Source organism: Pseudomonas sp. c313, from assembly GCF_055407145.1.
Window position 1 is genome coordinate 1 of record NZ_JBUZRD010000011.1, and the last position, 57,671, is coordinate 57,671.

Sequence of the window (57,671 nt, forward strand, 5' to 3'; positions counted from 1 at the left end):
TCGTCAAGATTAAATTCCGAAACCCCATTTGCGAAAGCAGATGGGGTTTTGTTTTGGGCGCTCGAAAAGTATGAGCGAGCGCCTGCCAGTCGCCTTCAATGCTAAAGTCCATCCCTCGATTTTGCTTTTCCCAAGGAAGCCGTTATGCCGGATGCGATGTCCCTCAGCCCTGGATTCATGGTGGTTCACGGCAATCGCCTGGATGAGCTGCGCAGCCTGGTAGTCAGTTGGATGCGTCGTTATCCCCTGGCTCCCCTGGAAAACGAAATCGCCCTGGTGCAAAGCAACGGCATTGCCCAATGGTTAAAGCTGGCTCTGGCCGAAGACCCCGAAGATGACGATATGGGTGGCTGCGGCATTGCGGCAGCCATCGACGTTCAGCTCCCCGGCAGCTTTATGTGGCAGCTCTATCGCATGGTCCTGGGCCGCGATGAAATTCCGCCCAAGTCCCTGCTGGATAAAGCCCCGCTGACCTGGCGACTTATGCGCCTGCTCCCCGAACTGATCGATCAGCCACATTTCGAGCCGCTGCAACGCTTCCTGACCCACGACACGGACCTGCGCAAACGCTACCAACTGGCAGAGCGCCTGGCCGACCTGTTCGACCAATACCAGGTCTATCGCGCCGACTGGCTGGAAGACTGGGCCGCCGGTCGCCACCAACTGCGCAACGGTCGAGGCGACTCCAAACCCTTGAGCCCAGCCAACTGCTGGCAAGCCGAGTTATGGCGTGCGTTGCTGCTGGATGTCGGAGAGGAGGGCATGGCGCAGAGCCGTGCCGGCGTTCACCAGCGATTTATCGAGCGCATCAACAAGCTCGAAAAAGCACCGATTGGCCTACCCTCCCGAGTGATTGTTTTTGGCATTTCTTCCCTGCCCGCCCAAGCGTTGGAAGCCCTCGCCGGCCTGGCCCGTTTCAGCCAGGTTCTACTTTGTGTGCATAACCCTTGTCGCCATCATTGGTCAGACATTGTTGCCGACAAAGATCTGCTAAGGAGCGAATACAAACGCCAGGCACGCAAAGCCGGGATGCCCGTCACCATCGACCCGCAGGTCCTGCACCAACACGCCCATCCGCTGCTCGCCGCCTGGGGTAAACAGGGGCGCGACTACATCAATTTGCTGGACAGCTACGATGACCCCAGCAGCTACCGCTCGGCTTTTCGCGATGGTCGCATCGACCTGTTCAGTGACAGCGCCCCCACCACGCTGCTGAACCAACTCCAGGACGATATCCTGGAGTTGCGCCCACTCAACGAAACCCGTGAACACTGGCCGGCCATCAACCTGGAGCAGGACACCTCAATCCGCTTCCACATTGCCCACAGTGCCCAAAGAGAAGTGGAAATCCTCCACGACCAGCTACTCCAGCGTTTCAGCGACAACCCTGCGTTGCGTCCACGGGATGTTATCGTCATGGTCCCGGACGTCGATAGCTACGCTCCGCACATTCGCGCGGTTTTCGGCCAGCTTGAAAAAAGCGACCCCCGCTTCATCCCCTTCACGCTCACCGACCAAGGTCAACGCGGACGCGACCCGCTGCTGATCGCTGTCGAACACCTGCTCAAACTCCCCGACAGCCGTTTCCCGGTCAGCGAAATCCTCGATCTGCTGGATGTCCCAGCCCTGCGCGAACGTTTCGCCATCAAGGAACGCGACCTGCCTACCTTGCACCGCTGGATCGAAGGCGCGGGCATTCGCTGGGGACTTAACGCCGAACAGCGCGCCGGCCTCGGCCTGCCGGGGGAGCTTGAACAAAACAGCTGGCGTTTCGGTCTACGCCGCATGCTCCTGGGTTACGCAGTCGGCACCGGACTGGCCTGTGAAGGTATCGAACCTTACGACGAAATCGGTGGCCTCGACGCGGCCCTGATCGGTCCGCTGGTTGCATTGCTCGACGCACTGCACAGTGCCCACCAAACCCTGTCCATGCCTGCCGCACCCACAGAGTGGGGCGAGCGCCTGCAAGACCTGATGCAACTGTTTTTCCTCCCCAGCAACGAGCACGATGACTACCTGTTGGGCCAGCTTGAACAACTGCGGGAAACCTGGCTGGAAACCTGCGAGTCCGTCGGCCTGTACGACGAGTTACCACTGACCGTCGTCCGTGAGGCATGGTTGGCCGGCCTTGACCAAGGTCGCCTGTCTCAGCGCTTTCTCGCCGGAGCTGTCAATTTTTGCACCCTGATGCCGATGCGCGCGATCCCGTTCAAACTGGTCTGCCTGCTGGGGATGAACGACGGCGACTACCCCCGTGCCCAGCCGCCACTGGATTTCGACCTGATGGGCAGCGACTACCGCCCTGGCGACCGCTCCCGCCGCGAAGACGACCGCTACTTGCTGCTCGAAGCCCTGCTTTCGGCCCGCGACCAGCTCTACATCAGTTGGGTCGGCCGCAGCATCCGCGACAACAGCGACCGCCCAGCCTCGGTACTGATCGGCCAACTGCGCGACCACCTCGCCAGCGGCTGGCACACCGCTAACGATGAGCCGTTGCTGGAAGCCATGACTCAGGAACACCCGCTTCAACCTTTCAGCGCCCGCTATTTTCACGAAGGCGACAAACTATTCAGCTACGCCCGTGAATGGCAGTTGCTCCACGAAACCCACGACGACCTCGCCGATATCGGTACCCTGACGCCCTACCTCCAGGAAGATCCCCTGAGCCTCGGCCAGTTACAAGATTTCCTGCGTAACCCGGTCAAACACTTCTTTAGCCAGCGCCTCAAGGTGTTTTTCGAAGCCGCCGAAGTGCCTTTGGCCGATGAAGAGCCTTTCGTCCTTGATGCCTTGCAACGCTATAGCTTGAGCGACAGCCTGCTTGCCGCCGCGTTAACCGAACCCGACAACCCCGACGAAGCCCTCAATGCCCAAGCTCTGCGCCTACAAGCCAGTGGCTTGCTGCCGATGGTCGGTTTCGGCGAATGCCTGCGCAACGAACTTATCGAGCCCTTGCCCGACTTGCTGCAACGCTATCAGCAACTCCTGGCCCTTTGGCCTACACCCCACAACAGCGCCGAACCGATCAGTTTTGCGCATCAGGGTATTGCGCTGGAAGGCTGGATCAGCGGCCTGCACCGGCGCAGCGACAGCGGCCTTCTAAGCGTCACCACCATCCCCAACAGTATTGGCTCGATCAAGACCCGCAAGTGGCATCGCCTGATTCGCCCCTGGGTCAATCACTTGGTGGCCTGCGCCTGCGGCCTGCCATTGAGTACCGGCCTGGTGGCCAGCGATGACACCCTCCTGCTGTCCCCGCTGGAACAAAATACGGCGCAAGAGCTATTGAGCAATCTGCTCCTCGCGTGGAAAACCGGCATGAGTGAACCGTTGCCCGTCGCCGTCAAAACGGCCTTCGCCTGGCTCGGCCAAACCGATCCGGACAAGGCCCAGGCTGCCGCCCGCAAAGCCTACGAAGGCGACGGCCAAACGACCGATGGCGAACGCCGTGAAAGCCCCGCGCTCACCCGACAATTTCGCGATTACGCTGCCTTGGTGGCGAGCGAAGATTTCGAAGGCTGGTGCGAAACCCTGTATCGACCGTTGATCAACGCCCCCTGGCGATCACTGAGCAGTGAGGAGGCAGGCGTATGAGCAGCACAAAACCCCTGGCCCTGGCCTTCCCGCTAAAAGGCAGCCAACTGATCGAGGCCAGCGCCGGCACTGGCAAGACCTTTACCATTTCGGCGCTATACCTGCGCCTGGTACTGGGCCACGGCGGCGAAGCATCTGGCTTTGGCCGTGAACTGCTGCCGCCACAAATCCTCGTCGTGACCTTCACCGACGCAGCCACCAAAGAGCTGCGCGAACGCATCCGCACACGTCTGGCGGAAGCTGCACGTTTTTTCCGCGACGAAATCGAAAAGCCTGATGCCCTGATCGACGAGTTGCGCGACCAATACAGTCCCGAACAATGGCCAGGCTGCGCTAACCGCCTGGACATCGCCGCCCAGTGGATGGACGAGGCGGCCGTTTCGACCATCCACAGTTGGTGCCAGCGCATGTTGCGCGAACACGCCTTCGACAGCGGCAGCCTGTTTACCCAGACCCTGGAAACCGACCACAGCGACCTGCTGGGCGAAGTGCTGCGCGACTACTGGCGTCTGTTCTGCTATCCGATGCACGACGATGCATTGAACTGGGTGCGCAACAACTGGGGCGGCCCCGCGGCCTTGATGCCCCGCGTGCGCGCCCTGTTTGGCAGCGAGCGGCCCACCGATGAACAACGCGCCCCCGCTGAACTGATCAACGCTTGCCTGCAAGAGCGCCGCCAAGCGTTGGTCGACCTCAAGGCCCCCTGGCAGCAGTGGGCCATCGAACTGCGGGACATCTGCCTGCAAGCCGTCGCCGCTAAAGCCGTCGATGGCCGCAAGATGCAGGCTCGTTACTTCGAACCCTGGTTTGAAAAGATCAGCGTTTGGGCCGCCGACGAGTCCCTGGAACAACTGGACATCGGCACCGGTTTCACCCGCCTGACCCCCGACGGCATGGCCGAAGCCTGGAAGGGCGATGCGCCGCACCACCCTGGCCTCGACGCCATGGCTGGTCTGAAAGCCAGTCTCGACGCCCTGCCAACTCCTGATGCCGCAGTTCTGCAACATGCCGCCGGCTGGGTGAGCAAACGTTTCGAAGAAGAAAAACGCCGTCGCGCCGAAATGGGCTTCGACGACATGCTTATTCGCCTCGACGCCGCCCTGCAAGCCGAGGGTGGCGAACGCCTGGCGAGTGTGATTCGCGAGCAGTTTCCAGTCGCACTGATCGACGAATTCCAGGACACCGACCCGGTGCAGTACCGCATCTTCGAGAGCATCTACCGCATCGAAGACAACAACCCCGAAAGTGGCCTGTTCCTGATCGGTGATCCAAAACAGGCGATCTATGCTTTCCGTGGCGCCGACATCTACACCTACCTGCGGGCACGCCAGGCCACGTTTGGACGTTTGCACACCCTGGGCACTAACTTCCGCTCCAGCCACGCCATGGTGGAAGCGGTAAACCATGTGTTCCAGCGTGCCGAACAAGGCCGCGGTGCGTTCCTGTTCCGTGAGCCAGACGGCACAAATCCGGTGCCGTTCTATCCGGTATCGTCCCAAGGCCGAAAAGAGCAACTACAGGTCAACGGCCAAACGCTGCCAGCCCTGAACATCTGGCACCTGCCCGGCGACCAGCCGATCTCCGGTGTGCTCTATCGCCAGCAGATGGCCGCCGCCTGTGCCAGCCAAATCGTCGCGTTGCTCAACGGCGGCCAGCAAGGCAGCGCCGGATTCGTCAAAGACGATACCTTCGCAGGCGTGCTGCCCTCCAACATTGCCATCCTCGTCCGCGACGGCAAGGAAGCCCAGGCTGTGCGCTTTGAACTGGCCGCCCGTGGTGTGCGCAGCGTGTACCTGTCCGACAAGGATTCAGTGTTCGCCGCCCAAGAGGCCCACGACCTGCTGGCCTGGCTCAAGGCCTGTGCCGAACCAGACGTCGAGCGCCCGCTGCGTGCCGCCCTGGCCTGCGTCACCCTCAACCTGTCGCTATCCGAGCTTGAACAACTGAACCAGGATGAATTGGCCTGGGAAAAACGTGTCATGCAGTTCCGCGACTATCGCAGCATCTGGCGCACCCAAGGCGTGCTGCCGATGCTGCGGCGTCTGCTGCACGACTTCAAATTGCCGCAAACTCTGATCGCCCGCAGTGACGGCGAGCGGGTGTTGACCAACCTGTTGCACCTCTCTGAACTGCTCCAGCAAGCGGCGGCCGAACTGGACGGCGAACAGGCCCTGATCCGTCATCTGGCCGAGCATCTGGCGCTGTCGGGACAGGCCGGCGAAGAGCAGATACTGCGCCTGGAAAGCGATGATCAACTGGTCAAGGTGGTGACCATCCACAAATCCAAGGGCCTGGAATACGACTTGGTTTTCCTGCCGTTTATCTGCTCGGCCAAGCCTGTGGACGGAAGTCGCCTGCCGCTGCATTATCACGATGGAAACGGCAAACCCCAAGTGAGCCTCAGGCCGACCGCCGAGTTGATCGCTCAAGCCGACGACGAACGTCTGGCTGAAGATTTGCGTTTGTTTTACGTGGCGCTGACAAGGGCAAAACATGCCTGCTGGCTCGGCGTCGCCGACCTCAAGCGCGGCAATAACAACAGCTCGGTGCTGCACCTGTCGGCGTTGGGTTATCTGCTCGGTGGCGGTGCCTCTTTGAATGAGTCCGCAGGCCTGGCCCGCTGGCTCCTCAATTTGCAGGAAGGCTGCCCGGCGCTGCACTACGCACACATGCCCGAAGCCGACGCCATTGCGTTCCTCCCCCCGCGCAACGAAGCCAAGTTGCTCGCGCCCCTGCTGCCTAAACGCAAGGCCGCCGAAAACTGGTGGATCGCCTCCTACAGTGCCCTGCGCATCGGCGAAAGCATGAGCGCCGCCAGCCTCGAAGCGCCAGAAAACCCACAGGCCCAGAAGCTGTTCGACGACGAACGCCTGGACCCGGACGCCCCGCGCGAAGTACCGGCGTCCGGCGGTGATATTCACCGTTTTCCACGGGGCCCCAATCCAGGGACCTTTCTCCATGGCCTGCTGGAATGGGCCGGCGGTGAAAGCTTTACCGCCAGCCCAGACGCCATCGAAGACGCGGTCGCCCGTCGTTGCAACCGGCGCGGCTGGGAAGGTTGGATTGGCACTCTGAGCGGCTGGCTGCAACACCTGCAGCAAGAACCATTGCGCCTGGGCAACGGCCAGCCGCCGGTAACGCTGAGCGGCTTGCAGCACTACCAGATCGAAATGGAGTTCTGGTTCGCCAGCCACAAGGTCGACGTGCTCGCCCTCGACCAACTGGTGTGCCAATACACCCATGACGGCGTGTCCCGTGTGGCCGCCGAACCGGTGTTACTCAATGGCATGTTCAAAGGCTTTATCGACCTGACCTTCGAACATGAAGGCCGCTACTACGTGGCGGATTACAAATCCAACTGGCTCGGCCCCGACGACAGCGTCTACACACTGCAGGCTATGGAACTGTCGATCCTTGATCATCGCTATGACCTGCAATACGTCCTTTACCTGCTGGCCCTGCACCGCCAACTCAAGGCGCGGTTAAAAGACTACGACTACGACCGCCACGTCGGTGGCGCGCTCTACCTGTTCCTGCGCGGCACCCGGGCTGCCAGCCAGGGTGTGTATTTCACCCGGCCACCGCGAGAACTGATCGAGCGCCTGGACTTGCTGTTTCAAGGCAAACCGCAACCATCCAAGGTCGAGCCCGCCTGGGAACAAGGAGTTTTGTTATGAGCCTGTCGACCTTACCGCTTGAGGAATTGACGCCCCTCAGTCGCGCTGCCGACCTGGTGATGCTGCTTGAGCGTTGGGTTGAGCGCGGCTGGTTGCGGGCGCTGGACAAGGCCTTCGTCGGCTTTCTCCACGAACTCGACCCGCAGGCCGACCCCTTGGTGTTGCTGGCCGCTGCGTTGACCAGTCACCAGTTGGGCCATGGCCATGTCTGCCTGGACCTGTTTGAAACACTGAAGGCGCCGGACTTCGCCCTGTCCCTGCCACCGGAAGGCGACCTGCAAACTGGCGCCATGTTGCTGCCTTCGCAGTTACTCGCCGGCCTGGACGGCGGCCCCTGGTGCCACGCCCTGGCCGCCAGCAATTTGGTGGCGCTGGCCGTCGATGGCAGTGACGCGGCACAAAGCCGGCCATTGGTGCTGTCGGGCAAACGCCTGTATTTACGCCGTTACTGGACCTATGAACGGCGTATCGACAACGCGTTGCGCCGCCGGCTTGCTACCCGGGAAGCGGTCGCGGCGGACCTGCCCCAGCGCTTGAATACTCTGTTTGAGCAAGCCCCGCCGGATGGTGTGGTCGATTGGCAAAAGCTCGCCTGTGCGCTGGCCACTCGCGGTGCGTTCAGCATCGTCACCGGCGGCCCCGGCACCGGCAAAACCACTACGGTGGTGCGACTGCTCGCGTTGCTGCAGGCGCCGGCAGTGGAAAAAGGCACCGCGTTGCGTATTCGGCTGGCAGCGCCCACCGGCAAGGCCGCCGCGCGCCTGACCGAATCCATCAGCCAGCAGGTCCGCTCCCTGAAAGTGGACGACAAGGTACGAGAGAAAATTCCTACCGAGGTCACCACCGTTCACCGCCTGTTGGGCAGTCGTCCCGGCACCCGGCACTTCCGCCATCACGCTGGTAATCCCTTGCCCCTGGATGTGCTGGTAGTCGACGAAGCCTCGATGATCGACCTGGAAATGATGGCCAACCTGCTGGACGCCTTGGCGCCCCATGCGCGGCTGGTATTGCTGGGTGACAAGGATCAACTGGCGTCCGTTGAGGCCGGTGCGGTCCTTGGTGATTTGTGCCGCGATGCCGAAGCCGGTTGGTACAGCCCGCCAACCCGGCAGTGGCTGGAAAGTGTCAGCGGAGAAAATCTGGGCGCCAGCGGCTTGCAGGAGGACCTCGACGGCTCTCATCCCCTGGCGCAACAAGTAGTGATGCTGCGCTACTCCCGGCGTTTCGGCGAAGGCAGCGGCATCGGTCAACTGGCGCGCTGGGTCAACCAGCAAAATGCCGAAGAAGCCCGCAAACTGTTGACTGCCCGCAGTCACGCCGACTTGTTTTGTGTCAGCCTCAAGGGTGAGCACGATCGCGCCCTGGAACGCCTGGTGCTGGACGGGCAGGGCGAGGGCGCCCACGGTTATCGCTATTACCTGAACCTGTTGCAAACCCTGCGCCCGTCTCCCGACACGCCGCGAGATGACCCCCGCTGGACCGACTGGGCCCGCCAACTCTTGCAAGCCTTCGATGCTTTCCAACTGCTGTGCGCGGTGCGTAAAGGGCCGTGGGGTGTTGAAGGCCTTAACCAGCGCATCACCGCCGCGCTGTTCAAGGCCCGCCTGATCGACGGCGAGCAGCAATGGTACGAAGGTCGCCCGGTATTGATGACCCGCAACGACTACGGGCTGGGCCTGATGAACGGCGACATCGGCATCGCCTTGAAACTGCCCGAAAGCGACGGAGGGCCTCAGGTGCTGCGAGTGGCCTTCCCGCGCAACGATGGTCAGGGCGGCGTACGTTTCGTGCTGCCCAGTCGGCTCAATGACGTGGAAACCGTCTACGCCATGACCGTACACAAATCCCAGGGCTCGGAATTTACCCACACCGCGTTGATCCTGCCGGATGCCTTGAACCCGGTTCTGACCAAGGAGCTGATCTACACCGGCATCACCCGCGCCAAGGACTGGTTCAGTCTGATCGAACCCCGTGGCGGCGTCTTCGAAGAGGCGGTACGACGCAAGGTGAAGCGCTTGAGCGGACTGATGTTGGAACTGGGGGCTTGAGCGGCAAAAAAACTGACCGAAGGGTTACGGTTTGATTCTGATCCATGCGTCTGATTTTTCTGAAGAAATGGCAAAATCCCTCGAGGTGTCGCCTCGCGGGATTTTCTGTCGATGTGCTATCGTTGCGGCATCATCCCGAGAAGATCAAAGAGAATCGCTGCATGAACGTGGCTGTCTCGCCCACAGAGCGTAGTTTGAGCTGGAGACGAATGCTGCTGGCCGTACTTTGCGTCCTCGCGCCCCTCGCTTATGCCCAGCCGCCCAGCCCATCTGGCATGGCCGATCAAAGGGCCAGCGCCGTGACGCAAGTGGTGCTCGGGATTCTCAGCTATGCCCGCTGGCCCGTGGAGCCTGCGCAACTGCGCCTGTGCATCGTCGGGCCCACCCAATACACCGATGACCTGGTCAGGGGTACGACCCAGGCCACCGGCCGACCGGTGGTGGTGCAGCGCCTGCTGGCCGACCATCCGGACATCGCCAATGCCTGCGACGCGGTGTACATCGGCAAGTTGACCGGTGATGAACGTAGCCGCCTGTTCGCCTCATTGACCGGCCATCCTGTACTCAGCATCAGCGAAGGTGGCGACCAATGCACCGTGGGCAGCCTGTTTTGCCTGCGGGTCGGCGATGAGCAAGTATCGTTTGAGGTCAACCTCGACTCCGTCGCCCGTAGCGGCGTGCGCATTCATCCCAGCGTGTTGCAGCTGTCCCGCCGCCGGGCGCCGGAATCATGAAGCCGGTTAAAACCCCAGCGCGCCCAACCCTGCGCTCGGTCCTTGGCCGAGGGCACCTGAGTGTCGCGTTGGTGGCGGTAGCCATGGCCAGCGTATCCCTGACCCTGCTTGGCGTACTGGCGCTGCGGGTCTACGCCGACCATAACCTGCACCTGATCGCCCGCTCCATCAACTACACCGTGGAAGCGGCAGTGGTGTTCGATGACAGCACCGCAGCCAATGAAGCCTTGTCCATGATCGCAGCCACTGAAGAGATCGCAGAAGCTCAAGTGCTGGACGCCAATGGCAAGCAGTTGGCCCATTGGGTGCGCCCGGAAACCGGCATGCTGTCCACGGTCGAATTGGAGCTGGCCCACGCGTTATTGGAACAGCCCATCAGCCAGCCAATCATCCACCAGGGCCAGACCATCGGCAGCGTCCAGGTGAGCGGTCATGGCGGCAGCCTGTTGCGCTTTTTACTCAGCGGCCTGGCCGGGATTATTGTCTGCACCGCCCTCAGCGCCTGGGTCGCGTTGTACCTGGCGCGGCGGATGCTGCGGGGCATCACCGGGCCCTTGCACAGCCTTGCCGAAGTGGCCCACGCTGCCCGCAGCGAGCGAGCGTTTGACCGCCGCGTGCCACCAGCGCAAATTGCCGAACTCGACAGCCTGGGCAATGACTTCAATGCTTTGCTCGACGAACTGGAAGCCTGGCAAACCCACCTGCAAAGCGAAAACGAAACCCTCGCTCACCAGGCCTCCCACGACAGCCTGACCGGTCTGCCCAATCGGGCCTTCTTCGAAGGGCGGCTGATCCGTGCCTTGCGCAGCGCCTCCAAACTCAACGAGCGAGTAGCGGTGCTGTTCCTCGACAGCGATCGCTTTAAGGACATCAACGACAACTTCGGCCACGCAGCCGGCGACGCGGTGCTGGTGGCAGTGGCGGCGCGGGTTCGTGCGCAGTTGCGTGAAGACGACCTGGTGGCGCGACTGGGGGGGGACGAGTTCGCCATCCTGCTCTCGCCTCTGCACAAGATTGAAGATGCCCAACGCATCGCCGACAAGATCATCGCCAGCATGGACACGCCGATCCAGCTGCCCGGCAATACCCAGGTGTTGACCTCTCTGAGCATCGGCATCGCCGTTTACCCCGATCATGGCGCCACACCCGGCGCCCTGCTCAATGCCGCCGACGCGGCGATGTATCAAGCCAAACGCCTTTCCCAGGGAGGCCAGCAAACGGCGGAGCCAGAGCCCCTCGCCGCCAATATTCAACACAGGAGTTGATCCCTTGTTCTCTACTGCACGTGTTTTATTTATCACCCTGCTTGTGGCGCTGCTGGCCCTGAGCGGCTGCCAGACAGCCCCGCCCAAAGGCCTGAGCCCGGCGCAGATCGCTGTGCTTAAACAGCAAGGTTTCGAACTGACCGACGAAGGCTGGGCTTTCGGCCTGTCGGGCAAAGTGCTGTTTGGCAGTGATGTCGAGTCGCTGAATAAACCCAGCACCGAGATTGTTGAGCGCATCGGCAAGGCTCTGCTGGGCGTAGGCATCGAACGCGTACGCGTCGACGGCCACACCGACGCCTCAGGCAAGGAAACCTACAACCAGCAACTGTCCCTGCGCCGGGCGAAAAGCGTCGGCAAGGTGTTGACTGGCGTGGGTATGAAGGAAGAAAACGTGCAACTGCGCGGCTTAGGCAGCAGCGAACCGGTGGCGGCTAACACCACGGCGGCTGGCCGCACCGAGAATCGACGGGTGTCGATTGTGGTGATTGCGGATTAAGCAGGCCCCGGTCAGCTCCAATGTGGAATGCGGTCAGTGTGGGAGCCGGGCCTGCCCGTGACGTCGCGTAAGCGCTCACCGACTAATCCGCAAACACCATCTCCCGCGTTTCCCCCATCAGCAACGGCCGGTTCTGCTCCGTCACCTCGCGGATGTAATCCCATAGCAACGTAATCCGCTTCAACTTGCGCAAATCCTCGCGGCAGTACATCCAGAACTGCCGCGTAATATTGATCTCCTCCCCAAGCACGGGCAGCAACCGTGCATCCTGCGCCGCCAGAAAACACGGCAAGATCGCCAGCGACCTTCCCTGCTGCGCCGCCACGTACTGGGCGATCACGCTGGTACTGCGCAAGCTGGCGCTGGCGCCGGGTACCACATTGGCCAGGTACAGCAGCTCCGAACTGAACGCCAGGTCATCGACATAGCTGATAAACGGATGATCGGCCAAATCTGCCGGGCGGTGGATGGGTGGGTGTTGATCGAGATATTCCTGGGTCGCGTACAGCTGCAACTTGTAGTCACACAGCTTGCAGCACACATAAGGCCCATGTTCCGGCCGTTCCAGGGCGATGACGATATCGGCCTCGCGCTTAGACAGGCTGATGAAGTGGGGCAGGGGCAAGATATCCACCGAGATCGCCGGGTAGGTGTCGACGAAGTGGCTCAATTGCGGGGTGACGAAGAAGCTGCCAAAACCTTCGGTGCAGCCCATGCGCACATGCCCGGATAGCGCCACGCCAGAGCCGGAAACCTGTTCGCAGGCCATGTGCAGGGTGCTTTCGATGGATTCGGCGTACCCCAGCAATCGCTGGCCTTCGGTGGTCAGGACGAAACCGTTGGTCCGGGATTTTTCAAACAGCAGCGTGCCCAGCGACCCTTCAAGGGAACTGATGCGCCGCGACACGGTGGTGTAGTCCACCGCCAGGCGCTTGGCGGCGACGCTGGCCTTGCGGGTACGGGCCACTTCGAGGAAAAACTTCAGGTCATCCCAGTTCAGGGCGCTGAGGGAGGTGATGTTTTTTTGCATATTGGACCGGCTTTTATGTGCGTTCTTATTAGAAGTTTGCACATCTATACTCCAAAAACAGTCCGAACGCCTCATCCTCAAGGCGGTTCATGCGCCTTGTCTCTGCATAACTACAAGATCTGGAGACCACAATGAACGCATCGCTTACGTCTGCCGACACCGCCGTAAAACAGGCCAAACTGTTGATCAATGGCGAATGGGTCGAGTCCAAGACCACCCAATGGCAAGACATCGTAAACCCGGCGACCCAGCAAGTACTGGCCCGTGTGCCCTTTGCTACCCCGCAAGAAGTTAACGCCGCCATCGACGCCGCCCATCGCGCCTTCCAGACCTGGAAACTGACGCCGATCGGTGCGCGCATGCGCATCATGCTCAAGCTGCAAGCGCTGATCCGCGAACACTCCAAGCGCATCGCCGTGGTTCTCAGCGCCGAGCAAGGCAAGACCATTGCCGACGCTGAAGGCGATATTTTCCGTGGCCTGGAAGTGGTTGAGCACGCTTGCTCCATCGGCACCCTGCAAATGGGCGAATTCGCTGAAAACGTTGCTGGCGGTGTCGATACCTACACCCTGCGCCAGCCCATCGGCGTGTGCGCCGGCATTACCCCGTTCAACTTCCCGGCAATGATTCCGCTGTGGATGTTCCCGATGGCCATCGCCTGCGGTAACACCTTTGTGCTCAAACCGTCGGAACAGGACCCATTGTCGACCCTGCTGCTGGTGGAGCTGGCGCTGGAAGCCGGCGTGCCGCCTGGCGTGCTTAACGTGGTTCACGGTGGCAAGGACGTAGTGGATGCGCTCTGTACCCATAAAGACATCAAGGCCGTGTCCTTCGTCGGCTCGACCGCTGTCGGTACTCACGTCTATGACCTGGCCGGCAAACACGGTAAACGCGTGCAATCGATGATGGGCGCCAAGAACCACGCCGTGGTGCTGCCGGACGCCAATCGCGAGCAAACCCTCAACGCCCTGGTAGGTGCCGGTTTCGGCGCAGCCGGCCAGCGTTGCATGGCCACTTCCGTGGTGGTGCTGGTAGGTGCGGCCAAACAATGGCTGCCGGACCTCAAGACTCTGGCGCAAAAGCTCAAAGTGAATGCCGGCAGCGAAGCGGGTACCGATGTTGGCCCGGTGATTTCCAAGCGCGCCAAGGCACGTATCCTCGACCTGATCGAAAGCGGCGTGAAAGAAGGCGCCAAGCTGGAATTGGACGGTCGCGACATCAAGGTGCCGGGTTTCGAACAAGGCAACTTCATCGGCCCAACCCTGTTCTCGGGCGTGACCACCGATATGCAGATCTACACCCAGGAAATTTTCGGCCCGGTGCTGGTGGTACTGGAAGTCGACACCCTCGACCAAGCCATCGCCATGGTCAACGCCAATCCGTTCGGCAACGGCACCGGCCTGTTCACCCAGAGCGGTGCGGCGGCGCGTAAATTCCAGAGCGAGATCGACGTCGGCCAGGTCGGCATCAACATCCCGATTCCGGTGCCGGTCCCGATCTTCAGCTTCACCGGTTCCCGTGGCTCGAAACTCGGTGACCTGGGCCCGTACGGCAAGCAAGTGGTGCAGTTCTACACCCAGACCAAAACCGTCACCAGCCGCTGGTTCGACGATGACAGCGTCAACGATGGCGTCAACACCACCATCAACTTGCGCTGATCGAGGAGACGACCATGAAGATTGCATTTATCGGCCTGGGCAACATGGGCGCGCCCATGGCCCGCAACCTGATCAAGGCCGGCCACGCGCTTAACCTGTTCGACCTGAACCAAACCGTGCTCGCCGAACTGGCTGAGCTCGGTGGCAGCATCAGCGCCTCACCGCGTGACGCCGCCCAAGGCGTCGAGTTGGTCATTACGATGCTCCCGGCTGCCGCTCATGTGCGCAGCGTCTGGCTCGGTGAAGACGGCGTACTCGCTGGCATCGGCAAAGGCGTACCGGCGGTAGATTGCAGCACCATCGATCCGCAGACCGCCCGCGACGTGGCCGCTGCTGCGGCCAAGCACGGCGTGACCATGGCCGATGCACCGGTTTCCGGCGGCACCGGCGGTGCCCAGGCCGGGACCCTGACTTTTATGGTTGGCGCCACCCCGGAACTGTTCGCCACCCTGCAACCGGTACTGGCGCAGATGGGCCGTAACATCGTCCACTGCGGCGAAGTCGGCACCGGGCAAATCGCCAAGATCTGCAACAACCTGCTGTTGGGCATCACCATGGTCGGCGTCAGCGAAGCCATGGCCCTGGGCGATGCGCTGGGGATCGACACCCAGGTGCTGGCCGGGATCATCAACAGCTCCACCGGGCGCTGCTGGAGTTCGGACACCTACAACCCGTGGCCGGGCATTATCGAAACCGCACCGTCGTCCCGGGGTTATACCGGTGGTTTTGGTGCGGAGTTGATGCTCAAGGATTTGGGACTGGCGACTGAAGCCGCCCGCCAGGCCCACCAGCCGGTGATCCTCGGCGCCGTGGCCCAGCAGTTGTATCAGGCGATGAGCCAGCGTGGTGAAGGGGGCAAGGACTTCTCGGCGATCATCAACAGCTATCGCAAACCCCAATAGAGGATTTCCCGAGACTGTGGCGATCGGGCTTGCCCGCTCGCCACGATGGGTGTTTGCTGATCAGGCAAATACAAAATACTTACGCACAGTCTCGACCACTTCCCACGTGCCCTTCATACCCGGCTCAACCACAAAAATATCACCGGCCTTCAAATGAATCGGCTCCTGTCCGTCAGGGGTGATGATGCAGTAGCCTTCGCGAAAGTCGCAGTATTCCCACTTCACGTACTCAACCCGCCATTTACCCGGGGTGCAGATCCAGGTGCCCATGATCTTGCTGCCGTCTTCGCTGGTGTAGGCGTTGAGGTTGACGGTGTGCGGGTCACCTTCGAGTTTTTCCCATTTGCAGGCATCCAGCACCGGCAGGGGGTGGGTATCGCGCAGGACGGTGATTGGCTTGGACATGATGACTCCGAGGCAGGAAGGGAAGTGCGAACCCTATCGCCTTGGGCTGCTGGCCAATGGTCTGAACTCGACATCGGGATGCCCAGAAGCGCAGGCGCGAAATTTGAAACATCCAATCACTAATCAGCCATTTCCTCGCAGTAAGTGCGAAAGATTTCCCGCTATGCGCTGGAATTCGCAAGAATATTTACAGCTGGCCCTCGTATCATTCACCCAGGAACGACCGAGAGCCTTTTGAATGAATCCAATAAAAACGTGGTGGGACATCAGCCCGCCCTTGAGCACAGCGACCCCGACCTGGCCTGGGGATACGCCATTTCAGGAAGAGCGGGTCTGGCAGTACGGCCCCGAATGCCCGGTGAATGTCGGGCGCATCACCCTTTCGCCTCACACCGGCGCCCATGTCGATGCGCCGTTGCATTACAGCGCTGATGGCGCGCCCATCGGCGAAGTGTCTTTGGATGTGTACATGGGCCCGTGCCGGGTGCTGCATTGCCTGGACAGCGGCGCGCTGGTGCAGCCGCAGCAGTTGGAGGGCCGCCTGGAAAATGTGCCTGAACGTGTTCTGCTGCGCACTTATCAACAGGCGCCGCTGACCACCTGGGATTCGAATTTCACCGCCGTCGCCAAGGAAACCGTCGAGTTGCTGGCCAGCCTCGGCGTGCGCCTGATTGGTATCGATACCCCGTCGCTCGACCCGCAGCAATCCAAAACCATGGATTCCCACAACGCCGTCGCTCGCCATGGCATGGCGATTCTCGAAGGCATCGTCCTCGACGACGTGCCGGAGGGCGATTACGAGTTGATCGCGCTGCCGCTGCGTTTTGCCAACCTCGATGCCAGCCCGGTACGAGCAATCCTCCGTCCGCTCAAGGAGCCCACGCGATGAGCCAGTGTCCTTTCTCCCCTGATTACCAGCCGCCGGAAGAATGGCATAACGCCGAGCTGAATTTTTCCGAGTCCATGAGCTACGGCGACTACCTGGACCTGGGCAAAGTGCTCAGCGCCCAGCACCCACTGTCGCCGGACCACAACGAGATGCTGTTCATCATCCAGCACCAGACCTCGGAGCTGTGGATGAAACTGATGCTCCACGAACTCAAGGCCGCCCGCGAACACGTGCGCCTGGGCGAGTTGCCGCCGGCATTCAAGATGCTGGCGCGGGTGTCGCGGATCTTCGACCAACTGGTGCATGCCTGGGCCGTGTTGGCGACCATGACTCCGTCGGAGTACAAGTCGATCCGCCCGTACCTGGGCCAGTCGTCCGGCTTCCAGTCGTTCCAGTACCGGGAAATCGAATTTATTCTCGGCAACAAAAGTGCGGCGCTGTTACGGCCTCACGCTCATCGCCCGGAGTTGTTGCAGGAGTTGCAAGTGGCGATAGCCACGCCGTCGCTGTATGACGAAGCGATCAACTTGATGGCCAAGGCCGGCTTGGCGATTGATCCCCTGCGCGCCGAACGCGATCCGACGGCGGCCACGGTTCACGACGCGTCCGTGGAGGCGGCTTGGCGTGAGGTCTATCGCGATCCGAGCCGTTATTGGGACTTGTATCAGTTGGCCGAAAAATTCATCGACCTTGAAGACTCCTTCCGCCAATGGCGCTTTCGCCACGTCACCACGGTGGAGCGGATCATCGGCTTCCAGCCCGGCACCGGCGGCACCGAAGGCGTCGGCTACCTGCGCAAGATGCTCGACACTGTGCTGTTTCCCGAGCTGTGGCGGGTGCGTTCCACGCTGTAACCTGCGCCCAACAAAAAGCCCCGGCATTCATCGAATGCCGGGGCTTTTTATCAACCTTCAGAAGGTTATTGCGCCGTAGCCACAGCCTTGGCGTTGTTCATGCGCAACCGGTACGCCACATAGATAATTCCCACCCACACCGGAATCGCATACACCGACGCCCGCACACCCGGGATCGCCAGCATCACGCAGATGATCATCAGCATAAACGCCAGGCACAGGTAGTTGCTGAACGGGAACCAGAAGGTCTTGAACGACGGCACCACGCCTTGCTCACTCATGGCCTTGCGGAACTTGATGTGGGTCAGGCTGATCAGCGCCCAGTTGATCATCAGCGAGGCAACCACCAACGCGAACAACAACTCCAGCGCGTTATGGGGTGCGACGTAGTTGATCACCACGCACAGCAGCGTCACCAGGGCCGAAATGCCCAGGGCCCGCAATGGCACGCCTTGTTTGTTGAGCTTCATGAACGCCTTGGGTGCATCGCCCTGTTCGGCCAGGCCGAAGAGCATGCGGCTGTTGCAGTACACGCCGCTGTTGTACACCGACAGCGCTGCGGTCAGCACCACGAAGTTGAGGATGTGCGCGGCGGTGTCGTTGCCGATCAACGAGAAGATCTGCACAAACGGGCTGCCGCTGTAGGCATCGCCGGACGCGCCGAGGGTTTGCAGCAGTTGATCCCACGGGTACAACGACAGCAGCACGGTCAGTGCGCCGACGTAGAAAATCAGGATCCGGTACACCACCTGGTTAATCGCCTTGGGGATCACCTTGCGCGGCTCGCTGGCCTCGGCGGCAGTAATACCCACCAACTCCAGGCCACCGAACGAGAACATGATGAATGCCATGGACATCAACAGCCCCATGCCGCCATTGGGGAAGAAGCCGCCGTGGTCCCACAGGTTACTCACCGAGGCTTGCGGGCCGCCAGTGCCGCTGAACAGCAGGTAGCAACCGAGCAGGATCATGCCGATGATCGCCACTACCTTGATGATCGCGAACCAGAATTCGGTCTCGCCGAAGAACTTCACGTTCAGGGTGTTGATCAGGTTGACCGCGATAAAGAACACCACCGCGCTGGCCCAGGTCGGAATCTCCGGCCACCAGAACTGGATGTACTTGCCTACCGCCGTCAGCTCGGCCATGCCCACCAGTACGTAGAGTACCCAGTAGTTCCAGCCCGCCAGGAAGCCTGGATAGCCGCCCCAGTACTTGTGGGCAAAGTGGCTGAAGGAGCCCGCTACCGGTTCTTCAACGATCATCTCGCCCAGCTGGCGCATGATCAGAAACGCGATGAACCCGGCTATCGCATAGCCGAGGATCATCGACGGCCCCGCCGACTTGAGCACCCCGGCCGAACCGAGGAACAAGCCCGTGCCAATCGCCCCACCCAAGGCAATCAGCTGAATATGCCGGTTCTTCAGGCCGCGTTTGAGGCCTACCGGGTTAACCATGTCATCCGCCATTAACATTCCCTTCTACTTGTTTTTTTCAGGGTTGATCGCACGCTGAATCAGCCCCTCACACCTGCTGAGGGGTCAGATATTACTCTCGGTAAACTTTTCGTAATACAGCTGAACGCCATCAAGTGCCTGATCCAACAGCCATTGCTTGATGGATTCGACCATCGGAGGGGGGCCGCATACGTACATATCCGCCGAACTGTCCCGCAATTGTGCCAAATCGAAATGCTCGGTGAGGTAGCCGCGCTTACCGGCCCAGTCGGGCGGCGGGTCGCTGAGCACTTCGGTATAGCGAAAACCTGGGATTTTTTCGGCGTAGGTGTTGATGCGCTCGGCTTCGCACAAATCGGCGGCACCGCGTACGCCGTAATAGAGATGCACCGGTTGAGCGCAACCGCGCTCGGCTAGTTCATCGAGCATGCCCAGCAGCGCCGACAACCCGGTGCCACCGGCCACCAGCACCAGTGGCTGGGTGACATGCCTTAAATAGAACGCCCCCAGCGGCGCCTCCAGCAGCAGTTCATCGCCGACCTGGCAGCGTTCGCGGATGTAATTGCTCATCACACCATCGGGCAACAGACGGATCAGAAACTGCAACTGATTGCCGGGGCGGTTGGCGAAGGAATAGGCGCGCTGGCTGTCCGTGCCGGGAATCGACAGCCGTGCATATTGGCCCGGCAGAAAGTCCAATGCCTGGTCTAGCTGCAGATACAGGATCGCCGTGCTGGCCGAGACCTGTTGCACGTTGCTGACCGTGCTGCGGACCTGCAGCGGTCCCGGCGCATTGCACAGGCTCGAATCAAAATCGAAATAAAACGCCGCATCGGATTTGACCCGAGTCTGGCAACTGAGCATCTTGCGCTGTTGCAGGTCGAGGCTGGAGAGGGCTTCCTCGTCCACATAGTCCTGGCTGTAATCGCCAGACTCGCAGCGACCCTGGCAGGTGCCGCAGACGCCTTCGCGACAATCCAGCGGAATCTTGATGCCGTTGCGCAACGCCGCGTCCAGCAGGATTTCGTTGCTGCCCACCGCAAAGAACAAGGTCTTGCCGTCGGCAAAACTGAAGGCCACTTTGTGATTCATCCACCGTTCTCCATGGATTGGGTAATACCTGTAGGAGCGAGCTTGCTCGCGAAAAACCTTAACGATGACGCGGGCATCCTGAATGCATGCGGCGCCCTTGGGTTTTTCGCGAGCAAGCTCGCTCCTACAGTTGAGGGTTAGAGGTGGTAGAAATCGAGCACCGAGTTGATGGTGTCGTTGAGCAGCAGCGCATGCTTGCGCGTGATCAGCCAACTGTCGCCATGGGGCTTGAGGCTGTAGGTGGCGTGGCCATAGAACTGCTCCGAGGTGGCCAGCCGATAAAACAACGTGTGCCAGTTCAACCGCACTTCGAGCACTCCCTCTGTCTGCTCGGCAATGCGCACGTTGTTGATCAAATGCAAGGTGCGCGGCATTGGTGTGGCAGACGCCGCCTTGCCGGTGCGCAGGCGAAACACTCGGTCTTCCAGGCCCGTGCGGTTGGCGTAATAGATCAGCGACATCTCACGCTTGGGGTCGCGGGTGTAGACGTGCTCCGAGTCCCATTGCGGCAGGTGAAATTCGCTCTGCGGGTCGAACAACTGCACATAGGCGTCCCAGTCCTGGGCGTCGCACAGCTCGGATTTGCGGTAGAAGAACTGCTCGATCTGGTATTGCAGTTGCGCATTCATCATCACACCTCACGCAGTTTCAGGGATTGCTGGTCGAGACCGTCCAGCAAAAACTTCTGCCAGTTGCGGTGCTGGTTGACGTACAGCCCTTCGTGGGTGAATTCGGTGCCAGTCATGGCTGGCTGGATACCGATGGCTTCGCTGTTGGGGGTAGGCCCGTTTTCCCAGCGATGGCTGCCACGGGAGATATCGCTCCAGCGCTCCAGGCGGCCCTGGAAACCACGCTGGGCTTCGCGAAATTCCACCAGGTCGTCCGGGGTGCCCATGCCGGACACGTTGAAGAAATCTTCAAACTGGCGAATACGGTTTTCCCGGTCGGCGTCGGATTCGTTCTTCACGCCCAGGCACTGGCTGATGATCTCGGTCTTGTTCCAGGCCAGCGGGCGGATGATCCGCAGCTGCGAGCTGATTTGGTCGAGGAAGAACAGGCTCGGGTAGATGTTCAGGTTACGCAGGCGATGCATCATCCACTCGGCCTTGCCCTGGCCATGTTCTTCCACCAGGCGGGGCATGATGGTGGCGTAGCCGGAGCGCACCGTCGGGTTGGGCATGTCGCTGAACAGCAGGCTGTGGCCGTTGTTGAAAGCGAACCAGCCATCATCGGTATTGGCATCGCCGGCGCCGAGCTTGCTGTAGTCCAGCGTGGTGCCTACGCCTACGCCTGCGCCGTTTTCCGTGTTGACCTGCTGGCGATGCTGCACCGTGGCCACGTAGTTATAGTGCACGGTGCTGACGTGGTAACCGTCCAGGCCGTTTTCGTTTTGCAGCTTCCAGTTGCCATCGTAGGTATAGGCAGATTTGCCGGGCAGCACTTCCAGTTCACCGGTGGCGGACTGGGCCACCATCATGTCAAAGAACACTTTGGCGTCGCCGAGAAAGTCTTCCAGGCTGTCGGTGCCATTCACATCCAGGCTGATAAACACGAACCCCTTGTAGCTCTCGATCCGCGCTTTTTTCAGCCCGCGGGTGGCCTTGTCGAAGCCTTCCGGGTATTCCCCCGGGGCCTTGACCTTCACCAGCCGGCCATCGCTTTTGTAGCACCAGGCGTGGAAGGGGCAGGTGAACGTCGACTGGTTGCCCTTGCCGACCCGGGTCAGGGTGGTGCCGCGATGCTGGCAGGCGTTGATCAGCGCATTGAGCTGGCCGTCGCCGTCACGGGTGATGATCATCGGCTGGCGCCCGGCGCGCATCGTCACGAAGTCGTGGTGGTTAGCCAATTCGCTTTCGTGGCAGGCGTAGATCCAGTTTTTTTCGAAGATCAGTTCCATCTCCAGTTCGAACAGTTCCGGCTCGGTGAACATAGCCCGGGCAATGCGGAACACTTCGTCCACCGGGCGAAAATCCAGGCAGCCTTCGATAAACGTTTTCCACTGCTCGACGCTTCTTGCACCACTCATGGGAGGCACCTTTTTGATAATGGCTAATCGGGTAGGCCATTAAGAGGCTGCGAAGGGGCGGCGGGCTATCCGGTTAATGGGGGAAGGTGGGCCGGATAGTTGGGCAAGAAATACCCACTGCGGTGCAGGGCGGTGGCGTAATGCGCTACTGTCTTGCAGGGCAATTGTCGGAAAAGTCTGCTTGTTATCCACATAGTCGACGGTTGCTATCCACCCAGTGGCAATGCCGCTGGCGTGGCGCAGAACTTGCTCTCTTCCACTAGAGAGCTCAGCCAAGACGCGCCGTCAGAGCGCGCAGGCCACAACCGCCGTGGGTGCCCGTGATGACTAGCAATACACGCGATATATGTATCGAGCGCTTCGACCTTGAAGGCGCCCGCAGCTGGATGTCCGGTATTTGCGGGCCGCACCGGCTGGAGACGGCGACGCCGGAGCGCATCCGCTTCCACCACAGTGCCAATGTGTTCAAGTCCCGCGCCACGACGCTGGGGATTATTGAATACGGCACCGACGTCACCATCGACATCGAAGACGCCGAGCACTTCAGCAGCTACAGCCTCAGTCTGCCTCTGGTGGGCGAGCAGGAACTGAGCAAGAACGGCGAGCGGCTCAGTTCCAACCGCGATCAAGGCGTGATCATCTCGCCCAATGAGCACCAGGTGCTGGCGATCTCTGGCGACTGCCGCAAGCTGCAAGTAGTGATCACTCGTGCGGCCATGAGCGAATCCCTGGAAGGCCTGTTGCAACGGCCGATTGAAGCGCCTTTGCAGTTCGAATCGGTGATGGACGCGGTGGAGGGCGCCTCGGCGTCCTGGTGGCGCATGGCGCGTTACTTCATCGCGGAGCTGGAACGCAGCAGCGAACTGTATGACCAGGCGGCCTTTACGCGGGATTTGGAAAGCTCGCTGATCAAGGGCCTGATCCTTGCCCAGCCGAACAACTATTCCGAAGAGCTGCGGGACGTGCTGGGGGTGAAGCTGCCGCACTATTTAATTCGCGCCCGCCAGTACATCCACGACAACGCCCGGGAGGCGGTGCATCTGGAAGACCTTGAAACGGCCGCCGGAGTGTCGCGATTCAAGCTGTTCGATGCGTTCAGGAAGTACTTCGCCCTGTCGCCCATGGCCTATCTGAAGAAATATCGCTTGGGTGCCGTGCGCCAGGAAATCCTTGAGCACGGCTCAACCCGAACCATTTCTGAAATCGCCCTGGGCTGGGGCTTTACCCACTTGGGGCGATTCTCTGCCGAGTACCGCAAGCTGTTCGATGAGTCTCCCAGCCAAACCCTGCAACGTAACGACGCCCGGCGCATGCGTGGCTAGATCAACTCTTCCACCAGTTGCAGGCAATGACTGAGCCCCGGCGACTGGTCATTGACCCGCCGGCTGAGAATGATCGGCGAGGTGGCGTTGGCCTCCACAATCGACGTGTAGCCGATATCCGCACGGTGCAGCATTTGCACCGAAGCCGGCACCAGCGTCACGCCCATACCGGCACCCACCAGGCCGATGGCGGTCTGCAACTCATTGGTCCACTGCGCCACCGTGAGGCTCAAGCCATGGGCATCGAACAGCGCGAGCACGTGGTCGGCGTAACTGGGGCGCGGGTTGCCGGGGTAGAGCACGAACGGCTCCTCGGCCAATTGCGCAAGGGTCGCCGGGGCGCCCAGCAGCGGGTGGCCGGCCGGCAATACGGCCACCAACCGATCCTCCACCAACACCCGCTGCACAATTGCCGGATCATCGATACGAATCCGCCCGAACCCCACATCAATCCGCCCGGCCTTGAGGGCTTCGACTTGTTGCAGGGTGGTCATCTCCGACAATCCCAACTCCAGCTCCAGCCCATCGTGGCTACGCAGGCGACGAATCAAATCAGGCAGCACGCCATACAGCGTCGACGGCGCAAAACCGATGCCCAGCCAGGTCTTTTCGCCAAGGCCAATACGACGGGTGTTGTCGCAGACCTTACCCAGTTGTTCCAGCAACACATTGGCGTGTTCATAGAAAAACCGTCCGGCTTCGGTCAGCCGCAGGGGTCGACCGCGTTCCAGCAACACCACACCCAACTCTTCCTCCAGTTGCTGGATCTGCCGGCTCAACGGCGGCTGGGCGATGTGCAGGCGTTCAGCTGCGCGGGTGAAGTTCAGGGTTTCTCCCAGCACCTGGAAGTAACGTAAATGGCGAAGCTCCATTGGGACTCCTTTCATACCTTAAGGGTATTGTTCGAGACTAATTCTATATTGGAAGCCATTAAAGATGCGGGACAGAATCGGGCCAAATCTATAAAGAACCCAATGGGTATTACCATGCCGATTTGTACCATCGAGTCGATCGAGACCATCATTGTCGACCTCCCCACCATCCGCCCGCACAAACTGGCGATGCACACGATGCAGAACCAGACCCTGGTGATCATCCGCGTGCGCTGCGCCGACAGCATCGAAGGCATCGGCGAGGCCACCACCATCGGTGGCTTGAGCTACGGCAATGAAAGCCCCGACAGCATCAAGACCAACATCGACAAACACTTCGCTCCGCTGTTGATCGGCCAGGACGCCAGCAACATCAACGCGGCCATGTTGCGTCTGGAGCGCAGCATTCGCGGCAATACCTTTGCCAAGTCGGGCATTGAAAGCGCCTTGCTCGATGCGCTGGGCAAACGCCTGAACTTGCCCGTCAGCGAACTGCTCGGTGGCCGGGTGCGCGATGCCCTACCGGTGGCCTGGACCCTGGCCAGCGGCAACACCGAAAAGGATATTGCCGAAGCCGAGAAAATGCTCGATCTGCGCCGCCACCGTATTTTCAAATTGAAGATCGGAGCGGGTGAAGTCAGTCACGACCTGGCCCACGTCATCGCCATCAAAAAAGCCCTGGGTGACCGCGCAAGCGTCAGGGTCGATGTCAACCAGGCCTGGGATGAAGCCGTGGCCCTGCGCGCCTGCAAGGTGCTGGGGGACAACGGCATCGACCTGATCGAGCAGCCGATCTCGCGCCATAACCGCAGTGGCATGGCTCGTCTAAACCTGTCGAGCCCGGCGCCGATCATGGCCGACGAATCTATCGAATGTGTCGAGGACGCCTTCAACCTGGCCCGCGAAGGCGCGGCTTCGGTGTTCGCCCTGAAGATCGCCAAAAACGGCGGCCCGCGTGCGGTGTTGCGCACGGCGGCGATTGCCGAGGCGGCAGGCATCGGCCTGTACGGCGGCACCATGCTCGAAGGTGGCATCGGCACGCTAGCCTCGGCCCATGCCTTCCTCACGCTGAACAAGCTGGCGTGGGACACCGAGTTGTTCGGCCCGCTGCTGCTCACCGAAGACATCCTCAGCGAGCCGCTGGTGTACCGCGATTTCCACCTGCATGTCTCGACCGCGCCGGGCCTGGGCCTGGCCATCGATGAGGAACGCTTGGCGTTCTTCCGTCGCGATAAACACTAAGAGGAACCTGCCATGTTGTTCCACGTAAAAATGACCGTGAACCTGCCCGTCGACATGAACCCCGAGCGTGCCACCGCCCTCAAGGCCGAGGAAAAAGCCCTGGCCCAGCGTCTGCAACAAGCGGGCAAGTGGCGCCACCTGTGGCGCATCGCCGGGCTGTACGCCAACTACAGCGTGTTCGATGTCGATAGCGTGCAAGAACTGCACGACCTGTTGATGCAACTGCCGCTTTATCCCTACATGGCCATTGAGGTGAATGCCCTGTGCCGGCATCCGTCGTCGATCCATGAGGATGATCGCTGAGTCTGTTTTTCCAACTAATAATTACAAGATGAGGATTGCACCATGTCCATCCGACTGTCCCAAACTGCCCACGCCCAACAGTTTCTCGAAGAAGCCAGCGGCCACCACCATGACGGCGGCAACCCACGGGCCAAGGCGCTGATTTACCGAATCCTGCGCGACACGGTAAACATCATCGAAGATCTGGAAGTGACTCCGGAAGAGTTCTGGACGGCGGTCAACTACCTCAACGAACTGGGCAAGAACCAGGAAGCCGGACTGCTCGCCGCCGGCCTTGGGCTGGAGCATTACCTGGACCTGTTGATGGATGCAGCGGACGAAGAAGCCGGCAAGTCCGGCGGTACACCACGCACCATCGAAGGCCCGCTGTATGTCGCTGGTGCGCCGCTGTCCAAGTTTGAGGCGCGACTGGATGACGGACTGGACCCAGGCGTGCCGCTGTTCATGCAGGGTCAGGTCCGTGACACCGATGGCAAGCCATTGGCGGGGGCGATTGTCGATGTGTGGCAAGCCAATACGGGCGGCACCTATTCGTGGTTCGACGGCACTCAAACGGCGTTCAATTTGCGTCGCCGTATCGAGACTGATGCCCAGGGCAACTACCGCTTTCGCAGCATCGTGCCGTCAGGTTATGGCTGCCCGCCGAGCGGTCCTACGCAGCAGTTGCTGGACCAGTTGGGGCGCCATGGCCAGCGGCCGGCGCATATTCACTTCTTCATTTCGGCGCCGGGTTATCGGCACCTGACCACGCAGATCAACCTGTCGGATGATCCGTACCTGCATGATGATTTTGCCTACGCGACGCGCGATGAGTTGATTGCCGAGATTAGCTTCAGCGATGACCAGGGTCTGGCGCGGGAGTTTGGGGTAGAAGGGCGGTTTGCGCAGATTGATTTTGACTTTGAGTTACAGCCGGCAGCGGCGCCGGTGGAGCAGAAACGCATGCAGCGGGTTCGAGCACTGGAAGACTAAACCCCCACACCCTTTGTAGGAGCGAGCTTGCTCGCGAAGGTATTTCAGGCGCATCGCTGCGGTGGATGTACCTTTTTCGCGAGCAAGCTCGCTCCTACAGAGGGCACGTTGTCGGCAGGGGCTATTTGCGCACTACCAAGTCCAACAAGTCATCCCGATCCTTGATCTTCTGCAAGACAATCTCCGAGCGTATATCCATCACCCCCGCCGTGCGATTCAGGTGATTAACAATGAAGTCCGAAAAGTGCTTCAGATTGCGCGCCTGCACCCGCAGCACATAGTTGCTGGCGCCGGTGATCACATAGGCGCTGGCCACTTCCGGCCAGCCCTGAACCTTCTTGATAAACGTCTCGTGCCAATCCTCCACATCCTGGCGTAATGACAGGTGGACGATGGCTTCCAGCTCGATCCCCAACTGCTCGGCATTCAACACCGCACGATAACCGCTGATGATTCCCTCGCTTTCCAGCAGGCGCAAACGGCGCAGGCAGGCGGACGGCGACAGGGCGACTTTCTCCGCCAGTTCCTGGTTGCTGATACGGCCATCCTGTTGCAGAAAATGCAGGAGGCGCAGGTCGGTGGCGTCGAGAATCATGATTGGAATAAATCCGCGTGTTTTGGAGTTAAATTCGAATTTCCTACAGCTTAATTAGCCTGTTACCCACCACTTTGCACGAAAATTCTCTAAAGCTTCGTTCATTATTTGCTCCAGCGTGCAGGACACGTCATCGATAACAACAGGATTGACCATGACTACAAGAAACCATTGCCTGGCCCTTGATACCCAGGACGCGTTGGCGCCTTTGCGCAAGCAATTTGCGTTGCCGGATGGGGTGATCTACCTCGACGGCAATTCCCTCGGTGCGCGCCCGGTGGCGGCATTGGAACGGGCGCAAGCGGTGATTGCCGAGGAATGGGGCAATGGTTTGATTCGCAGCTGGAACAGCGCCGGCTGGCGCGATTTGCCGGAGCGCCTGGGCAATCGCCTGGCCCCGCTGATCGGCGCCCGCGACGGCGAAGTGGTGATTACCGACACCACGTCCATCAACCTGTTCAAGGTGCTCAGCGCGGCGTTGAGCGTGCAGCGTGAGCGCGCGCCGCACCGCAAGGTCATTATCAGCGAAACCAGCAACTTTCCCACCGACCTGTACATCGCCGAAGGCCTGGCCGAGCTGCTGCAACAGGGCTATTCCCTGCGTCTGGTGAGCAGCCCCGACGAACTGCCGCAAGCCATCGACCAGGACACAGCGGTGGTGATGCTCACCCACGTCAACTACAAGACCGGCTACATGCACGACATGCAAGCGCTGACTGCGTTGAGCCATGAGTGTGGTGCCCTGGCGATCTGGGACCTGGCGCACTCGGCGGGCGCAGTGCCGATCGACCTGCATCAGGCCGGCGCCGATTACGCGATCGGCTGCACCTACAAATACCTCAACGGCGGGCCTGGCTCCCAGGCGTTCGTGTGGGTCAATCCGGCGCTGGTGGATGTGGTGACGCAGCCGCTGTCGGGGTGGTTCGGGCATACCCGGCAGTTCGCCATGGAATCGCGCTATGCCCCGAGCAACGGCATCGCCCGCTACCTGTGTGGCACTCAACCGATTACCTCGCTGGCGATGGTGGAGTGTGGCCTGGAGATTTTTGCCCAGACCGATATGGCCAGCCTGCGCCGAAAATCCCTGGCGCTGACCGATCTGTTTATCGAGCAGGTAGAAGCCCGCTGCGCGGCCCACGAACTGAACCTGATTACTCCGCGTGAGCATGCCAGGCGCGGCAGTCATGTCAGCTTCGAGCACCCGCAAGGTTATGCAATCGTCCAAGCCTTGATCGCCCGAGGCGTGATTGGTGATTATCGCGAGCCGCAGATCATGCGCTTTGGTTTTACGCCGCTGTATACCAGCTTCACCGAAGTCTGGGATGCGGTGGAAATTCTTGGCGAGATTCTCGACCAGAAGACTTGGGACCAGCCGCAATTCCAGGTTCGCCATAGCGTCACTTAAGCGGCAGCTCTCGACAGCTCCTACGAAGGGCAAGCAACAAACAGTGCAATCACAATAATAAAGGGGCACGCCACGTGACCACGCCAGACAAAGGCTTTGCTGAAATCACCAACCGCGAACTGGGCCTGCGGCGCCAGCTCACCTCCGGCCAGATGAGCATGATCGCCATCGGTGGCGCCATCGGCACTGGGCTGTTTATGGGCAGCGCCTACGCCATCGGCTATGCCGGGCCCAGCGTGCTGGTCAGCTATGCCATCGGCGCGCTGATCACCTTGCTGTTGATGGGGTGCCTGGCGGAAATGACGGTGGCCCATTCCACCTCCGGCTCTTTCGGCGCCTATGCCGAGTTTTACATCAGCCCCCTGGCTGGTTTTCTGGTGCGCTACGCCTACTGGGCGGCGATTGTGCTGGCGGTGGGCGCCGAGGTCACGGCGGTGGCGATGTACATGAAGTACTGGTTCGCCAACGTACCGGAATGGGTGTGGATCATCTCGTTCTCCAGCGTGCTGATCGTCCTCAACGCCATCAGCGTCAAGGCCTTCGGTACCTTCGAGTACTGGTTTTCCACGATCAAGATCAGCGCCATCGTCGGCTTCATCATCCTTGCGGTGTATGTGGTATTCGGCTCTGGCAACCCGGATTACGGCGTGCAGAACTACAGCGCCCACGGTGGTTTTTTCCCCAACGGCCTGAGCGGCATGTGGATCGCCGTGATCGTGTCGATTTTCAGCTACCTGAGCGTCGAAATGATCGCCGTGGCGGCGGGCGAAGCGGCAGACCCGGAACAGGCGGTGAAGAAGGCCTTTCGCGCCACCATCGTGCGCCTGGTGGTGTTCTACCTGCTGACCCTGGCGCTGATGCTGGCCATCGTGCCGTGGAACCAGGCCGGCCATGCCCAGAGCCCGTTCGTCACGGTGATGCAGACCATCGGCATTCCCGGCGCTACTGGGGTGATGAACTTCGTGATCCTGATCGCCGCGCTGTCGGCGATGAACAGCCAGCTCTACATCACCACGCGGATGATGTTCAGCCTGTCCCGCGCCGGCTTTGCACCCAAGTCCATGGGCGCCTTGAGCAAGAGCGGCATCCCGCTCAATGCCTTGCTGCTGTCCAGCTCCGGCATCGCCCTGGCCACACTGCTTAACGTGGTGTACCCGCAAAGTTCGTTCACCCTAATGATGGCGATCTCGATGTTTGGGGCGATCTTCACCTGGTTTATGATCTTCCTCACGCACCTGTTTTTCCGCCGCTACCGCAAGCGCCACGGCGGGGCGAAGTTGTCGTTTCAACTGCGTTTGTTTCCCTACAGCACCCTGTTGGGATTGGTGTTGATGGGGGCGGTGATGATCACCACCTACTTCACCGAGGCGTTCAAAATGACCTTGGTGTTTGGTGTGCCGTTCCTGCTGATTCTGTCGGCGGTGTATTACGGGTTCTTCCGCAAGGGGCGCGACAAGGCGTCGAGTAAGGCCTTGGCGTAACCTGGCAACTGATCGAACGAGCGAGCGCATAACAGCAACTTGCGACAGGCCCATTCCTCATCCAGAGGCTGGGCCTTGAAGCGGTGTTCCAGGGGCCAACGCTCCAGCGCCGCGAGCGGCACGATGCCTAGGCCGGCACCTCGGGCGACCATGCGCATCACCCCGTCAAAACCTTCGGCGCGAATGCGTATTTGCAAGCGAAAGCCTGCGTGCAAGGCCTGTTCTTCCAGATAAACCGCCAGGGCACTGTCGGCGGCCAGCGCCACATAGTCATGCTGCAGGCTGTCGATAAAACTCACCGGCGGCCCTTCAGCCAGCGGATGGTCCAGAGGCAGGATCAACACCAGCGGATCATCGCGAAAGGGCAGGGTCTGCAAGCCGTGGGTGTCGACGGCATCGGAAATAATCCCCAGGTCCGCCGCACCCTGGCGCAAGGCGTGGGTGATGCGCAGGCTAGGCAGTTCCTGCAGGTCGATATCGAGGTTGGGATGCTCGCGCAAAAAATCCGCCAGCAGTTCCGGCAGGTATTCGCTGATCGCCGTGGTGTTGCACAGCAGGCGCACCTGGCCTTTGACGCCGTTGGCGTATTCCGCGAGGTCCTGCTGCATGCGCTCGGCTTGCTGCAACAACAGCCGGGCATGCTGGGCCAACGCCTTGCCCGCCGCTGTCGGCGTCACACCGCGGCGGCCACGCTGAAGGAACTCGATGCCCGACGACGCTTCCATCGCCCGAACCCGCGCACTGGCCGCCGCGAGGGACAAATGGCTGCGGCTGGCGCCGGCGGTGATATTGCCGGTGTCGAGAATGTGCAGGTAGAGGCGAAGGTCGATCAGGTCAAAATGCATGGCCAAATCCTTTATCCGTAGCCTCTATCCAGGCAAGAGGCTGGCTCAGTATATGGCGAATTTCCAACCTCGACCCAACCCTTCAAAATCAGCCGATGAATACATTCCTGGCGTTCTACCAAAGCCTCGGTCCAGCCTTGACGTTGCTGGTCATCGGCACTTTCCTGCTGGCGGGCACCGTCAAGGGCGTTATTGGCCTGGGCTTGCCCACCGTCGCCATGGGTATGCTCGGCCTGGCTATGTTTCCGGCGCAGGCTGCGGCGTTGCTGATTATTCCCTCTATCGTCACCAACCTCTGGCAACTGGCGTTTGGCGGGAATTTGAGTGCCCTGATCAAACGGCTATGGCCGATGTTGCTGCTGATTTTTCTCGGCACGGGGCTTGGCAGTTTGTGGTTGGGTATGGATGGCGAGGCGTGGGTGGTGCGAGCGTTGGGCGGGGCGTTGCTGGTATACGCCTTGAGCGGTCTGTTCTTGCCCAACTTCAAGGTGAGCACGGCGATGGAGCGTTGGCTCGGTCCGCTGTGCGGCGTGCTGACCGGCGTAATCACCTCGGCCACCGGCGTCTTCGTGATCCCGGCGGTGCCCTATCTGCAAGCCTTGGGCTTGAACCGTGATCAGTTGGTCCAGGCGCTGGGCCTGTCGTTCACCGTGTCCACCCTGGCGCTGGCGGCGGGGTTGTTCTGGCGTGGCAGCCTCGGCGGCGGCGAAATCAATGCCTCGCTGCTGGCGCTGGTGCCAGCGCTGCTGGGCATGTGGCTGGGCCAGGCCGTGCGTCAACGCATCAGTGCCGTGCTGTTCAAACGGGTGTTCTTTATCGGCATGGCGGCGCTGGGCAGCCACCTGCTGATCAGTGGCTAGCGGACGAGGCGCTGAGCATGTCGATGGTGCTAAAGCCTACTTGCTCGGTCATCTGGGTGAGTCCTCAAAAGGTGTTTGGAAATTCTAAGGCAACAATCCCCTGTCGATTCGTGCGGAGCAGTCAAATGTGTTTTGCCCCGCCAACGCTTATTCCCAAGGGGTCTTGTCGATACCCTGCCTCCAAATATTTTTAATCTTTTGAGGCTCCCCGTGAAAAAAGTCCTGTTGCTCAACGGCGGCAAAAAGTTCGCCCACTCCGACGGCCGCTACAACAACACCCTGCATGACGCCGCCCTGGCCGTACTGGACCGTGGCGGCATGGACGTCAAAGTCACCCACATCGACGCCGGCTACGACCTGGCCGAAGAAGTGGCCAAGTTCCTCTGGGCCGATGTGATCATCTACCAGATGCCCGGCTGGTGGATGGGCGCGCCGTGGATCGTCAAGAAGTACATCGATGAAGTGTTCACCGAAGGCCACGGCAGCCTGTACGCTAGCGATGGCCGGACCCGCTCCGATGCTTCGCAAAAATACGGCAGCGGCGGCCTGTTGCAGGGCAAGCAATACATGCTGTCGCTGACCTGGAACGCACCGCAGCAAGCCTTCGACGACCCCAGCGATTTCTTCGAAGCCAAGGGCGTGGACGCCGTGTACTTCCCGTTCCACAAGGCCAACGAGTTTCTTGGCATGACCAGCTTGCCGACTTTCCTCTGCGTCGACGTGATGAAACGCCCGGCCATCGAGGCTGACGTAGCGCGTTATGAGCAGCATCTGACTGAGGTGTTTAACCTGGCTCGGTAATGCGGCTAGTATCCAGGCAGCCGCTTAAAGAGGATTCACGTTGAAAGCCCGATCCGATGAGCTACAGATCTTCGTCTGCGTGATTGAATGCGGGTCGATTTCCGCCGCCGCCGAACAGGTTGGGCAGACGCCCTCGGCGGTCAGCCGCACCTTGTCGCGACTGGAAGCCAAGCTCGACACCACGCTGATCAACCGAACCACGCGGCGCATGGACCTGACCGAAGAGGGCAAGTACTTCTTCGAGCGGGCCAAGCTGATCCTGGAACAAATGGATGACCTGGAAGAGCGCCTGTCCTTGCGCCAGCAAACCCCGTCCGGGCGGCTGCGAATTAACGCCGCCTCGCCGTTCATGCTGCATGCGATCGTGCCCTACATCGCCGAGTTTCGCGGCCTGTACCCGGACATCCAGCTGGAACTCAACAGCAACGACCTGATCATCGACCTGCTGGAACAGAGTACCGACATCGCTATCCGTATCGGCACCCTGGCGGACTCGACGTTGCACGCCCGCTCACTGGGCTGCAGCCCGCTGCATATCCTCGCCAGCCCCGCGTATCTGGAAAAGTACGGCACGCCGACCACGGTTGCCGAGTTGGCCGATCACACACTGCTGGGCTTCACCCAGACCGAAACCCTCAACCACTGGCCGCTGCGCCATGTGCACGGTGATCGCTGGCAGATCCAGCCGAGCATTTCTGCCTCCAGCGGTGAAACCTTGCGCCACTTGACGTTGGAAGGGCAGGGCATCGCTTGCCTGTCACACTTCATGACTAACGATGACATCAACACCGGGCGCCTTCAGCCGATCCTGGCGGAGTTCAACAGCGGTTATCGCCAGCCGATCAACGCGGTGTACTACCGCAACTCGCAGTTGGCCTTGCGCATCCAGTGTTTCCTGGACTTTATCCAGGGCAAGTTGGCCAGCTACGCCGACTGATTCGTGACTCCTGCGCAAGATTGAATTGGGCAATACAGACTTATTCGGCATGGATAAGTCCTTGATACTCGATCCAACACTTAGCTCCTTTCACAAAGCCATGCAGGAGATGCTTTCCATGAACGTATTTATTACCGGTGCTGCCGGCTTTATCGGTGGCTCCATTGCGACTGGCCTGGTCAAGGCCGGCCACCACGTAACGGGTCTGGTGCGCAGCGCCAAACAGGCTGAAGAAATGACTGCACTGGGCATCGCTCCGGTGATTGGCACCTTGGACGACAGCGCCCTGCTGACCGAGCAAGCGAGCAAAGCCGATGCCGTGATCAACGCCGCCAGCAGCGACCATCGCGGCGCCGTTGAAACCCTGATCAAGGCGCTACGCGGCTCCAACAAGCCGTTCCTGCACACCAGCGGTTCGAGCATCGTTGGCGATGCGTCCGGCGGCAAATCCAGTGATGTCATCTATTTTGAAGACAACTTGCCGGAACCGACCGCCGACAAGGCCGCTCGCGTGGCTATCGACAACCTGATCCTCGCTGCCGCCCAAGACGGCGTGAATTCGGCGGTGATCTGTAACACCTTGATCTACGGCCACAGCCTGGGGGTCAAGCGCGACAGCGTGCAATTGCCTCGTCTGCTGAAACAGGCGCGCAAAAGCGGCGTGGTACACCATGTTGGCACCGGCCAAAACATCTGGTCCAACGTGCACATTGAAGACGTGGTCGCCCTGTACCTGCTGGCGCTGGAAAAAAACGTCCCCGGCACCTTCTACTTTGTCGAAAGCAGCGAAGCGGCCTTCGTCGACATGACTACCGCCATCGCCGAGGCGCTGAACCTGGGTAAACCACAGGATTGGCCACTGGCCGATGCCGAAGCCGAGTGGGGCTATGAAATGGCCAACTACGGCCTGGGCTCCAACAGCCGCGTGCGTGGCAAACATGCCCGTGAACTGTTGGGTTGGGTGCCGAAGCGTACCAGCGTGGTGGAGTGGATTCGCAACGAGATGGTTTGATCGGTCCCTGTAAACACTAAACCTTGTGGCAGCCCTAACGCCGGTAAATTAAGGAAATGGAGCACCTGACATTACCTTGTGGCGAGCGTGCTTGTTATGGCAGGCCCGCTTGCCACAGGTCATTCGTCGACCCTGAAAACCTGGCCCCACCCCCTGCATTTGCGTACCATCCTCAGCCTTGTTTTCGCTATTCTCCCGGTAGCCCCATGAACCTCACCCGCCTGCGTGCCGACTCCCTGGCCGGTCTCACCACGTCTTTTGCCTTGTTGCCCGAGTGCATAGCCTTCGCCCTGGTGGCGCACCTCAACCCGCTGATGGGCCTTTATGGCGCGTTTATCATCTGTACCCTGACCGCGCTGTTCGGCGGTCGGCCAGGCATGGTCTCTGGTGCGGCGGGTTCGATGGCGGTGGTGATCGTCGCGTTGGTGGTGCAACACGGCGTGCAGTACTTGCTGGCCACTGTATTGCTGGGCGGACTGATCATGATCGCCTTTGGCCTGCTGCGCCTGGGCAAGCTGGTGCGCATGGTGCCGTACCCGGTGATGCTCGGTTTCGTCAATGGCCTGGCAATTATCATTGCGCTGGCGCAGTTGGAGCACTTCAAGAGCGGTGAAACCTGGCTCAGCGGCACGCCGTTGTACGTGATGACGGGGTTGGTGGCAGCGACGATGGCCATCGTCTACCTGCTGCCGCGCCTGACCCGCGCAGTACCGCCGGCGTTGGTGGCGATTCTTGGCGTGGGTCTTGCGGTGTACCTGCTGGGCCTGCCGACCCGCACGCTGGGCGACATGGCCCACATCGCCGGTGGCCTGCCCACGTTTGCCCTGCCGCAGATTCCCTGGACCCTGGAAACCCTGCAGATCATCGCCCCTTACGCGATCCTGATGGCCATGGTCGGCCTGCTGGAAACCCTGCTGACCCTCAACCTTACCGACGAAATCACCGAAACCCGAGGCTATCCGGACCGTGAAAGCGTGGCCCTGGGCGCGGCGAATATGGTTTCTGGTGTGTTCGGCGGCATGGGCGGCTGCGCGATGATCGGGCAAACCGTGATCAACCTCAGCTCCGGTGGGCGCGGGCGCTTCTCCGGGGTGTTTGCCGGGGTCATGATCCTTCTCTTTATCTTGTTCCTGTCACCGTTGATCGAGCGGATTCCGCTGGCGGCGCTGGTAGGGGTGATGTTCGTGGTGTCCCAGCAGACCTTCGCCTGGGCCTCCTTGCGGGTGATCAACAAGGTGCCACTCAATGACGTGCTGGTGATCATTGCGGTGACGGTGGTCACGGTATTTACCGACCTGGCCACGGCGGTGCTGTGCGGCATTGTGATTGCGGCGCTGAACTTTGCCTGGCAACAAGCCCGTGAGCTGTACGCCGACGAGCATCTTGAAGCCGACGGTAGCAAGCTCTATCGCTTGCACGGTACGCTGTTCTTCGCCTCGACCACACCGTTCCTCAACCAGTTCGACCCGGCCAGCGACCCGGAACAGGCGACACTGGATTGTCGCCACCTGAGCTTCGTCGACTACTCGGCCATCGCCGCGCTGATGACTCTGCGCGAGCGCTACACCAAGGCCGGCAAGCATTTACGGGTACTGCACTTGTCCGAACGCTGCAAGAAACTGCTCAAGCGTGCCCGCGTTCAGCACGACTAGCTAGAGCGACGGAGCACTTCACGGGCCTACAAGGTTTTCCAGTTCCTGCGCGCGGGTCCGGGTCATGTCCAGCCGGCAGCTGGCACCGTTGACCTGATCAATGGTGCCGCCGGTTGCCGAGCCTGCGAACCCGCAATTGGCATCCCGATATTTGATCCACAGACGCTGCACATCCTGCAGCTTCTGTTTGCGATTGCCTTCCTGGGCTGCCATGGCTGTCTTGTAGGCGGTGTTCAGGCGCGTGTCCTGCACCTTGGCTTCCTTGGTGTTGCAGTTGACCATGTCCGCGGTCGTATTCGCGCCATCCATGCATTTTTTCAACGCCGCGCTGTCGGCGGCCGACGCGGTGCCGCACAAGGCCAGCAACAAGGCGCTGGCGGCGAAGGGGGCAAGCAGGGTTTTTCGATTCATTGTCGGTTTTTCCTGATCAGGATTCGGTCCGCTGTCTATGACCTGACACCGGCATTTGAGTTTCCAGCGTCCCTCTCAATCTTCATGTAAGAACGCACCTTCGATTTTCATTCTTTGTCTCTGGGCATATCTCAAAGCGACAGCGCTTATCTGTGGGCGAAACTTACTTTCATAAAAATTGAAAATAATCCTCGGTAATGATTTATGAGTTTCACAACTTATTCGACGTGACCCTTTCCGAGGAGTACCGCATGGCCGCATCACCGGGCGTTTGGCTATTGGCATACGCAGCCATCGCCATCATTGCATTGATCGTGCTGATCGCACGCTACCGGCTCAACCCGTTTATCGTCATCACCCTGGTGTCCATCGGCCTGGCGCTGCTGGCCGGGATGCCGGCGGACACGATCATGGGCTCCTACGAGGCGGGCGTCGGCAAGACCTTGGGCCACATCGCCCTGGTGGTGGCGTTGGGCACGATGCTCGGCAAGATGATGGCCGAGTCCGGCGGCGCCGAGCAGGTGGCGCGCACGTTGATCGACCGCTTCGGCGAGCGCAACGCCCACTGGGCGATGGTGTGCATTGCCTTCCTGGTTGGGCTGCCGCTGTTTTTCGAGGTCGGCTTTGTGTTGCTGGTGCCGATTGCTTTCACCGTAGCGCGGCGGGTGGGTGTTTCGATTTTGATGGTCGGCCTACCCATGGTTGCCGGCTTATCGGTGGTACATGCACTGGTTCCGCCCCATCCGGCGGCGATGATGGCGGTACTGGCCTACAACGCATCGGTCGGGCAAACCGTGCTGTATGCGATCTTGATCGGCATCCCGACGGCGATCATCGCCGGCCCCGTCTACGCCAAGTTCATCGTGCCGCGCATTCACCTGCCGGCGGAAAACCCGTTGGAACGTCAGTTCATCGACCGCGAACCACGCACCCGGCTGCCGAGCTTCTCGCTGACCATGGGCACCATCCTGTTGCCGGTGGTGTTGATGATGATTGGTGGCTGGGCCAACCTGATTTCCACCCCAGGCAGCGCCTTTAACCAGTTCCTGCTGTTTATCGGTAACTCGGTGATCGCGCTGCTGGTGGCGACCCTGGTGAGTTTTTGGACGTTGGGCCTGGCTCAGGGCTTCAGTCGCGAATCAATCCTCAAGTTCACCAACGAATGCCTGGCGCCGACCGCCAGCATCACCTTGCTGGTGGGGGCGGGCGGTGGTTTGAACCGGATTCTTATCGATGCCGGCGTCACCAATGAGATTCTTGGCCTGGCCCATGCTTTCAACCTGTCGCCACTGGTGATGGGCTGGTTGTTCGCTGCGTTGATGCGCATTGCTACCGGCTCGGCCACCGTGGCCATGACCACCGCTTCAGGCGTGGTGGCGCCCGTTGCCATGGGCCTGGGTTATCCACACCCGGAATTGCTGGTACTGGCCACCGGTGCCGGCTCGGTGATCTTTTCCCACGTCAACGACGGCGGCTTCTGGCTGGTCAAGGAATACTTCAATATGACGGTGATCCAGACCTTCAAGACCTGGACCGTGCTGGAGACCCTGATTTCGGTGGTCGCCTTCGGTCTGACTTACGGCCTGTCACTTTTGTTATGAGCATCATTCTGTAATTCGGAGCCCAATTGATGGACATCCTCTACCAGATCCGCGCCCGCCAGGATTCCTTCAGCGCCGGCGAAGGGCGTATCGCCAAGCTGATGCTCGACGATGTCGGCTTTGCCGCGTCCGCCAGCCTGGAAGAGTTGTCCCAAAGGGCTGAGGTCAGCACCGCCACGTTGTCGCGGTTTGCCCGCAGCGTCGGTTGCCGTGACTTGCGTGACCTGCGCCTGCAACTGGCCCAGGCCAGCGGCGTCGGCAGCCGCTTTCTCGACCCGGCGGGCTTGCCCGAACAGTCGGCGTTTCACCGGCAGATCCTCGGCGATATCGAGGTGACCTTGCGTCAGCACTTGTCCGGCTTCAATCAACGTTGTTTTGTCGATGCAGTGAGCCTGCTGGGCAAGGTGCGGATGATCCATGCGTTTGGCATGGGCGGCCCGTCGAGCTTGTGCAGCGACGAGTTGCAAGTACGCCTGGTGCGGCTGGGGTACGCCATTGCAGCCAGTCACGACCCGGTGATGATGCGCGTGACCGCCGCCACGCTGGGCCCGGAACACGCGCTGATCGTCTGCTCGCTGACCGGCCTCACCCCGGAGTTGCTGAGCGTGGTGGAGCTGGCCCGTAACTACGGCGCCCACATTATCGCCATCACCCTGCCTGATTCACCGCTGGCGCAGTTGGCCGATGTGCTGCTACCGCTGCAACCGGCGGAAACCAGTTTTATCTACAAGCCAACGGCGGCGCGCTACGGAATGCTGTTGGCCATCGACGTGCTCGCCACCGAGCTGGCTCTGGCCATGCCGGACGACAACCAGGAACGCCTGCGACGGATCAAGCTGGCCCTGGACGATTATCGCGGCGGCGCTGATTGCCTGCCGCTTGGAGACTGAAATGAAGTACGACACGCTGATCCGCAACGCCCTGATCATTGATGGCAGCAATACGCCGGGTTATGTCGCCGATGTGGCCCTGTGCGAGGGGCGCATCGAAAAGATCGGCGATTTGTCGGCAGCCCATGCCGAGCATGAAATCGACGCCACTGGCCGGGTGCTGGCGCCGGGGTTTATCGACGTCCACACCCACGACGACACGGTGGTGATTCGCCAGCCACAGATGCTGCCCAAACTCAGCCAGGGCGTGACCACGGTGATCGTCGGCAACTGCGGCATCAGCGCATCGCCGGTCAACTTACGCGGCGATCCGCCAGACCCGATGAACCTGCTGGGCAAGCGCGACGCGTTCGTCTACCCGCGTTTTGCCGACTACCGCGCAGCGCTGGAAAACGCCCACTCGGCCGTCAACGTCGCCGCGTTGATCGGTCATACGGCGCTGCGCAGCAACCATATGGATGACCTGCATCGCACCGCCACGCCCACTGAAATCGCCGCGATGCGTGAACAGTTGCAGGAAAGCCTGGAGGCCGGCGCCCTCGGCTTATCCACAGGCCTGGCCTACGCCAGCGCCTTCAGCGCCGAGACCGACGAAGTGCTGCAACTGAGTGAAGAACTGACCGCGTTCGGCGCGGTGTACACCACCCATTTGCGCAGTGAATTCGAGCCGGTGCTGGAGGCGATGGACGAGGCGTTTCTGATTGGCCGTCACGCCAAGGTGCCGGTGATCATCTCCCATCTCAAATGCGCCGGTGCCGGCAATTGGGGGCGCAGCCCGCTGTTGTTGGCGTCCCTGGAACAGGCGGCGAAGACCCATCCGGTGGGCTGCGATTGTTATCCCTATGCCGCCAGTTCTTCGACCCTGGACCTCAAGCAAGTCACCGATGCCTTTCGCATCACCATCACGTGGTCGACGCCGCACCCGGACATGGGGGGGCGCGATTTACAGGACATCGCAGCCGACTGGGCGGTGCCGCTGATGGAAGCCGCACGGCGCCTGCAACCGGCGGGGGCGGTGTATTACGGGATGGACGAGACGGACGTGCAGCGCATCCTCGCTCATCCGTTGTCGATGATTGGCTCGGATGGTTTGCCGGAAGATCCGTTTCCCCATCCGCGCTTGTGGGGGGCGTTTCCACGGGTACTCGGGCATTTCAGTCGTGATCTGGGTTTGTTCCCGCTACATACCGCCGTACACAAAATGACCGGGTTGTCGGCAGCGCGGTTTGGTCTGACCGGGCGCGGTGAGGTTCGCGAAGGGCATTGGGCGGATTTGGTGTTATTTGACCCGTTACGGGTGCGCGACGTAGCGGACTTCAAGGAGCCTCAACGCGCGGCGCAGGGGATTGACGGGGTGTGGGTCAACGGCGTGTTGAGCTACAGCGACGGGCAGGCAAACGGGCAGCGTCCGGGGCGGTTTTTGGCGCGTAGCGGGGATTTGCGCTTGGGGTTTACTGCTCTATAGTGGCTGCTCTTAACAGGGAGTCAGCGCTATGCACTTAGGAAAAGTTACCCCTATCCTGCGAATCTTCGACGAGGCCAGGGCCGTTGAGTTCTACGTCGATTTCCTCGGTTTCAAGATCGACTGGCAACACCGCTTCGAAGCGAATTTTCCGCTGTACCTGCAAGTGTCGCTGGGAGATTGCGTGTTGCACTTGTCCGAGCACCATGGCGATGGTTCGCCGGGTGTCGGGGTGCGGATTCAGGCGCAGGGGCTGGAGGCGTATCAGCAGCAATTGCTGGCCAAGGATTACCGTTATGCCAAGCCAGAAATTGAAGAGACGCCTTGGGAGACGCGGGAGATGACCATCCGTGACCCATCCGGTAATCGGTTGGTGTTTGTCGAAGAAATTTAAGGCTGACGCATACTCTGTGGCGAGGGGGCAAGCCCCTCGCCAGAGTTGAGCGTGCTACACCCGAAAGTGACTAACCATCTGCTGCAACTGCCCGCCCAATCGCGCCAGTTCCACGCTGGACTTGGCCGTCTCATCACTGGCCGCTGCGGTCTGTTCCGACACATCACGCACGTTGACGATGCTGCGGCTGATCTCTTCAGCCACAGCGGTTTGCTGTTCGGCAGCGGCGGCGATCTGCTGGTTCATCGACTGGATATTCGACACCGTCCGGGTGATGTTTTCCAGTGACACACCGGCCTTGCGGGTCAGCTCGACGCTGCTGTCGGTAAGGTTGCGGCTGTTGTTCATCACAGTGGCCACTTGCTGGGTGCCGTTCTGCAAACCGGCTACCAGGCCTTCGATTTCTTCGGTGGATTTTTGCGTGCGCTGGGCCAGGCCACGTACTTCGTCGGCGACCACGGCAAAACCGCGACCGGCTTCACCGGCACGGGCAGCTTCGATGGCTGCGTTGAGGGCCAGCAGGTTGGTCTGTTCGGCCACGGCCTTGATCACGTCCATCACGCTGCCGATTTTGTTGCTCTCTTGTTGCAGGTGCGCCATGGCGTCGGTGGAGCGAGCCACTTCGGCAGCCAGGCGTTCGATCTGGGTGATGGCCTCGGCTACCACTTTGTCGCCTTCGCGCGCCTGGCTGTCGGCATCCGAGGCAGCCTGGGAAGCTTGTTCGGCATTGCGCGCGACTTCCTGCACGGTGGCAGTCATCTCGTGCATGGCGGTGGCTACTTGATCGGTCTCGATCTTCTGGCTGTTGACCCCGGCGCTGGTCTGTTCGGTCACGGCCGACAGCTCTTCGGCGGCGCTGGCGATCTGGGTCACGCCGTCGCGGATACCCGTGATCAATTCGCGCAAAGTGGTGCCCATGCGCTGGATGCCTTGTTGCAGCACGCCCAGCTCATCGCTGCGAGTGACTGCAATGTTATGGCTCAGGTCGCCGGAGGCGATGCGCTCTACCACGGCCAGGGTCTCGCGCAGTGGGCGGGTGATCTGGCGGGTGATGATCAGCGCGGCGATGATGCCAACGAGCAGTGCCAATAGGGTGCTGATCAGTTGCAGGCTGCGAGCCTGGGCGCTTTCCATGTCGCGGCGCTCCAGCTGGATGTCGTACAGCGCGTCGCTGCGGGCGAGAATGCCTGCACCCTGGACTGTCATCTCCTGGCGGGCGAGGACGATATTGGCGTTGGCAGCCTTGTAGGTTTGCATCGCGCTGCGGTAGGCGCCGAGGGCTGTTTCCAGTGCGGCGAGCTCGGCTTTCTGGCTGGTGCCGAATACTGCGCTCAGCCCTTTCGAACCGTTGATTGCAGCCTCAATTTGCGCAGCGGCGCGGGCTTCGGTGTCTGGGTTGGTGTCGCCGGTGTAGCCGCGCACTTCATAGCGGGCCACTTGAAACTGTTCCTTGGCGTGGTTGACGGCATCGAACTCGGCGAAGCGTTCAGGGCTTTCCGGCATCTGGCGCACGTTGCGGTCCAGGGCGGTAATTAGCACGCCCGCAGCGTCGGCCCGGTCGCCCATGGTTTGGCGAGCAGCGTTACCGGTGCGGTAGGCCTCGCGCATTTTGTTCAGGGATTGCTGGTAGGCCGTGATGATGCTCTTCTGCTCGTTGAGCAGCTTGAGGTTTTCCGGGCTCTTGAAACTGCTCAGCAGTTTTTGCTGCTGGGCGACAAAGTCGTCGAGGCTGTTCTGCACGTTTTGCGCCACGGTTTCGTCGCCGTTGGCCAGCATGTATTGCAGGCGAACGATGCGCAGTTTGGTCAGCGAAGCATTGAGCTGGTTGATGTCGCTCATCCAGTTGCTACGGTCAATCAGGCCACTGAGGCTGGTCCAGCCGGTGAGGGCCAGGATCGAGGTGAGCACCAGTACCAAGCCGAAGCCCAGTCCCAGTTTCAGGTTGACGCTGATGTTACCGAACCACTGGTTCATCGAATTCCTCCTGGAACAGATTACGTGTATGACAGTTGCTGGGAGTTCGCCCAGCCCATAGTTAGTCAGGAGGTATCGGCAGCCAGGGCGAGAGCTGAAACGGTTTTTTCAAGAAGGCATGATGTGGTGATGGGCGGCCATTAAATGCAAGCGCCCCGAGAGGGCGCTTGAGGGGCGGTCAGAGGTCGGCTGCGGCGCTCGCAGGAAGAATCGTCAGGATCAATCGCGACGCAAAATCCCGGCTCAGACGTACCCTGTTGTGGGCGCCGGGCTACGCAAGGCGACGTACCGTTCGACCTATGCCCGCGATCGGGATAACTATCGGGTCTATCTGACTTACGATTTGGCGTTGTGGTAGGCGTTCCCTCTGATCACTGCTCGACAAAGTAGTAACGCTGCCGGTTCACCGCCATCTCCTTGACTACCGTCACCGGCGCCGTCAGTTGATCGGTGCGGTCCAGCATCGCCACGTTGCCCGGCTTTGCGGCGAGGAACGTTCGCAGCTCAGGCTCCGACTGCACAATTGTCAGATACGCCTGGGTATAGAACACCGTGGCTCCGGCGATTCGTTCGTTCGGTTGATACAACACCACCTGTTTGCCCTCGGCTTGCAGCGCCTGGATCTGGCTGACCAGCGGCACGAACGATTGGCGCACATCGGCCTTGGGCGCAAACCAGAACGCGGCGACCAGGTAGCTGGCAATCACCAGGGCAAAGAAGCTGCTGATCAGGCCGCGCCGATGGTCATAAAAGTGCTCGGCGAAATTCGATGTGCGTGCGCGGTGTTTCAACCAGTCCAACAGTACGCCAGCGTACTCCGCTGCCAGCACGGCGGCGGCCGGCGTCAGTGACATCAGGTACACCGTACGCTTGCTCGATGCTAGGGTCAGCAGGGTGAATTGCGCCACCAGCCACACGCTGAAGAACAGTCGATAACGATTGCGTGCCAGGCTTTTGCGAAAGTGCCACAGCCCCAGGTACACCAGGATGTTCCACGGCAGAAACGCCTCGGGCAATTTGACGAGGTAATAGTAGAAGGGCTCGTAATGCCCGGCTTCGACAAACGAGCCACTGAAGCGTCCGACGCTGTTGGTCCACAGCACCGCACCGACCGCCTGCATCCCGTCGCGTTGAAACAGAAAGCCCAACCAGATCAGCAACGGTACCAACGCTAATAATGTGAACAACCCTGGCCGCAGCCAGTCGCCGATCCGTAGGCGCTTGTCCAACAGGCTGGTGCAGGCCAGGTAGACGAAGATCACGATGCCCGGCATCGCGAGGCCCAGTACGCCTTTGCTCAAGGTGGCGATCACCATTCCCAGGGTAAACAGGCCCCACATGGCGGATGATTGCTTCGCCTCGGGGCGGGTCGCCTGGTAAAACGCCAGCAGCGCCATGGTCACGCCCAGGCTGAGCAATGCGTCTTCACCGACACCGCGTACGTTGCTCCAGTAACTGGCCATGGTTGCCAGCATCAGGGCCGCGACGAACGCCAGGGTCTTTGGCCTCCCGAACTTGCGCAGCATGCCGTACAGCAGCATCACACTGAACAACCCGGCAAACGCCGAGGCCAGCCGCACCGCCCAGGTACTGGCGCCAAACAGGCGAATCGCACCCGCGTCGAGCCACAGGCTCAAGGGCGGTTTTTCCAGGAAGGGCTCACCAAACAGTCGCGGCACTACCCAGTCGTTATCCAGGTGCATGGCCATGGCGATCCCGGCCACCCGGGCCTCTGTCGAGCCTTGCAGCTCGTGATTGCCAAGGGCAAAAAAGAACAACAGACAGCCAAGCAGAAGCAACAGAGGAGCAGGACGCGTCATGGATTCTGGCTACCGGGGCAGGGGAGCGTTCGGGGGAACGTTCCAGGCAATCGGCGAGTATACGAGGGCAATTCTTAACGAATTGTGAATGAGTGAGGAGTTTTTATAAGGCTAGCCCTGGCGTAGCAACGGCCAATGGCTCAAGCATTTCCCTTGGAATGTACTGGCCCCAGGTAAATCGTGCGTTTATCTTCAGCAAAACGCCGGGTCGCCATCATATCCCAGAGAACCGGCACAGGATTGGCCTGCCAGGTTGAGCTGAAGTGGTCGGTTTTGAACCGTGTGAAATACCTACCATTGCGCCGTCCCGAAACGCACTGCCGATCTTGCTCATGGACATATAGGCATCGCCGAACAAAGATGGATGGTTTGAGCACGTCGCCTTCTTCTTCCCTGGCAAAGTACATGACCCACAACTTCGAGCTGGATACGCTCAAGATCCGCCTTGCGGATTCAAAACTGGCTTCACTGGATTTGCGCGTACGCGTGCAGCGGGTACTGCGCCAATTGATTCTTGAGGGCGTGCTTGCGCCTGGTTGCCGTTTGCCCGCCACCCGCACGCTCTCACGGTCATTGGGCATGTCCCGGGACACGGTGGAGATTGCCTACGTCCAGTTGCAACTGGACGGATACCTCTGCCGGCGTGAAGGCTCGGGCAGCTTCGTTTCCGAGAAAATCGGGCCGAGCCTGCGTGGCGTGCGCAGGCGTAAATCCACGCCGGTGAGTGTGTGCGCAGCGCTCAGCACAAGGGGCGCGGACATCCTCGCCAGTGGCGGCGTTTGCGACCAGCAAGTGGTCAAGGCTTTCGCGACAGGGCTGCCGGAAACGCGCACCTTCCCGGTCGATATCTGGGAGCGCTTGCAGCGCCAGACCTTGAAGGACTGCCGATCGAGCGTGTTGTTGCACGGCGACCCACAAGGCGCCGAACCACTGCGCCAGGCCATTGCCGACTATCTGAACCTGGAGCGCGGCGCCCGCGTGACGCCGGACCAGGTGCTGGTATTGTCCAGTACCCGCCAGGCACTGTTCTTGTGCGCCCAGGTTCTGGTGGACGCCGGTCAGCCAATCCTGATGGAAGATCCTGGCTACTTCGGTGCGCGCAAGGCCTTCGAAATGGCTCAGCTCAAGATTGTGCCGATCCCGGTGGACGACAAAGGCTTGTGCATGGATCAACTGCGCGCAGACAAGAGCGGTGCCAATACCGTCTATGTCACGCCTTCACACCAGTATCCCACCGGCGCCACCCTCGCCCTGGAGCGACGCCTTGAGCTGACCGCCTGGGCCGAGCAGCGCCAAGGCTGGATTATCGAAGACGACTACGACAGCCAGTTCCACTATGAAGGTTTGCCGACCGCCTGCGTGCAAGGGCTGGACGCGTACCAGAGAACGATTTACCTGGGCACATTCAGCAAGTCCCTGTACCCCGGTTTGCGGATGGGGTACATGGTGCTACCCGTTGAGCTGGTCAAACCCATGACTTACGCCCGCAGCATTCTGGATGGCCACACCCCGCAGATCGCGCAACTGACGTTGGCGCGCTTTATGGAGGGCGGTCACTTCGCCAGCCACATTCGCGCAATGCGCAAAATCTATGGGGCTCGCCGTGACGCGATGGGGCAAGCCGTACAGCGTCATCTGCGTGAAATCGTCACGGCCCGCTTGCCTCCGGGTGGATTGCAGATGCCTTGTGTACTGGCCGAAGGCTGGTCGGAGATTGAGACGATCAGGCAGGCCGCACGGGTGGGCATCCAGTTGCCGAGCCTGAGCCGCCTCTATGCCCAGCCGCCTGCCCAGGGAGGATGGTTATTGGGGTTCGCGGCGCTCACCCCGAATGAAATCGAGACGGCTATCCAGCAGTTGGCCAAGGCAATCCGTTAGTCATTCGACGGGGGCCAATCCTGATAATGCGGTCTGGCTGGATAAGGGGAAGTGGACTGAGAGGGCGGTCCGGCTGGCTGTTAGGCTTTGAGCCCTGACTGCCAGGGGAGTGAAGCCATTTCTCCTGCACGCCTCAACCCCATCAGCAAGGAACGCCCCCATGAGCCGATCAGCCACCGGACTGCGCCCCACCGATATCATCGCCCCCAGCATTAGCGCGCTGATTTCAGTGATCGTCAATTACGCTGGAACCTTTGTCCTGGTTTTCCAGGCCGCGCAACTGGCGCAACTCAGCGCGGCGCAAACCGCGTCCTGGGTCTGGTCGGTGAGCATCGGCGTTGGCGTGACTGGGGCCTGGTTGAGTTACCGCTACCGCGAGCCGATCATCACGGCCTGGTCGACACCCGGCGTCGCCTTTCTGGCAACCGTCATGCCGTTTACCCCCTACGGTGAAGTGATCGGCGCTTACGTCATGTGCGCCATCGGTTTTATCGTGTTGGGCATGTGCGGTGCGTTCGAACGCCTGGTGCGGCTGATCCCCGGCGGCATCGCTGCTGGTTTGCTCGCCGGCATCCTGCTGCAATTTGGTGTGGCGGCATTTGGTGGCGCCAGCGTCGACCCGTTGCTGGTGATCGTGCTGTTGGCGTCTTACGCCGTGCTGCGTCGCTTCACCTCGCGATTTGCTATGGTCGGGATTCTGCTGATCGGCCTGGTAATGCTGATCGGTCAGGAGCGGATCGACTTGCAGAGCATTCATCTGCAACTGGCTGCGCCGGTCTTTGAAATGCCGCAGTTCTCCATTGCTGCGCTGCTGGGCGTGGCGCTGCCACTATTCGTGATCACCCTGACCGGGCAATACATTCCCGGCATGCTGGTGCTGCGCAATGACGGCTTCAAGACCAGTGCCAATCCGATTATCACCGTCACCGGCCTGGGCTCGCTGATCATGGCGCCGTTCGGTGCGCACGCCTTCAACGTCGCGGCCATCACAGCAGCCATCTGCACAGGCAAGGACGCCCATGAGGACCCATCCAAGCGCTACATTGCCGGGCTGGTGTGCGGTCTGCTCTACGTTACCGTCGGCATCTTCGGGGTCACGCTTGCGACCTTATTCATGGTCTTGCCGCGGGCCTTTATCACCACGCTGGCGGGCCTCGCCTTGCTGGGGGCCATTGGTACCAGCCTGGCCAATGCGATGGCCGATACACGAACCCGTGAGACAGCGTTGATCACGTTCCTGGCAACGGCAGCCAATGTGACCTTGCTGGGCGTGGGCGGCGCGTTCTGGGGGCTGGCGGCGGGCCTGGCGGTTCATGTGTTGATCCATGGTGGGCGCCGGTCGGTGATTGCGGCGTAGCTCGGACGCTTATAGTAAGTCATCCGCATATCGTGGTTCAGACGATACTCTGGGCTGATGATGACCGAGGTCATATTCCCCTTTCAGCAACCTGCTAAGGTCTAAAGCCCCTGAAACTTCCACGGAAGGCTAGATTTCAGTCCCCATGACAACGGATTGATGATCGGAGCATTCACGTTGAAAAGCTGGCACTGTATCGTTGGTATATTGCTAATCACCACCCTTACTTTGTTGATTGAGGTCCCTGTTGATACCTGGCTGACCTCGGCGACCCTGAGCCTGGTCCTCGGTACTACAGCGTTGGTTTATATGGCCGTGTCCTGCCTGTTGGCCAGTCGCTGGCGTGTGGTTGAGAGCCTGTTTGGCGGCCTGGACCGGGTCTATGATTCGCATAAGTGGCTGGGAATTTGGGCTCTGGTATTCGCCACGTATCACTTTGTGTTCAAGGCCAACCTGGACGTGTGGAACAGCGTACCTATTCTGGAGCTTCCCAAGTACTGGACGCGACTGGTACGCCAATTGAGCTACGTCACCTTGGGCCTGATTGTACTGCTCGCTTTAAACCGTAAGATCCCTTACCGCCTTTGGCGCTGGTGGCACAAATTATCCGGCCCGCTGTTTCTGATCGTAATTTTGCATTGGCTGAGCTTCAAGTCACCCATCACCCTGGCCAGTCCTTCAGGCATTTGGTTGATGCTGTTCTGTGGGCTGGGTGTGGTGGCAGCACTCTATAAACTGATGCTCTATCCATTTCTCGCCCGTGCAGGGGAATACCGAGTTACGGCAGTTTCCAGCGACAAAGGCGCGCTACATTTGACACTGGCAACCGTGCATAAAGGGTTTTCCTTCAAGGCCGGGCAGTTCGCTTTTCTGGCGATGAAGCAAAAGGGGCTGCGTGAGCCGCACCCGTTCACCATTGCCAGCGCCTATGAGGCAAATGGGCAAATTGAGTTCGTGATCAGGGCCCTGGGGGATTACACCCAAAAGCTGCGCGAGCAGGTCAAAATTGGCATGCTCGCGGATATCTACGCCCCTTATGGACGCTTTAAGCGCCAGCCCCAGGCCGAACGAGAAGTCTGGATTGGCGCAGGTGTGGGTATTTCACCTTTTATTTCCTGGTTGCAAGACCCGGGCGGCCAAGACTTCGACAAAGCCACCTTGGTCTATTGCTTCAACCCCTCACGGGCCTTCCCGCCCGCCGAACAGTTGCAAGCCATGGCCGAGGTACGTGGAGTGCAGTTCGTAGGCAATGTCGGTGGCGTCGATCAGTTGGCCGAAACCCTGCGTCAGGCAGTAGCCCAGACCGAACCCCACAAGGTTCAGGTCAGTTTCTGTGGTCCCAAGGGGTTACTGGCTCAGGTTCGTGAACTGATGCGTGCCCTCCGGATTCCGGAAGCCAACCTGCACATCGAACTCTTCGAGTTCCGTTGAGCCGGCGGGCTGCCGTTTACTGAGTCGACCCTGGTTTTGTCACCCGATATGAGGGACTCATTTTGTTGACTTCATTGAGTCGCTCTGAGGAAAGTGCGCTTATAGATAGCTTTATCAATCAGCCTTTTCGATGGTCGACGCGAGCGGTAACCAGATGCAAACTTCAAATCCGTTCTGTCGACCTGCTGCAGGCGAAGCCAATACCATTCTCGCGTTGACTCCCTGCACAATGGTTTTGACAATCGCTAACCCCAACCCTGAACCGCTGGCTTCGCTGTTGCCCCGTACAAAACGCTCGGTCAAGCGCTGCAACATCGGCTCAGGCACCGCCGGGCCACTGTTGACCACCTTCAGCAACGCCTGGTCGGTGAGGCTGACCACAATCGGTTGATCCGCTGCGCCGTACTTCAGCGCATTCTCGATCAGGTTGCGTAACAGGATGCCGAAGGCGTCTGGGTCAATGGCCGAGTACACGCTGACCTGGGCTGGCAATTGCAACTCGATCCGATACCCGCGGCTGTGGTTCCACTCATCGACTACATGGGCCAGCAACGGTATCAGGTCCTGGGGCGATTCGGACAATAGCCCGCCACCCTCGGCTTTGGCCAGTTGCATAAGTCTTTCCGAGAGCCGCGCCAGCTCCCGTAACGAGTTTTCAATCTTCATCGCACGCACTCGCAACGGGCCTTCGGGCGCTTCCTGGCACAGCCGTTGAGTCTGCGCTAGCGTCGCGGCCAGTGGCGTGCGTAGTTCGTGGGCACTATTGGCGGTAAAGCTGCGCTCGGCCTCCAAGGCTTTGCGCAAACGCTCCAGCAGATGGTTGACCGCATCGGCCAATGGATCGATTTCTGCAGGCAGGCGCTCCACTTTAATTGGCGACAGATCACCCACACCGCGAGCCTCCACAGCACGACGATAGGCCAACACGCTGCGCAGACTGATGCGCACAAACAACCAAGTGCCCAACAGGCTGATGGGAATCAGCGCCAATAACGGCAACAACAAGGCAAACAAGGCTTCCCGCGCAGCTTCACGGCGATGGTCAAGGGGTTCGGCGATCTCAATGAACACCGTTTCCCGCAGCGCGCTGGCGCCATACAGACGGTATTTTTTAGTGGTGGAAAAACCTTCAGCCGGTTGCTTGTTGAAAATCTTCGGGTTGGCGTCGTGGGACTGCATCAGGATCTCACCCTTGGCATTGCGCACCAGGTACGTCAGGTATTCCTTGTGCATTTTCAGGGTGGCCACGTGCTGTGCCTCACGGGGTTCTTCCCGGTTGCTGATTTCCAGCACGGCCAGGGGCAGGATGCGTTGCGCGGTCTCTTCCAGTGCGCTGTCGAACGCCTCGTTCAACTCATGTTGCACCACCAGCCAGGCGCCAACGGTCGCCCCCAGCCAGAGCAAGGTCATGCCCAGGGTTAACCCCAGGCCAAGACGCTTTTGCAGGCTTGAAGACGACTTCATGCGGACATCAACCGGTAACCCATCCCGCGCACGGTTTCAATCAGCTCGCGCCCCAGTTTTTTACGTAGGCGACTGATGTAGACCTCAATGGTGTTGCTCTCGATTTCGGCGCCAAAGGCGTACAAGCGTTCTTCGAGCTGCGATTTGGACAGCAGCGCACTGGGGCGCTGGACAAACGCTTCGAACAGCGCCCACTCGCGGGACGTCAGGTCCACGGTCGCACCGCAGCGATGTACCGTACGGGCACTCATATCGACCTGCAAATCGCCGAGTTTGATCTGCGGATTGGGGTTGCCGCTGTAACGTCGGGCCACTGCGGCCACACGAGCCGAGAGCTCGAACAGGTCGAACGGTTTGACCAGGTAGTCGTCGGCCCCGGCGTTGAGGCCGGCGATACGATCGGAAATCTGATCCTGGGCGGTCAGGATAATCACCGGGGTGACGTCCCCCGCTGAGCGCTGCTGACGCAAAAAGTCCAGGCCGCGACCGTCCGGTAACATCAGGTCAAGCAGGATCAAGTCGTAAGGCGTGGTGCGCACGCTGTTGCGCGCATGGTCCAGGCGCTGCACCCAGTCCACGGCATGGCCGTCATCGGCGATCTGCTCGCGCACTGCCTCCCCCAGTCCAGGTGCATCCTCGACCAATAAAACTCGCATCTGGCACCTCCTGTGATGGTTGTCGTGCAACACCTTAATTGCCTTACCTGACGTGAATCTGAAGATTCAGTTGGTTGTCAGGAATGCACCTTAGGGTATGCCTCAGATGCCACCCCCCGCAGGAGACAGATCATGAAAACAGGCTTTATTGCCAGTACCGCGCTGTTGAGCTTGTTGCTCAGCGGTTATGCCCTGGCCGATGACGACTGCAGCGACCCGGTCAGCGACTGGCAACCGCGCGAAACCTTGCGTCAGCAGGTGGAGCAGCAATACGGCTGGAGCGTGCAGCGCATCAAGGTCGACGACGGTTGCTACAAGCTCAAGGGTGCTGACCGCAAGGGCAACGCTATCGAAGCTCGCTACGCGCCGGCCTCTCTGCGTCTGCGCACGTTGCAGATCAATTTTCGCGACGATGGCGACGCCGGGGATTATCTCGTCAGCCGTCCCCCTGAGTGATCGCCCCCGCCCGAGAACTGATTTTTTCCAGGCCTTTCAGGTTGCTGTCAGCCAGCAGGTCCAGGCTCTCGCCACAACACTCAAACAGGACACTCCCATGAAAAAAATCATCGCTGCAACCTGCCTCGTCGGTGCCATTGTCCTGCCGGGCCTGGCCCAGGCCCGTGAAGTGACGCTGACCACCCAGCTCAAGGACTACAGCGCAAACGATGCGTATCTGGCGATCTACGTCACCGACGCCAATGGCCAATACCAGAAAACCCTGTGGGTGGCCGGCAAGAAGGCCAAGTACTACCGGCACTTGACCGACTGGGCTCGTGGGAGCGGGATGAAGCCGAGCGAATTTGACGGGGTCAGCGGGGCCAGTGTCGGCAGCGGGCGCACCCTCAAAGTCAGCGTTGAACTGGCAGACACCTTGATCGATGCCGGGTATCAGATCCGCATCGACAGCGCCGTCGAGGACAAGCGTGATGCCCGCGCCGATGTCAGCGTACCTCTGACTTCCAAGGGCGCAGGCAAACCGGTGACCGGCAGTACCTACGTCGAGTCCTTTACTTACGATCTGTAGCACCTGCCATTTCTGGAGGCTGAACATGCTTCGCCAGTTTCATTCACTGCCCGGCCTGATCGCTGCCCTGTTGGTCATGCTGTTGGCCATCAGCGGTGCGGTGTTGTCCGTTGATCCGGCCCTGGAACGCCTGCACAGCACGTCCACCGCTGTCGGGCATCTCAACGTTGGCCAGTTGGCCGGGCGTGTTGCCAGCCACTTCCCGGGCGTGGAGCAAATCCAGCGCACAGCGTCCGGCACGGTCATCGTCTACTACAACCAGAACGGTCAGGCCGGGGCCGAAAAGGTTGACCCACTGACCGGCCAGGGCCTCGCGCCCTACGAGCCCTCGGCCTTCTCATGCTGGATGAAAGACCTGCATCGCTCGCTGTTTCTGGGCACACCGGGCCACGGGGTGTCGGGCGCCGGGGCGCTGTTCATGTTGATGCTGTCGGTGTCCGGCGCGCTGTTGCTGGCCCGGCGCCTGGGCGGCTGGAGAAATCTGCTCCGGCCACTGCAGGGCACCTTCAACCAGCGCTGGCACGCGCAAGTCGGGCGCCTGGCAGTGCTCGGGCTGCTGCTGTCGGCATTGAGCGGGCTCTATATGTCGGCCACTACCTTCGGCTTGATCTCCGACGGCAGTCAGAGTGAACCGGCCTACCCCGCCCACGTCAGCGCCGGCTCGGCTTTGCCAGTGGCGAACCTGCAAGCCTTGCAGGCCACCGACCTGAACGACCTGCGCGAACTGGTTTACCCAAGCCCAGGTAATCCGCAGGACGTGTTTTCCCTGCGCACGGCTCAAGGCGATGGCTACGTGGACCCGGCCAGCGGTGCTTTGCTGTCCTATCAAACCCACGACTCGATGCACAACGTTTACGAATGGATCTACCGGTTGCACACCGGTGAAGGTCTTTGGTGGCTGGGTCTACCGCTCGGGCTCTGCGCCCTCTGTGTACCGTTGATGAGCGTGACCGGCATTCTGCTGTGGTGGCGCCGCCGCAAGGCCGGCCCGAACATCCGCCACAACAGCCCCGCCCAATCCGCCGACAGCGTGATTCTGGTGGGCAGTGAAAACAACAGCACCTGGGGCTTTGCCAAAACCTTGCATGAAGCCTTGCACCTGGCCGGACACCGGGTGCATAGCGCGGCGATGAATCAATACGCCAACGACTACGGCAACGCTCAACGCGTGTTCATCCTTACCGCGACCCACGGCGACGGCGACGCACCGGCCTCGGCCTCGCAGTTCCTGGCACGACTGACAAAAGTCGGCCTCAAACCCGGCCTGCCATTTGCCGTGCTGGGTTTGGGTGACCGGCAGTTTGCGCAGTTCTGTCAGTACGCCCATCAGGTGCAAGACGCCATGTTACAGGCCGGTGGTTCGTCGTTGCTGGGGCTGGAAACCGTCAACCGTCAGTCCTCTCAGGAGTTTGCTCGCTGGGGCCATGCGTTGGGCGAAGTACTGGGGCATGACCTGCTACTGGTCCATGCCCCGCAGCGGCCGCACACCCATCAATTGGAGCTGACGGAGCGCATCGTCTACGGCGAACAGGTGAATGCGCCGACCCACGTACTACGCTTCAAGGCACCCGACGAGATGCCGGGCTTTCTGGCCGGTGACCTGGTTGGGATTTTTCCTCCGGATAGCCCGGTCCCGCGTTTTTACTCGCTGGCCAGCAGCTCAGAAGACGATGTGCTGGAGATCTGCGTACGTAAACACGAAGGTGGCGTGTGCTCGGAATTTCTTCATGGCCTGAACATCGGCGCGTCGATCGAAGCCTTTATCCAGCCCAACCCGCAATTTCGTCCGGCGTCGGGCGCGCACCCGGTGATTCTGATCGGCGCCGGTACCGGCATTGGTCCCCTGGCCGGTTTTATCCGCAACAACAAGGCCCGACATCCCATGCACTTGTATTGGGGCGGGCGCAACCCGGCCTCGGATTTTCTCTACGAACCGGAGCTTAACCGTTACCTGGCAGACCGGCGCCTGACCGTATTGCGCGCAGCTTTTTCCCAGGTGCAGGACCGCAGTTACGTGCAAGACCGGCTGATCAGCGATGCCCTGGCCTTGCGCCGGCTAATTGAAAAAGGCGCCCAAGTGTTGGTGTGTGGCAGTCGCGAGATGGCCAAAGGCGTGATGCAAGCCCTGGATGAAGTACTGGCGCCGCTCAACCTGAGCGTGCTGATCCTCAAGGCACAAGGACGCTACCGTGAAGATGTCTACTGATGTGCAACGCTACAGCCTCAACGGCGAGACCATGGGCACCCGTTACACCGCGTTGTTCTATGCCAGTGTCGGGATCGATACCGACGAGATCGGCCTTAGCCTGGCACGTGCCGTGGGCCGGGTGGACCAGCAAATGTCCACCTGGAAACCCGACTCCGACCTCAACCGCCTCAACACGGCGCCCGAGCAGCAATGGCTGTCTGTGCCCAAGGAGCTGACCACGGTGCTGTCCGCCGCGCTGCGGGTCAGTCAGCAATCGAGCGGTGCCTTCGACATCGCCGTCGGTGATCTGGTGGACGCCTGGGGGTTTGGTCCCGGCGAACAATCAGTCACGGAGCCGGCGCTCGGTACGATGCCATCGCGAACCAGGCTGTCCGCCAGCGCAGCGCTGGTGGTTGACCCGCAACGCAATCAAGTGCGTAAACGTGCGCCGCTCAACCTTGACTTGAATGGCATCGCCAAGGGGTTTGGCGTCGATGAACTGGCCCGCTGCCTGGAGGGCTTTGGCATCGCCTGCTACCTGGTTGGCATCGACGGCGAGATGCGCGCCCGTGGCGTCAAACCTGATGCTCAGCCCTGGGTCGTGGCCATTGAAAAACCCTGTCGGGGCGTGCGGGAAGTCATGGGTGTGATGGAACTCAGTGATGCCGCCATCGCCACGTCCGGGGACTACCGACACTGGGTCGATGTGAGGGGGCAGTCCTATGCCCACACCATGAACCCGGCCACCAGCGCACCGTTGTGCAACCTGCTCGCGGCCGTCACCGTGGTGGCGGCCTCGTGCATGCTCGCCGATGCTTGGGCCACGGCGCTGATGGTGCTGGGCGAAATCGAAGGCCCACGCCTGGCGCAGGCGCGCGAGATGGACGCGTTGTTCGTACTGCGCGACGGTAAACAGTTCAAGGAAATATCCATTGTCGGTGGCCAGTTGCAGGCGCAGATTGAAACGCGCTGAGTCCCCTTGCCGAGCGAGCGTTTTTACAAACGGTCTTATCCGCACAATGACAGTGAGTCACGTTAAACCATGAAATTCATGCATAGACATACCGAGTCTCACCGCAGTGATCGTATCGGCTGGCTTCGCGCCGCCGTCCTGGGGGCCAACGACGGAATCGTCTCCACCGCCAGTCTGTTGATTGGCGTCGCTGCCGCCAACGCCACTCACTCAACCCTGCTGGTCACCGGGATGGCGGGGCTGGTGGCGGGAGCCATGTCCATGGCTGCGGGCGAATACGTCTCCGTGCATTCTCAGGCGGATACCGAACGGGCGGACCTGTCCCGGGAACGGGCCGAACTGGCGAGCGACCCAAAGGCCGAACACACCGAACTGGCCAATATCTACAGGCATCGCGGTGTATCACCCGAACTGGCGCATCAGGTTGCCGACCAATTGATGGCCCATGACGCCCTCGGCTCCCACGCCCGGGACGAACTGGGTATCAGCGAAGCGCTCACCGCCAAACCGCTACAGGCCGCTCTCGCCTCGGCCGCCAGTTTTGTGGTTGGCGCAGCCTTGCCGTTGGCGGTGATTTTCATCGCGCCACCGCAGAGTGTTGTGCCGTGGATTTGTGGTATGTCGCTGGTGTTTCTCGGGGGGCTGGGGGCCATCGCCGCCAAGGCCGGGGGCGCCAGGGTCATGATCGGCGCCTGGCGCGTGACGCTTTGGGGCGCCCTTGCCATGGGCATTACAGCGTTGGTGGGGGCGTTGTTCGGAGCGGTGGTTTAGTTCGCGCCGGAAACCACGATCAAGTGCTGGCGCAACAACGCGGTCAGCCGATCAGCCAGCGACACCGACTGAACCGGGAGCGCATGGCTGCGCTAGCCAGGTTGTTCATTTCCTATCCGCACGAGCTACATATATATCCTTATCCCATAACTAGCCTCGGCGCTAGAACTCAATGCAGTAGCCGGGTGCGGTAATTGCGCACGTCCGGATCTATACGGGTAACGGAAGACATAACTAGTCAGAGACTTGATCCTTGTCATATTTGTGAGCGTATTCAGGTTTATATTGTCCGTGTTTGCCAAGCAACCCAATTTGCCACGCAATCCACGAAGTCCCAGAAAAAAGCGGAGTATTATTATGAGTGGCTACAACGCAGTATTGGCAAGAAATACGAAAAATGCTGCAAGAAGTATAGGTCCATATTCACAAACTGTAGCGTTCTCTCATTATAACAACCTGTCAGCTCAATTGCCGATCGACCCAAAATCTGGGAAATTGGTAGCTGGTGGTGTAAAAGAGCAGGCGGGGCAATGCTTTGAAAATATCAAGGCAATTCTAGAAAGTATCGACCATGTTATGGATGATATTGTTAAAGTCAGCATATTTCTTAAGAATATTTCAGATGTTGACGCTGTAAATAAAGTTTATGCAACATTTTTTTCTGGCTATGTTCCTGTACTGACGACCGTCGCAGTTGCCGCCCTACCTATGGATGCCTTGGTGCAAGTTGAAGCACTTGTGTCGAACGGCGAGGGTACAATTCCAAACGCGCCACAGGCAGGCGATCTAGTAAAGACTACAAAAAATACGGAAAACGCACCAGTAAGCTCTCTGTCTACGCAAACTGTAGCGTTCTCTCATTATAATAACCTTTCAGCCCAATTACCTATCGACCCAAAATCTGGGAAATTGGTAGCAGGTGGTGTGAAAGAGCAGGTCGGTCAGTGCCTG

General features: G+C 60.3%; 48 protein-coding genes and 1 pseudogene (1 of these 49 running past the window's edge). 34 read left to right on the plus strand and 15 right to left on the minus strand.

Annotation, left to right across the window (positions count from 1 at the left end; translation table 11 throughout):
• Positions 1 to 144 precede the first annotated feature (144 nt).
• From recC to yfiB, 6 genes are all read left to right on the plus strand, one after another.
• Positions 145 to 3,594: an exodeoxyribonuclease V subunit gamma gene (recC, locus tag ACZRKZ_RS22930; RefSeq protein WP_463982830.1), complete on the plus strand. Its 3,450-nt coding sequence runs from the start codon at positions 145 to 147 to the stop codon at positions 3,592 to 3,594.
• Positions 3,591 to 7,271, plus strand: coding sequence for an exodeoxyribonuclease V subunit beta (recB, locus tag ACZRKZ_RS22935; RefSeq protein WP_463982831.1), 3,681 nt, complete (start codon positions 3,591 to 3,593; stop codon positions 7,269 to 7,271). The genes recC and recB overlap by 4 nt, the downstream gene beginning before the upstream one ends.
• A complete protein-coding gene (recD, locus tag ACZRKZ_RS22940; protein ID WP_463982832.1) occupies positions 7,268 to 9,319 on the plus strand; it encodes an exodeoxyribonuclease V subunit alpha in 2,052 nt (683 codons plus the stop codon). The genes recB and recD overlap by 4 nt, the downstream gene beginning before the upstream one ends.
• Positions 9,320 to 9,480: 161 nt before the next feature.
• Positions 9,481 to 10,053: a regulatory sequestration protein YfiR gene (gene yfiR, locus ACZRKZ_RS22945; RefSeq protein ID WP_463982833.1), complete on the plus strand. Its 573-nt coding sequence runs from the start codon at positions 9,481 to 9,483 to the stop codon at positions 10,051 to 10,053.
• Positions 10,050 to 11,318, plus strand: a complete 1,269-nt coding sequence (gene dgcN, locus ACZRKZ_RS22950) for a diguanylate cyclase DgcN/YfiN (RefSeq protein ID WP_463982834.1) — start codon at positions 10,050 to 10,052, stop codon at positions 11,316 to 11,318. Before yfiR ends, dgcN begins: the two co-directional genes overlap by 4 nt.
• A gap of 4 nt (positions 11,319 to 11,322) precedes the next feature.
• The gene (gene yfiB, locus ACZRKZ_RS22955) at positions 11,323 to 11,814 is read left to right on the plus strand and encodes an outer membrane lipoprotein YfiB (protein ID WP_463982835.1); all 492 of its coding nucleotides are present in this window, start codon (positions 11,323 to 11,325) and stop codon (positions 11,812 to 11,814) included.
• Between the two features lie 82 nt (positions 11,815 to 11,896).
• On the opposite strand, the gene ACZRKZ_RS22960 is transcribed toward yfiB, so the two are convergent.
• A complete protein-coding gene (locus ACZRKZ_RS22960) occupies positions 11,897 to 12,844 on the minus strand; it encodes a LysR family transcriptional regulator (protein ID WP_463982836.1) in 948 nt (315 codons plus the stop codon).
• Positions 12,845 to 12,975: 131 nt separating this feature from the next.
• Here ACZRKZ_RS22960 and ACZRKZ_RS22965 point away from each other — a divergent pair, with 131 nt between their 5' ends.
• A complete protein-coding gene (locus ACZRKZ_RS22965; protein WP_463970120.1) occupies positions 12,976 to 14,502 on the plus strand; it encodes a CoA-acylating methylmalonate-semialdehyde dehydrogenase in 1,527 nt (508 codons plus the stop codon).
• Positions 14,503 to 14,516: 14 nt separating this feature from the next.
• A complete protein-coding gene (mmsB, locus tag ACZRKZ_RS22970) occupies positions 14,517 to 15,404 on the plus strand; it encodes a 3-hydroxyisobutyrate dehydrogenase (RefSeq protein WP_463982837.1) in 888 nt (295 codons plus the stop codon).
• A gap of 60 nt (positions 15,405 to 15,464) precedes the next feature.
• Here mmsB and ACZRKZ_RS22975 read toward each other — a convergent pair whose 3' ends face one another.
• The gene (locus ACZRKZ_RS22975; protein WP_133103650.1) at positions 15,465 to 15,809 is read right to left on the minus strand and encodes a cupin domain-containing protein; all 345 of its coding nucleotides are present in this window, start codon (positions 15,807 to 15,809) and stop codon (positions 15,465 to 15,467) included.
• Positions 15,810 to 16,047: 238 nt separating this feature from the next.
• Between ACZRKZ_RS22975 and kynB the strand changes: the two genes are divergently transcribed.
• A complete protein-coding gene (kynB, locus tag ACZRKZ_RS22980) occupies positions 16,048 to 16,698 on the plus strand; it encodes an arylformamidase (RefSeq protein WP_463970122.1) in 651 nt (216 codons plus the stop codon).
• A complete protein-coding gene (kynA, locus tag ACZRKZ_RS22985; protein WP_463982838.1) occupies positions 16,695 to 17,552 on the plus strand; it encodes a tryptophan 2,3-dioxygenase in 858 nt (285 codons plus the stop codon). Before kynB ends, kynA begins: the two co-directional genes overlap by 4 nt.
• 65 nt (positions 17,553 to 17,617) lie before the next feature.
• On the opposite strand, the gene ACZRKZ_RS22990 is transcribed toward kynA, so the two are convergent.
• From ACZRKZ_RS22990 to antA, 4 genes are all read right to left on the minus strand, one after another.
• Positions 17,618 to 19,021, minus strand: a complete 1,404-nt coding sequence (locus tag ACZRKZ_RS22990) for an amino acid permease (protein ID WP_463970124.1) — start codon at positions 19,019 to 19,021, stop codon at positions 17,618 to 17,620.
• Between the two features lie 72 nt (positions 19,022 to 19,093).
• A complete protein-coding gene (gene antC / locus ACZRKZ_RS22995; protein WP_463982839.1) occupies positions 19,094 to 20,101 on the minus strand; it encodes an anthranilate 1,2-dioxygenase electron transfer component AntC in 1,008 nt (335 codons plus the stop codon).
• Between the two features lie 137 nt (positions 20,102 to 20,238).
• Complete coding sequence (antB, locus tag ACZRKZ_RS23000; RefSeq protein WP_463982840.1) at positions 20,239 to 20,730, minus strand: anthranilate 1,2-dioxygenase small subunit; 492 nt, start codon at positions 20,728 to 20,730, stop codon at positions 20,239 to 20,241.
• Between the two features lie 2 nt (positions 20,731 to 20,732).
• Complete coding sequence (gene antA / locus ACZRKZ_RS23005; RefSeq protein ID WP_463982841.1) at positions 20,733 to 22,127, minus strand: anthranilate 1,2-dioxygenase large subunit; 1,395 nt, start codon at positions 22,125 to 22,127, stop codon at positions 20,733 to 20,735.
• 323 nt (positions 22,128 to 22,450) lie between these two features.
• On the opposite strand from antA, the gene ACZRKZ_RS23010 reads away from it, so the two are divergent.
• Positions 22,451 to 23,449 carry an AraC family transcriptional regulator gene (locus tag ACZRKZ_RS23010; RefSeq protein WP_350616854.1) on the plus strand — a complete coding sequence of 333 codons (999 nt, stop codon included), beginning with the start codon at positions 22,451 to 22,453 and terminating at the stop codon, positions 23,447 to 23,449.
• Here ACZRKZ_RS23010 and ACZRKZ_RS23015 read toward each other — a convergent pair.
• Positions 23,446 to 24,321, minus strand: a complete 876-nt coding sequence (locus ACZRKZ_RS23015) for a LysR family transcriptional regulator (RefSeq protein ID WP_463970128.1) — start codon at positions 24,319 to 24,321, stop codon at positions 23,446 to 23,448. The genes ACZRKZ_RS23010 and ACZRKZ_RS23015 overlap by 4 nt on opposite strands.
• A 114-nt stretch (positions 24,322 to 24,435) precedes the next feature.
• Between ACZRKZ_RS23015 and ACZRKZ_RS23020 the strand changes: the two genes are divergently transcribed.
• From ACZRKZ_RS23020 to catA, 3 genes are read left to right on the plus strand one after another with little or no spacing between them, the layout of a single operon-like run.
• Positions 24,436 to 25,563 carry a muconate cycloisomerase family protein gene (locus ACZRKZ_RS23020; RefSeq protein ID WP_463982842.1) on the plus strand — a complete coding sequence of 376 codons (1,128 nt, stop codon included), beginning with the start codon at positions 24,436 to 24,438 and terminating at the stop codon, positions 25,561 to 25,563.
• A 12-nt stretch (positions 25,564 to 25,575) separates the two neighbouring features.
• Positions 25,576 to 25,866 (plus strand): muconolactone Delta-isomerase, encoded by a 291-nt coding sequence (gene catC, locus ACZRKZ_RS23025; RefSeq protein WP_133103641.1) that lies wholly within the window; start codon positions 25,576 to 25,578, stop codon positions 25,864 to 25,866.
• Between the two features lie 42 nt (positions 25,867 to 25,908).
• Positions 25,909 to 26,838: a catechol 1,2-dioxygenase gene (gene catA, locus ACZRKZ_RS23030; RefSeq protein WP_463982843.1), complete on the plus strand. Its 930-nt coding sequence runs from the start codon at positions 25,909 to 25,911 to the stop codon at positions 26,836 to 26,838.
• Positions 26,839 to 26,959: 121 nt separating this feature from the next.
• Here the strand turns inward: catA and ACZRKZ_RS23035 are convergent, their stop codons facing one another.
• Positions 26,960 to 27,433, minus strand: a complete 474-nt coding sequence (locus ACZRKZ_RS23035; protein ID WP_003212305.1) for an Lrp/AsnC family transcriptional regulator — start codon at positions 27,431 to 27,433, stop codon at positions 26,960 to 26,962.
• A gap of 154 nt (positions 27,434 to 27,587) precedes the next feature.
• On the opposite strand from ACZRKZ_RS23035, the gene kynU reads away from it, so the two are divergent.
• Both kynU and ACZRKZ_RS23045 read left to right on the plus strand, forming a co-directional pair.
• Entirely contained in the window at positions 27,588 to 28,838 is a 1,251-nt protein-coding gene (kynU, locus tag ACZRKZ_RS23040; RefSeq protein WP_463982844.1) for a kynureninase, read from the plus strand.
• Positions 28,839 to 28,912: 74 nt separating this feature from the next.
• On the plus strand, positions 28,913 to 30,319 hold the full coding sequence (locus ACZRKZ_RS23045) for an amino acid permease (protein ID WP_463982845.1): 1,407 nt from the start codon (positions 28,913 to 28,915) through the stop codon (positions 30,317 to 30,319).
• Here ACZRKZ_RS23045 and ACZRKZ_RS23050 read toward each other — a convergent pair.
• Positions 30,265 to 31,164 (minus strand): LysR family transcriptional regulator, encoded by a 900-nt coding sequence (locus ACZRKZ_RS23050; RefSeq protein WP_463982846.1) that lies wholly within the window; start codon positions 31,162 to 31,164, stop codon positions 30,265 to 30,267. The genes ACZRKZ_RS23045 and ACZRKZ_RS23050 overlap by 55 nt on opposite strands.
• A 95-nt stretch (positions 31,165 to 31,259) precedes the next feature.
• Here ACZRKZ_RS23050 and ACZRKZ_RS23055 point away from each other — a divergent pair, with 95 nt between their 5' ends.
• The 5 genes from ACZRKZ_RS23055 (at position 31,260) to ACZRKZ_RS23075 (ending at position 36,426) form a co-directional block, all read left to right on the plus strand.
• Complete coding sequence (locus ACZRKZ_RS23055; RefSeq protein ID WP_463982847.1) at positions 31,260 to 32,024, plus strand: sulfite exporter TauE/SafE family protein; 765 nt, start codon at positions 31,260 to 31,262, stop codon at positions 32,022 to 32,024.
• Positions 32,025 to 32,234: 210 nt separating this feature from the next.
• Positions 32,235 to 32,825, plus strand: coding sequence for an NADPH:quinone oxidoreductase MdaB (gene mdaB / locus ACZRKZ_RS23060; RefSeq protein WP_149413268.1), 591 nt, complete (start codon positions 32,235 to 32,237; stop codon positions 32,823 to 32,825).
• A gap of 40 nt (positions 32,826 to 32,865) precedes the next feature.
• A complete protein-coding gene (locus tag ACZRKZ_RS23065; protein WP_463982848.1) occupies positions 32,866 to 33,762 on the plus strand; it encodes a LysR substrate-binding domain-containing protein in 897 nt (298 codons plus the stop codon).
• 118 nt (positions 33,763 to 33,880) lie between these two features.
• Positions 33,881 to 34,774, plus strand: a complete 894-nt coding sequence (locus ACZRKZ_RS23070) for an NAD-dependent epimerase/dehydratase family protein (RefSeq protein ID WP_463982849.1) — start codon at positions 33,881 to 33,883, stop codon at positions 34,772 to 34,774.
• A 206-nt stretch (positions 34,775 to 34,980) separates the two neighbouring features.
• The gene (locus ACZRKZ_RS23075; RefSeq protein ID WP_463982850.1) at positions 34,981 to 36,426 is read left to right on the plus strand and encodes a SulP family inorganic anion transporter; all 1,446 of its coding nucleotides are present in this window, start codon (positions 34,981 to 34,983) and stop codon (positions 36,424 to 36,426) included.
• 18 nt (positions 36,427 to 36,444) lie between these two features.
• On the opposite strand, the gene ACZRKZ_RS23080 is transcribed toward ACZRKZ_RS23075, so the two are convergent.
• Positions 36,445 to 36,837, minus strand: coding sequence for a lysozyme inhibitor LprI family protein (locus ACZRKZ_RS23080; RefSeq protein ID WP_463982851.1), 393 nt, complete (start codon positions 36,835 to 36,837; stop codon positions 36,445 to 36,447).
• Between the two features lie 251 nt (positions 36,838 to 37,088).
• Here ACZRKZ_RS23080 and ACZRKZ_RS23085 point away from each other — a divergent pair, with 251 nt between their 5' ends.
• From ACZRKZ_RS23085 to ACZRKZ_RS23100, 4 genes are read left to right on the plus strand one after another with little or no spacing between them, the layout of a single operon-like run.
• On the plus strand, positions 37,089 to 38,438 hold the full coding sequence (locus ACZRKZ_RS23085; RefSeq protein ID WP_463970140.1) for a GntT/GntP/DsdX family permease: 1,350 nt from the start codon (positions 37,089 to 37,091) through the stop codon (positions 38,436 to 38,438).
• Positions 38,439 to 38,467: 29 nt separating this feature from the next.
• Positions 38,468 to 39,328 carry a MurR/RpiR family transcriptional regulator gene (locus tag ACZRKZ_RS23090; RefSeq protein WP_463982852.1) on the plus strand — a complete coding sequence of 287 codons (861 nt, stop codon included), beginning with the start codon at positions 38,468 to 38,470 and terminating at the stop codon, positions 39,326 to 39,328.
• Position 39,329: 1 nt separating this feature from the next.
• On the plus strand, positions 39,330 to 40,793 hold the full coding sequence (locus ACZRKZ_RS23095; RefSeq protein ID WP_463982853.1) for an N-acyl-D-amino-acid deacylase family protein: 1,464 nt from the start codon (positions 39,330 to 39,332) through the stop codon (positions 40,791 to 40,793).
• Between the two features lie 28 nt (positions 40,794 to 40,821).
• Complete coding sequence (locus ACZRKZ_RS23100; protein ID WP_463970143.1) at positions 40,822 to 41,184, plus strand: glyoxalase superfamily protein; 363 nt, start codon at positions 40,822 to 40,824, stop codon at positions 41,182 to 41,184.
• Positions 41,185 to 41,238: 54 nt separating this feature from the next.
• Here ACZRKZ_RS23100 and ACZRKZ_RS23105 read toward each other — a convergent pair whose 3' ends face one another.
• From ACZRKZ_RS23105 to ACZRKZ_RS23115, 3 genes and pseudogenes are all read right to left on the minus strand, one after another.
• Positions 41,239 to 42,102: a methyl-accepting chemotaxis protein gene (locus ACZRKZ_RS23105; RefSeq protein ID WP_463970201.1), complete on the minus strand. Its 864-nt coding sequence runs from the start codon at positions 42,100 to 42,102 to the stop codon at positions 41,239 to 41,241.
• Positions 42,094 to 43,158, minus strand: a pseudogene (locus ACZRKZ_RS23110) (methyl-accepting chemotaxis protein); the annotation flags it as partial. The gene ACZRKZ_RS23105 and the pseudogene ACZRKZ_RS23110, both read right to left, overlap by 9 nt.
• A gap of 371 nt (positions 43,159 to 43,529) precedes the next feature.
• Entirely contained in the window at positions 43,530 to 44,978 is a 1,449-nt protein-coding gene (locus ACZRKZ_RS23115) for an ArnT family glycosyltransferase (RefSeq protein ID WP_463982854.1), read from the minus strand.
• Positions 44,979 to 45,383: 405 nt separating this feature from the next.
• Here ACZRKZ_RS23115 and pdxR point away from each other — a divergent pair, with 405 nt between their 5' ends.
• The 3 genes from pdxR (at position 45,384) to ACZRKZ_RS23130 (ending at position 49,644) form a co-directional block, all read left to right on the plus strand.
• Positions 45,384 to 46,856, plus strand: coding sequence for a MocR-like pyridoxine biosynthesis transcription factor PdxR (pdxR, locus tag ACZRKZ_RS23120; RefSeq protein WP_463982897.1), 1,473 nt, complete (start codon positions 45,384 to 45,386; stop codon positions 46,854 to 46,856).
• A 160-nt stretch (positions 46,857 to 47,016) separates the two neighbouring features.
• Positions 47,017 to 48,213 carry a benzoate/H(+) symporter BenE family transporter gene (locus ACZRKZ_RS23125; RefSeq protein WP_463982855.1) on the plus strand — a complete coding sequence of 399 codons (1,197 nt, stop codon included), beginning with the start codon at positions 47,017 to 47,019 and terminating at the stop codon, positions 48,211 to 48,213.
• A gap of 177 nt (positions 48,214 to 48,390) precedes the next feature.
• Positions 48,391 to 49,644 (plus strand): ferredoxin reductase family protein, encoded by a 1,254-nt coding sequence (locus ACZRKZ_RS23130; protein WP_463982856.1) that lies wholly within the window; start codon positions 48,391 to 48,393, stop codon positions 49,642 to 49,644.
• Between the two features lie 114 nt (positions 49,645 to 49,758).
• On the opposite strand, the gene ACZRKZ_RS23135 is transcribed toward ACZRKZ_RS23130, so the two are convergent.
• Both ACZRKZ_RS23135 and ACZRKZ_RS23140 read right to left on the minus strand, forming a co-directional pair.
• Positions 49,759 to 51,108, minus strand: a complete 1,350-nt coding sequence (locus ACZRKZ_RS23135; RefSeq protein ID WP_463982857.1) for a sensor histidine kinase — start codon at positions 51,106 to 51,108, stop codon at positions 49,759 to 49,761.
• Complete coding sequence (locus ACZRKZ_RS23140; protein WP_463982858.1) at positions 51,105 to 51,764, minus strand: response regulator transcription factor; 660 nt, start codon at positions 51,762 to 51,764, stop codon at positions 51,105 to 51,107. The genes ACZRKZ_RS23135 and ACZRKZ_RS23140 overlap by 4 nt, the downstream gene beginning before the upstream one ends.
• A gap of 132 nt (positions 51,765 to 51,896) precedes the next feature.
• Between ACZRKZ_RS23140 and ACZRKZ_RS23145 the strand changes: the two genes are divergently transcribed.
• The 6 genes from ACZRKZ_RS23145 to ACZRKZ_RS23170 form a co-directional block, all read left to right on the plus strand.
• On the plus strand, positions 51,897 to 52,220 hold the full coding sequence (locus ACZRKZ_RS23145; protein ID WP_463970148.1) for a PepSY domain-containing protein: 324 nt from the start codon (positions 51,897 to 51,899) through the stop codon (positions 52,218 to 52,220).
• 97 nt (positions 52,221 to 52,317) lie between these two features.
• Positions 52,318 to 52,788 carry a DUF2271 domain-containing protein gene (locus tag ACZRKZ_RS23150; protein ID WP_463970149.1) on the plus strand — a complete coding sequence of 157 codons (471 nt, stop codon included), beginning with the start codon at positions 52,318 to 52,320 and terminating at the stop codon, positions 52,786 to 52,788.
• Between the two features lie 25 nt (positions 52,789 to 52,813).
• Positions 52,814 to 54,994 carry a PepSY domain-containing protein gene (locus tag ACZRKZ_RS23155; protein ID WP_463982859.1) on the plus strand — a complete coding sequence of 727 codons (2,181 nt, stop codon included), beginning with the start codon at positions 52,814 to 52,816 and terminating at the stop codon, positions 54,992 to 54,994.
• Positions 54,984 to 55,949 carry an FAD:protein FMN transferase gene (locus tag ACZRKZ_RS23160; RefSeq protein WP_463982898.1) on the plus strand — a complete coding sequence of 322 codons (966 nt, stop codon included), beginning with the start codon at positions 54,984 to 54,986 and terminating at the stop codon, positions 55,947 to 55,949. The genes ACZRKZ_RS23155 and ACZRKZ_RS23160 overlap by 11 nt, the downstream gene beginning before the upstream one ends.
• A gap of 69 nt (positions 55,950 to 56,018) precedes the next feature.
• The gene (locus ACZRKZ_RS23165; RefSeq protein ID WP_463982860.1) at positions 56,019 to 56,720 is read left to right on the plus strand and encodes a VIT1/CCC1 transporter family protein; all 702 of its coding nucleotides are present in this window, start codon (positions 56,019 to 56,021) and stop codon (positions 56,718 to 56,720) included.
• A gap of 357 nt (positions 56,721 to 57,077) precedes the next feature.
• Positions 57,078 to 57,671 carry the beginning of a Rid family detoxifying hydrolase gene (locus ACZRKZ_RS23170; protein ID WP_463970152.1) on the plus strand. Its footprint extends 678 nt past the window's final position, so 594 of the gene's 1,272 nt are visible here — the first part of the coding sequence; it begins with the start codon at positions 57,078 to 57,080; its stop codon lies beyond the right edge, outside the window.

Bases quoted from the DNA above. Each gene is read 5' to 3' on its own strand.
- recC (WP_463982830.1), top strand. From the start codon at position 145: ATGCCGGATGCGATGTCCCTCAGCCCTGGATTCATGGTGGTTCACGGC.
- recB (WP_463982831.1), top strand. From the start codon at position 3,591: ATGAGCAGCACAAAACCCCTGGCCCTGGCCTTCCCGCTAAAAGGCAGC.
- recD (WP_463982832.1), top strand. From the start codon at position 7,268: ATGAGCCTGTCGACCTTACCGCTTGAGGAATTGACGCCCCTCAGTCGC.
- yfiR (WP_463982833.1), top strand. From the start codon at position 9,481: ATGAACGTGGCTGTCTCGCCCACAGAGCGTAGTTTGAGCTGGAGACGA.
- dgcN (WP_463982834.1), top strand. From the start codon at position 10,050: ATGAAGCCGGTTAAAACCCCAGCGCGCCCAACCCTGCGCTCGGTCCTT.
- ACZRKZ_RS22960 (WP_463982836.1), bottom strand. From the start codon at position 12,844: ATGCAAAAAAACATCACCTCCCTCAGCGCCCTGAACTGGGATGACCTG.
- ACZRKZ_RS22965 (WP_463970120.1), top strand. From the start codon at position 12,976: ATGAACGCATCGCTTACGTCTGCCGACACCGCCGTAAAACAGGCCAAA.
- mmsB (WP_463982837.1), top strand. From the start codon at position 14,517: ATGAAGATTGCATTTATCGGCCTGGGCAACATGGGCGCGCCCATGGCC.
- ACZRKZ_RS22975 (WP_133103650.1), bottom strand. From the start codon at position 15,809: ATGTCCAAGCCAATCACCGTCCTGCGCGATACCCACCCCCTGCCGGTG.
- kynB (WP_463970122.1), top strand. From the start codon at position 16,048: ATGAATCCAATAAAAACGTGGTGGGACATCAGCCCGCCCTTGAGCACA.
- kynA (WP_463982838.1), top strand. From the start codon at position 16,695: ATGAGCCAGTGTCCTTTCTCCCCTGATTACCAGCCGCCGGAAGAATGG.
- ACZRKZ_RS22990 (WP_463970124.1), bottom strand. From the start codon at position 19,021: ATGGCGGATGACATGGTTAACCCGGTAGGCCTCAAACGCGGCCTGAAG.
- antC (WP_463982839.1), bottom strand. From the start codon at position 20,101: ATGAATCACAAAGTGGCCTTCAGTTTTGCCGACGGCAAGACCTTGTTC.
- antB (WP_463982840.1), bottom strand. From the start codon at position 20,730: ATGAATGCGCAACTGCAATACCAGATCGAGCAGTTCTTCTACCGCAAA.
- antA (WP_463982841.1), bottom strand. From the start codon at position 22,127: ATGAGTGGTGCAAGAAGCGTCGAGCAGTGGAAAACGTTTATCGAAGGC.
- ACZRKZ_RS23010 (WP_350616854.1), top strand. From the start codon at position 22,451: ATGACTAGCAATACACGCGATATATGTATCGAGCGCTTCGACCTTGAA.
- ACZRKZ_RS23015 (WP_463970128.1), bottom strand. From the start codon at position 24,321: ATGGAGCTTCGCCATTTACGTTACTTCCAGGTGCTGGGAGAAACCCTG.
- ACZRKZ_RS23020 (WP_463982842.1), top strand. From the start codon at position 24,436: ATGCCGATTTGTACCATCGAGTCGATCGAGACCATCATTGTCGACCTC.
- catC (WP_133103641.1), top strand. From the start codon at position 25,576: ATGTTGTTCCACGTAAAAATGACCGTGAACCTGCCCGTCGACATGAAC.
- catA (WP_463982843.1), top strand. From the start codon at position 25,909: ATGTCCATCCGACTGTCCCAAACTGCCCACGCCCAACAGTTTCTCGAA.
- ACZRKZ_RS23035 (WP_003212305.1), bottom strand. From the start codon at position 27,433: ATGATTCTCGACGCCACCGACCTGCGCCTCCTGCATTTTCTGCAACAG.
- kynU (WP_463982844.1), top strand. From the start codon at position 27,588: ATGACTACAAGAAACCATTGCCTGGCCCTTGATACCCAGGACGCGTTG.
- ACZRKZ_RS23050 (WP_463982846.1), bottom strand. From the start codon at position 31,164: ATGCATTTTGACCTGATCGACCTTCGCCTCTACCTGCACATTCTCGAC.
- ACZRKZ_RS23055 (WP_463982847.1), top strand. From the start codon at position 31,260: ATGAATACATTCCTGGCGTTCTACCAAAGCCTCGGTCCAGCCTTGACG.
- ACZRKZ_RS23070 (WP_463982849.1), top strand. From the start codon at position 33,881: ATGAACGTATTTATTACCGGTGCTGCCGGCTTTATCGGTGGCTCCATT.
- ACZRKZ_RS23075 (WP_463982850.1), top strand. From the start codon at position 34,981: ATGAACCTCACCCGCCTGCGTGCCGACTCCCTGGCCGGTCTCACCACG.
- ACZRKZ_RS23080 (WP_463982851.1), bottom strand. From the start codon at position 36,837: ATGAATCGAAAAACCCTGCTTGCCCCCTTCGCCGCCAGCGCCTTGTTG.
- ACZRKZ_RS23085 (WP_463970140.1), top strand. From the start codon at position 37,089: ATGGCCGCATCACCGGGCGTTTGGCTATTGGCATACGCAGCCATCGCC.
- ACZRKZ_RS23090 (WP_463982852.1), top strand. From the start codon at position 38,468: ATGGACATCCTCTACCAGATCCGCGCCCGCCAGGATTCCTTCAGCGCC.
- ACZRKZ_RS23095 (WP_463982853.1), top strand. From the start codon at position 39,330: ATGAAGTACGACACGCTGATCCGCAACGCCCTGATCATTGATGGCAGC.
- ACZRKZ_RS23100 (WP_463970143.1), top strand. From the start codon at position 40,822: ATGCACTTAGGAAAAGTTACCCCTATCCTGCGAATCTTCGACGAGGCC.
- ACZRKZ_RS23105 (WP_463970201.1), bottom strand. From the start codon at position 42,102: ATGGGCACCACTTTGCGCGAATTGATCACGGGTATCCGCGACGGCGTG.
- ACZRKZ_RS23115 (WP_463982854.1), bottom strand. From the start codon at position 44,978: ATGACGCGTCCTGCTCCTCTGTTGCTTCTGCTTGGCTGTCTGTTGTTC.
- pdxR (WP_463982897.1), top strand. From the start codon at position 45,384: ATGACCCACAACTTCGAGCTGGATACGCTCAAGATCCGCCTTGCGGAT.
- ACZRKZ_RS23125 (WP_463982855.1), top strand. From the start codon at position 47,017: ATGAGCCGATCAGCCACCGGACTGCGCCCCACCGATATCATCGCCCCC.
- ACZRKZ_RS23135 (WP_463982857.1), bottom strand. From the start codon at position 51,108: ATGAAGTCGTCTTCAAGCCTGCAAAAGCGTCTTGGCCTGGGGTTAACC.
- ACZRKZ_RS23140 (WP_463982858.1), bottom strand. From the start codon at position 51,764: ATGCGAGTTTTATTGGTCGAGGATGCACCTGGACTGGGGGAGGCAGTG.
- ACZRKZ_RS23145 (WP_463970148.1), top strand. From the start codon at position 51,897: ATGAAAACAGGCTTTATTGCCAGTACCGCGCTGTTGAGCTTGTTGCTC.
- ACZRKZ_RS23150 (WP_463970149.1), top strand. From the start codon at position 52,318: ATGAAAAAAATCATCGCTGCAACCTGCCTCGTCGGTGCCATTGTCCTG.
- ACZRKZ_RS23155 (WP_463982859.1), top strand. From the start codon at position 52,814: ATGCTTCGCCAGTTTCATTCACTGCCCGGCCTGATCGCTGCCCTGTTG.
- ACZRKZ_RS23160 (WP_463982898.1), top strand. From the start codon at position 54,984: ATGTCTACTGATGTGCAACGCTACAGCCTCAACGGCGAGACCATGGGC.
- ACZRKZ_RS23165 (WP_463982860.1), top strand. From the start codon at position 56,019: ATGAAATTCATGCATAGACATACCGAGTCTCACCGCAGTGATCGTATC.